Here is a 41,331-nt window from a genome sequence, read left to right as displayed (position 1 = left end):
GCGACGAAGATCTGCGCCGTCCTCCGCTCGCCGGTGAGGCGGTCGACCACCACCGGCACGCCGTCGCCCGCGTAGTCGACGAACAGCTTGTCGCCGGCCGCGTGCGCCTGGCGCATCGTCACCGACACGCGTCCCTCCCAGGCGCGGTAAAGCTCGCAGAAGCGCGAGTACCGGTATCCGCCGGGCTCGGCGCCGAGGTACTCCTCCCACAGGATCGACAGCGTCACGTGCTTGCGCTTGAGCTCGCGGTGCACCGCCGCCCAGTCGGGCTCGGCGATGCGGCGATGACCCTGCCGGTTACCATTGCCGGTCTTGGCGAACAGGCGGGCCTCCAGGGCCGCGTCCGTGAGTTCGTCGGGCAACGGCCAGCTCAGGCCTGCGGCCTCGAACCGCCGGATGGTCAGCCGCACTGTCGAGGGCGCCGCGGCCATCCGCCGAGCAATCTCGCGGCTCGGCAGCCCAGCCGCCTTCATCCTGATCACATCGCGCACACGGCGCATCGCAAGCCTCTCCGTCGGCATCCAGGGTCCCCCTTCGCAAAGCCGAAAGGTTGACCCTATGGGAGCCAGAAGAGGTCTCGTCACCCGGGCGACATCATCCCGGAATGGTGGGCGACATCATCTCGGAACGGGTGGGCGACTTCAAATCGGAATGGTGGGCGAGATCATCTCGGAATCCTGGGCGACATCGATCGGAATCCGCAATCTAGCTGGTGGAGCAATCGCATGTCTGGCCAGGCGGGGCAGGCTTGGTATCCCACGTGCCACATTCTATCACTGGTATTGGGGGTACCGGGAGGGCGGCAGCGACATGCTGGCCGACCATCGATCTCAACCGGAGCAGGTCTCTGCGAAGTCGAGGACTGGCTGTCAGACGCCGCTTTCAGAATGGACCCAGAGGACGGCCTCATCTGGTCTTCGGTCTCGGTGATCACGACATCATGGCGTTCACCGACTACGGCAGCGAGAACCTGGTGGAGCTCATCAGGATACACAAGGACAACCTGAACTCCTCAAGCGGTGATATCGGTGGGTCCATTGTCCGCCCCGGTGAGTTTGCGGCAGCTGCGAAATTGATGTGAGCGGCTTGGGCGGCCAGTACAAAGCTCGTGCGTGAGGAGTGTTATTTCTTTCTACTACGTGGGGGGACGGGCTTTCGACCCTTACGCAACGGCTTGGGAGCCGTCGCCCCTTTGGGCGGCTGAAGAAAGAATTCAGACAAATGAACCCCAAGCGTTTCCGCGATACGGTCGAGAAGATCGATCGTCGGGTTCTCCGATTGCTGCTCGATACCGCCCATATAGGAGCGGTCGATCCTGGCATCGTATGCCAATCGCTCTTGCGAAACACCGCGATCTACGCGGATCCGGCGCACATTCCAGGCGACAAGCGCACGAGCTTTCATGCGCTAAAGCAGCCATTCCGATGGCCATCAAACCACTGGCTATAACCATACTATTGCGATAGGTTCGCCCAACATGCAGATGAGCAGAGTTCGCGCGTAATCCGAATGAAGCAGCGGTACTGGATTCAGATGGCGCGCCGAATCAGCCTGTGCTGACAAGCTACGACGAGCTGCGTCCCATTTGGGTCTTTTGATTCGAAAGGCTGGACGACAGTTCTGCTGATCGAGCGGAACGGACTGCGGTCAAATGTATTCGGACGATGGTCGGAGCGAACGAATTCAACGGGAAACGACGGCACTCAGCCGGTATTCATTGACTTTGGCAAGAATGCTCCTGAAGGCCGCGACAATCGGCTCTCTGCGAAAAGGTTCTGAATACGGCTACCGTTCCTAAAATCGAGGCTTCTCAATCTGTTAGGACTTTCAGGCCGTGCCGTCCGATCCCAAGATCGCAGATCTCGCGCCTAATGCGCCGCAGCTCACGCCATATGACGAGCAACATGCCGTCACGTATATGCGTCTGCTGGATGCCGAGGCCGATAACGCTGATTGGCGGGAAGTTGCGCGCATCGTGCTTGGTATTGATCCCACCCTGGAGCCGGATCGCGCCCGCCGTACCTTTGAAAGCCATCTGGCTCGTGCCAAGTGGGCGGCGCGCCAGGGCTTTCGGCACCTCCTGCAGCGCGGTTGGCCCAAGACTGAGCAATAAGTGCGTTCGAAACGGACGTCCCTTCTGGTGATGACCGATCGCAAAATTAGATCGTCATATCGCGCAAACTGCATCAATCGCGACTATCTGCATTCGCGCAACCAGAAATAGTCACATTCGTCGGGCTGCAATTCCCTGCGTGTGCGTTATGAACATACGGGGAAAGTGGTGCGATGCCGGGTGCAGACTGGAGATCAGAGAAGGCCTATCTCGAAGCCAACAAAGCAGAAGCTGCGGACATAGCCTGGGAGTGGCTGCGCCGCAATGGCGAGTACCAACGGGACTATATGGCCCTCGCCATGAGCGAACGATCCGGCGCGATGGCGGACCATTTCCGGCAGCAGTGGGGACTGTGTTTTCGCAGCTGATCCGCAAAAGACGTTCGATCAACAAGCCATCTTCTGGGCGCCCGAAGTGCTCGCGACCGTGCTGCCCTTGCGCGCGGCTGTCCGCCCGGCAGCGTGGTACGATCTGGATTTCAGCAAACTGGCGGGTAGCGAGCTTCGTTATGCGCCGGATGGATGGCATGCCATCGTGGCGCTCGGAGGAGCGAAGCATCGCCTGTGGCTAACAGAACTTCCACCGACCGGCTCATCGCTTGCCGTCGACCTGCCGTTCGACGGCAGTTTCGAGCTTCGTTTGCGGGCAGCACATCGTTTTTGGCTGGCGCTCGAACGGCGCGCCATCGGACCACCGCCTCTGACGCTGCCAATCTTGACGCGTCGTCGGCTCATCCTCTCCTTGCGTGCAGTCGATGGGTCTTTGGAAGGACACAGCTATCGCGAAATCGCGCAAGGCTTGTTCGGCAAGCATCGCATTCCCGATCGCACCTGGAAAACGCACGATCTGCGCAGCCGGACCATTCGCCTGGTCAAGACCGGGCTGCATCTGGTGCGAGGCGGTTATCGCGCCTTGCTCCGTCGCAAGCGTAAAGGAGAGGACGACTCGTCGTGAGCTTTAGCTGGTCGCCTAGCCCGTATCTTACAAGACCATCGTAATCGGCCGATTAACGCGAAAAGAGGGTTTTGGCAGGGCCCGGTTAACGTCTTCGCTTCGCGGGCTGGCCGCGGCTCGCTCAACGACGGGCTCGCCGGCGATCGGACCAGTCTGCATGTGCAAATGGACGCGCTAAGATACCAAAGATCGATCAAACGTCTGCTATCACGCAAACACGGGATTAGGCAGCCTCCGGAATCGCGGCCTTCTTACAGAGCCGCGCGACCCATCGGCAAAAGGCGCGAGCAACTTCTGGGTTGTCACTGCGGTCCACCGCATAGGCCCGATATTGCATGCCGCTTGAAGTACGCGATCCCGGTATGACATGGAGAGACCCTTTACGCACGAGATCGCTGACAATGATTTCGGGCGCCACCAGCAGGCATTTCCCGCTGATGACAGCCGGCAAAGCCAAGTAGTTATGATCGTATCGCGCCCCCGACTTGATGTCCTTCGCGGTCAGGTTCATGGCTCTGAGCCAGGTGGGCAGTATGTCGGGCCTCGATGTGATATTCAGAATCGGCATTGAACGGGCAGTGGAGAGCGTTTTTCCCATGACGTGATTTGGAGCGCCTACGCATACGAGCATCTCATTGTAGATCGCCCAATCGTCGGCCGGTTCAGCGACACAAAGATCACGCGTAAGCAGGATGTCGAAATTGTCGGAGGATCTGGGCGGAGACAATGAGCTGATCACGTCGACGACGACGCCGCCCATCTCGGCGGAGAACGCCTGGAGATTGGGTATCAGGAAGGAGTAGGCGAAGGTGGAAAGAGAGGTGTGGACTACGATTCGATTAGCGTCCGTTCGGTTCCTGCGCCGCATTCTCTTCGCAGTGAAACACACTGTATCAAGCGGCTCGGCCACGGCGTTCGCAAAGAGCCTTCCGAATTCTGTCAATTCACTGCGTCGCCCCCGCCGTTGAACAAGATCCGTGCCAAAGTAGTCCTGCAACACAGCCAAATAGCGGCTGACCGAGCTCTGTGTCGTTCCCAATGTGCTCGCCGCACGCGTGACGCTCCCCTCACGCGCAATTGTCACAAAGACCCGGATAGCATTGAGGGGCACTTCATTGTGTTCGGCAGCCATTTTCTGCTCCGGTAGCTTCTGGGCCTCCGCTGATTGTCACGGCGGGCCATCGCCAGAAGCTCCATCACATTATTCGATGTTTATAGCCGGATTGCCGCTTATAAACGCATCTCGCGCTCAAAATCTGCCTTCTCGAGGATTCCGCAAACTGGTTCGGCACTTCGATTGCTCTCGACGCCTTCTAAGAGGTAATCTCCAAGTGCCGGGAAGGGGGCGACCGCTGATGTCGCAGTCGAGATCGGCGGCCGTCGAGCTGACAGGGCCGAGACGTCTTAAGAGCGTTCAGGATTGCGCCCGAATCAGAGCTCGCTGCTGAGTGCCGTCTCAAAATCTCGCTGTCAGGTATCAGTTCAGCGTTCAGCGAAGGAAGCGAGCTTCGGCCGCCTTGACCTGTTCCATATTCTGGATTCTGAAGATCTCATCCACCGGCAGAATATCCTTGTGGACATTCTGGACGCCACCATCAGCGATGATCCGGCGGAAGGTCTCCTGCATGGCAGTTGCAGCAGCACGAATGCCGTAATTGCCATAAATCATCATGCGGATGTTGCCGAGCATTTTGACCCGTTTGGCATCGAGGTCAGGGTAGGCGTTCGGCACGATCACCAGCGGCAGCGTTCCAGTCCAGGCGCGCGCAAAGCTTTCGATCTCGCAAGGAGTCTGGCTTTTCGAATGGATCAGGATCATGTCCGCGCCAGCCTCTACATAAGCGTGTGCTCGATGCAGGGCCTCCACTTCGCCGAGGCCGGCGATCAAGGCTTCCGTGCGTGCGATGACGAGGAAATCCGGATCTGACCTTGCCATGATGGCAGCCTCGATCTTCCCCTGGAATTCTTCAATGCGCAACAGGTCCTGGCGGCCCTCGGCAACAAGGCTCGTCACCTTTGGAAAAGTCTTGTCCTCGATGACAACGCTACTAGCGCCGGCCCGCTCATATTCCGTGATAGCGTGAATGACGTTAATCGCATTGCCATAGCCAGTATCGATGTCCGCGACGATCGGAAGCCTCGTGCGCCCGGCGATCGCTCGCAGCATGTCGAGATGCTGTGTCATTGAGATCAGGCTCATATCGGGCAGCCCATAAAGTGCAGACAGCTCGAAGCCGGACGCCCACACTCCGTCGAATCCGGCTTCTTCAGCGAGCATCGCTGAGAATGGGCTGTGGGCGGCCATGACGTGGACAAGGCCAGTCTCGGCCATGCGGGCACGAAGGCGTTTGGCAGAGGACATCGGAAGATCCTTTTAGGACAGGCTCGCGCAGGCGGCGATGATCCGGTCGCAGGCGCGCGTGAGGTCCTGGAGCGAGGAAGCATAGGAGATGCGGATATAGGGCGAAGCCATGAAGCCGCTGCCAGGCACGACAGCGACGGCGAAGGCGTCGAGCAGATACATGGCAAAATCACTGTCGGTCTCGATCATCTGGCCGTCTGGCGTGCGCTTGCCAATGACCCCCGCGCAGGAGGGGAAAACATAAAAGGCACCGTCCGGCACACGGCAAGCAAGCCCCTTGGCTTGCTTCAGCTTGGCGACAACAAGATCGCGGCGCTCTAAAATGCACGCGCAAACTCTGTGATATGGTCCCGTCTCCCTGACAGCGCCTCCAGCGCGGCATATTGAGAAACCGAGCTGGTGTGCGAAGAGGTCTGGCCCTGGATGAGGTTCATGGCCTTGATCAGCGACAAGGGCCCGGCACCGTAGCCAACGCGCCAGCCAGTCATCGCGTCTGCCTTGGACACCCCGTTGACCGTTAAGGTACGCTCGCACAGGTCCGGTGCAACTGCTGCCATTGTTGCAAAGTCGGCGTCATAGGTGAGTTTTTCATAGATGTCGTCGGATAGCACATGCACCTGGGCATGCTTGCGCAGTACCGCCGCGAGCGCCAGTAAATCACTGCGGCTGTAGACTGCACCGGTCGGATTGCATGGCGAATTCAACATCAACCATTTGGTTCGCGGCGTGATCGCCTGGTCTAGTGCCTCGGGGCGCAGCTTGAAGCCATCGCGTTCACTGCAGGCGACGAGCACCGGCTTGCCGCCTGCAAGCGCCACCATGTCGGGATAGGAGACCCAGCATGGCGTCGGGATCACAACCTCATCGCCCGGATTGAGGCTGGCAAATAGTGCGTTGAACACAACCTGCTTGGCGCCGCAGCCCACCGTGATCTGGTCGATACCATAGTTGAGGCCATGATCGCGACGGAGGCTCTCGCCAATTGCTGCCTGCAATTGCTTGATTCCGGCGACCGCCGTGTACTTCGTCTGCCCGGCACGGATGGCCCGGATGCCAGCTTCACAGATGACGGACGGCGTATCGAAATCCGGCTCGCCTTGGCTGAGCGTGATCACATCGGCTCCCTGATCTCGCAGCTCGGCGGCGCGAGCCGTCATGACCTTGGTTTGGGAGGGACGGACGACCTTGAGTCGTTCTGAAATGAGAGACAAGACACAATATCCTACGCGTTCGAATGAGCGATTGGGCATCTATCCGAACCCGAACGACCAGACGAGCCAGGTGATCGCGGCTTTGGATATAGTCACCGAAGATTACGATAACCGTATCGCTTCTTCGTGCGGCTCCGTTGGGCGCTCGCATGAGTCGTTTGTGCAGCTCCTCCTCATCATCGGCCTGCCGATCATCGCATAGTTGCAAGCACATATCGATTTATTCGATGTGTGTCATTCTGGCGTAGCAGTTTCAGGCTTCTAAGGTCGCGCACAATCGCGAAATTGAGCAACACAAGCGCTCGATTTCGCGATCGAGAGCTTGTGCCGGTCGAGCAATTCGCGGGCTGGCATTCACATCAATTGACGTGGAAGCGGAGGCGGTGATGACCCGTATCGATCTGACGCGACGGCAAGCCATCGCAGGTAGCCTTGCCGCAAGCGTGCTGGCCAGCACAGGCGCTGGCGCTGTGGAGGCTGAGCCTAAGGCATTGCCGCGTCGCCGCCTCAAGGTCGGCATGTCCGGATTTCCGCGATCGTTCGACCCTGTTATCGCGACCGATACTGCCATTCGTCGGGTCATGCCGCAGCTGTTTGATACGCTGATCAGAGTAGACCATGCCCACGACATGACGCTACGGCCTGGTTTGGCCGAGCGTTGGGAGCGGATCAACGCGCAGTCGCTGCGGCTGTTCTTGCGCAAGGACGTCGTTTTCCACGATGGGACGCCTTTGACGGCTGAAGATGTCGCCTTCAGCCTTGGTCCTGACCATCTTCTGGGACCTGGACGCAGCGGAATGGCCGAGGCGCTTCAGTCGCTTGATCGGCTCGAGAAGGTCGAAATCGTCGATCCTTACACCGTCATTATGCATGCAAAGGGTAGCGACGCACTCCTCGAGCAGCGTCTGGCCGCATGGGGATCTGAGATCGTGAGCCAGCGCGCGTTCCTGGCAGCGGGCTCGTGGCAGCGCTGGACCACTGCCCCTGTCGGAAGTGGTCCCTACAAGCTCGTCGATCACAAGCTCGATATTCGTGTCTCATTGAGTGCCCATGATGCGTATTGGGGCGGGCGGCCGCCATTCGATGGCATCGACTACCGCACCATTCCCGAGCTTTCCGCGCGCGTGAACGGCCTGCTCGCCGGCGAGCTCGACGTCGCCACTGACATTCCGCCGGACCAGTTCGCGACCATCCAGAAGCGTGCTGATCTCGAGGTCGTGGGTGGTGCCGTGCAGAATATCCGCTCGCTCGCCCTCGATCAGACTGATCCTGTTCTGAAGGATGCGCGTGTTCGCCGTGCGATGAGCCTTGCGCTCGATCGCAAGCTGATCGTGCAAAGCTTGTGGGAGAACCGGGTCCCGATTCCGAACGGCTACCAGCTGCCGAGCTACGGGGAAGGCTACATCCACGAATTCCCCTCGCTTGCCTATGATCCCGGCAAGGCCAAGGAGTTGCTGGCTGATGCTGGCTACAAGGGAGAGCAGATCGCCTATCGTCTGCTCAACAATTACTACCCCAATCAAGTCTCTGGCGCGCAAACGATGATCGAGATGTGGCGCGCGGTTGGCCTGAACGTCAAAATCCAGATGATGGAAAACTTCGCGCAAATTCAGCGCCAGCCGGTGCGTGCCATCTTCGATACGTCGAATACGGCGCTGTTCCTTGATCATCTCGGCCATCCCTGGCGTGAATTCGGTCCGAGCGGCACTCTGCCAAGGTCGATCGGAGTCTGGAGGAACGAGGAATATTTTGCGCTCGGCGCCAAGCTCCTGGACACCGTGCAGAACGAACAGCGCCGGCCGATCATCCGTCGCATGCTCGAGATCATCAACGAGGTCGATCCCCCTTGCGTGATTTTGCACGTTTCAGGTCAGTTCTATGGCAAGCGCCGCGATGTGCCATGGCTGCCGGGACTGACGCTCGATCTCAATTTCGGCCCATTCAACAGAGCTCTGATCCGGACAGAATCGCGATGATGCATACCTTGAATCGGCTTAAAGCGGATGCGGCCTGTATGATGAGGGACGAGCAGGGGCCTCGCATGGAAGCTCTTCTTCAGATCGAAGATTTGCGTGTTGCGTTCGACGGTGTGCCGACGCTGCGTGGAATCAATCTCACGCTCGCGCGCGGCGAGTCGCTGGGCATGGTCGGTGAAAGCGGTTGCGGCAAATCCGTGACATGGCTTGCTGCGCTTGGACTGTTGACGCAACGCGCTAAAGTAACGGGCAGCGTACGCCTGACCGGAGAGGAGCTGCTCCATGCACCAGCCTCTCGCCTCGACAAGGTGCGGGGCGGGCAGATCGCCATGATCTTCCAGGACCCGGCGAGCGCGCTCAATCCCGTACACAGGGTGGGCGATCAGATCATCGAGGCCTTGAGGCTTCATCGTGACATGGACCACCGCACGGCCCAGGCAGAAGCGCGACGTCTGCTCGACCAGGTCGGCATTCCCGATGCAGCGCGCCGGCTTGGCGCCTATCCCCACGAATTCTCCGGGGGGCAGAACCAGCGGGTCATGATCGCCATGGCGCTTGCAGGACAGCCCGACATCTTGATCGCTGATGAGCCTACCACCGCCCTGGATGTCACTATTCAAGCGCAGATCCTTGAGCTGCTGCGGCAAATCCAGCGCGAGACGGGCATGGCGCTGGTCCTGATCTCGCATGATCTCGGTGTCGTCAGCGAGATCTGCGAACGTGTCATGGTCCTTTACGGGGGGCACATCGTCGAAGAAGTGCCCGCCGACCGCCTCTTCGACCAACCTGCTCACCCATATACGAGAGGTCTTCTTGCGGCTCTTCCAAGTCTGGATGGGCCGCGGCAACGCCTCTTAGCCATTCCCGGTGTCGTGCCAAACGCAGCCGCGTTTCCGCTAGGCTGTCCTTTCGCCCCTCGATGCAATCGGCGGATCGGACGCTGTGATGAATGGGCAATTGAGCTCGCTTCGCTGGATGGCGACATCAGACACAGGGCTGCCTGCTTGCATGTCACGAGCGAAGCGCGCGCGGGCGAGGTCGTGGCTGCATGAGCAGGACTGCTCCGCCGATCCTCGAGGCCGATGGGCTTGTCCGAGCTTATCGATTGCCACAGGGTCTTTTCCTCCCTCCAGCGATGGTCCAGGCGGTCAATGGGCTCTCCCTGCAGCTGGCTCCCGGCGAGACCCTCGGACTGGTTGGCGAATCCGGCTGCGGTAAGTCGACTGCGGGCCGGCTCCTGATCGGCCTGGACCGGCCGGATGCCGGCAAGGTGACCTTCGGCGGAGAAGCTTTGCCTGCTATCGGCGATAGTCGATGGCGCCGGCTCAGGATGCGAATCCAAATGGTGTTCCAGGATCCGCTAGCCGCTCTCGATGCCCGACTGACGATCGGCGCGCAAATAGCCGAGCCGCTCGAAATTCACGGGCTTGGCAGCAAGTCGGAACGAGAGGGGCGGGTCAATGCGCTTCTTACCGATGTGGGGCTCAGGACCGACCACCTCGCCCGCTTTCCGCACGAGCTTTCAGGCGGCCAGCGCCAGCGTGCCGTTCTGGCTCGTGCGCTGGCCACAGATCCGGATCTCATTGTCTGCGACGAGCCAGTATCAGCACTCGACGTCTCGATCCAGGCGCAAGTGATCAATCTTCTGCGCGACCTGCAGGAGCGACGACGTATGGCGATGATTTTCATCAGCCATGATTTGCGAGTGGTCCGGCTGATCAGCAATCGGATTGCTGTAATGTATCTCGGCAGCATCGTCGAGGAAGGATCGTCTGAGGCGGTTCTTCTGGATCCCTTGCATCCTTATTCGCGGGCGCTCATTTCCGCGGTGCCAAGGCCCGGCCGACATCGCTCTCGCACCATCCTTGAAGGAGATCCGCCCAATCCGGCTGCGCGGCCGGGCGGCTGCGCATTTCATCCTCGCTGTCCGGTCGCCCTTCCGCTTTGCGCGCGGTTCGCCCCAGAGCTCAGGTCCGCGCCTGACGGGCGGCGCGTCGCCTGCCATCTGATCGGCGATCATGGTGCCGAACTCGACAAGGAGACATGATGGCTCGCTTCATTCTGGTCCGCTTCGCACGCGCGTTCCTGACCATCGGAGTTGTGGTCACATTCGCATTCGTGGTGCTGCGCGCCTCTGGCGATCCCGCCTTGGCGTTGTTGTCGCCGGAAACACCGGCGGAAGCGGTCGAGGCCTTCCGAAAGGCCTGGGGGCTCGATGCACCACTCTGGGTGCAATACGTCAAATACCTCTTTGCGGTCGTTCATGGAGATCTCGGCCAGTCGATGCGTGACGGGCGTGCCGCGATTGCCGTCGTTGCCGAGCGCATTCCGGTCACCTTGATGCTGACTGCGCCGGCGCTGATCCTCAACCTGATGATCGGCATTCCGGCCGGCATCTACGCGGCCCTCAAGCGGGATAGTCTGGCGGATCGAATGGTGATGATGGTCGCTGTCGTGGGCTTCACCGTGCCATCTTTCGTGCTCGGCCTCCTGTTCATACTCGCTTTCGCCGTCGAGCTTCCCTGGTTCCCCTCAGGCGGCGCGGGCACTTGGCACCATGTGGTGCTGCCCGTCATCACGCTCGGTCTGGGCGGCGCGGCCGTTCTGGCGCGATTCAGCCGCAGCGCCATGCTTGAGGTGCTTGGACAGCCCTATATTCGCGCGGCCAGCGCCAAGGGCGTGCCTTGGGCCAGCGTCGTGGCCGGTCACGCTCTGCCAAACGCCGCGATAGCAGTGCTGACCATCGTCGGCTTCATGGTCGGCAATCTCATCGCGGGAACGGTGCTTGTGGAGAGTGTATATTCGTGGCCAGGCCTTGGCAGCCTGCTGGTCGTGTCAGTCGCCAGTCGCGATTTGGCTGTCGTCCAGTGCATCCTGCTCGTCGTGGCCGCCGCCATGATTACCACCAATCTTACGATCGATCTGCTCTATGGCATGCTCGATCCACGTTTGCGCCAGTTGCACTTTGGGAGACGATAATTGTCGAGCATTTCCGCAGACCAGGTTCTGCCCTCCTCAAAGATGCCAAAGGTGTGGTGGTGGCGCGACCGCGCGATCGGAATAGCAGTCGCCTGGCTGCTTCTCATGCTTCTCGTCGCGATATTTGCAGATCACCTCGCTCCTTATGATTATGCAGCCCTTGACCTTCATCATCGCCTCGCTGCACCGCTTGGCCTCGGCGGAACCATCGCACATCCCTTCGGTTCAGATGAGCTCGGCCGGGACGTACTGGCACGGCTGGTCATATCCATTCGCATCAGCCTCCTTATTGCTTTCACGGCGACCTTGATCGGCGCCATCCTTGGCATTACGCTTGGCTTTTTGGCTGCTCACTTCCGCGGCTGGGTAGAGCAGCTCATTCTCGGCTGTGTCGATTTTCAGGCAAGCATGCCCTTTCTCGTTTTGGCACTCGCGGTGCTTGCCTTCTTCGGCAATTCTTTGCTCCTTTTCGTGGGGCTCATCGGTCTCCACGGATGGGAACGCTACGCCCGCGTCACCCGCGCGCTTGCCATGAGTGCCAACGAGCAAGCCTATGTGATCGCCGTACGCCAGCTTGGCGCAAGTCCATGGCGTCTCTACCTGCGCCACATCATGCCGAACATCGCTTCGACCTTGATCGTGACCATGACGCTTGCCTTTCCGGACATCATTCTGCTCGAGAGCGGCCTTAGCTTCCTTGGACTTGGTGTCCAGCCGCCGCTGACGTCCCTTGGCAATATGGTCGGCTATGGTCGTGACTATCTGACCCGTGCGCCCTGGATCCTTGTTCTGCCTTCGCTGGTCATCTCGCTTACGACCTTGTCGATTTCGCTGGTTGGCGACTGGTTGCGCGACCGGATCGACAAAACCTTATCGTGAGACTTTGAAAAGCGAGATCGAAGATATCTCATTGCTCGCAGGGGAGACGATCGTACTCTTTCGGCAACATACCAGACAAGTTCATAACTTGGTCGGACCTTTCATGTCTCAAGGTGATCTGTTCTTGCAATGGCAAGGCAAGAGAAGCGCCATGAAGTGGACCCTATGCTGAGGACTACCGGATCCGGTTTCTTAAGAGGCGCTGCTGCCGCTCGTTCTTCCCAATACTTTACGCTACTCTTGCTTGCTGCTGTTGTGGCTGTGGGGATGTGGGCAACCCGCAGCGTTGTCCAAGCTTCTCTCTTGCGGGAAGCTTCATATCCACAGCCTCTTCGCGGAATGCGCCGGTGACACCGGCCCGCCAGACGCCATCGGCGCGCGGTTTTCCAGCGCCTGATAGGGGCGCTGGAAATTGTACAACAAGGCTTGAGAACGCCCAGGGGACCGTATGCCGTGAGGTTCCGTACCGGCTTCATCCTTGGGCAGGCCGCGAGCTTTTCGTCCATGCCGTGATCGACAAGGCGGACGGCGTTGTTTTCCACTGCACGCTGGATGGATCGGAGACGTAGCGTTTTCTGGAGTTCCCATCCTGGATGTTCGACCGCGCGGCATGTGCTCGCGGTGGCAGCCTAACGGCAGAGCCCTTTGTCAGCCTGGAAGCGCTCAACGCGTTGTCGTCGCTTCTCGACGCCGGAGCGAGCGAGCGGCTTGCGGTGATCCGGCGAAGCAACCCGTGGGATTAGACACCGAGGCACGAAGCTTGAATCGATAGTATGGTTTCTGTGCTGCTGATGAGCTGTCGCGCGGCCTTTGATCGCCTATTCTTCATCAACCTCTGCACCGTACGCCGCTGATGGTCAGTGAACTGACCGAGCGCATGCGCTTCCAGCCGGGAGAGAAGATCGACCGCGGACAAGTGCGGGGCCGCGGCGAGCCATTTCTCGATCATGGGAATGTAAGGATCGAGCATCGATGGCCGACGCGGCACAGGTTTGCGCCGCAGATAGCGGCGCCGATGAATCCAAGACGCTGCGCTTGGCCACAGAAGCTGGTCAGATCGAAGCCGTCCACCCTCTGCCGGATGGGCCATGGATCTTCGCGCGCCCGGCCTTGACGACGGACGCCGCCACATCCATCACCGAACGAGCGCGGCAGAACCCAAGATACCCCGCAGGATCGTATCCCAATCAGCAAAGTCTCTTCTCATCCTGTACTTCGTGCACATGCTCCGGTTCTCAGAGAAGACGGATTCGACAATCTCGGACCCGCGGCCCCAACGGATAGACTCGGTGCCAATGCATTGTTGAGTGATGTGCCAATCTAGCGGGCTCCGGAGCTGGCCGAGCAGGAGTCGCACGAACGCCCGCTTGCACGATCAGTCACTGAGTTCCATTTGCTGCGCGTCAGCTTGTGGACAGGTAAGCTATCTAAGCGGAGCTTAGGTCACAATGACCTGCAAACAACTCAACACGTATGATGCAAGGAAAGAGGGGCACTATGTACGGCCGAATAAACTATTGGTCCGATGGTCAGTCCTATGAAACTGAAAATTCTGAGCACTCGGATTCCGAAACCTAAGACTTTTCGGATACGTTCGCTCGGATGCGATTGCAGGATACAGCTGGTAGCTCATCTTCGCGCTATTCTCTGGCTTCAAGGCCTCCTGTAGTCGAGATCGACAGAGAGACGTTCAGGACAGAAGTTAGAAAATTCCATGGAGATGAAATCAACCGAATCGCCAACAATCCACACGAGTACTCCGAGTTTGTATCGGATAGAGCTAAGCGCACATCAGAGGTTGCCAGGGAGTATGGTATCAGAAAAGATTCTAATGAAGCGCGATATTACAGTTACCAACTGGGGAATAAGAGCGTCGGGCTTCAAAGAACGGAGCCCGGATTCAGCATGACTGACTTCGAGAGCAATAGGTGGCAAGAACAGTTCCCCGGAGCAGATAGGGTTACCTCAATTGTCGATTTCCAGGTTGCTCATCCGCTGGTCACAAATGCTGGCGATATTTTGCTCGAACATGCACTTCGACAAGACGGCAAACAGCCTATGGTGAACTGGCGACCTGCCAATCCAGAAGCGAAAGCCCGGGCACAGAGCATGGGGTTCGTTGAAGTCGACGAGGACGACATGGTGCTCGATGCAGCCCGGTCCGGGAAGTGGAAACTCAACGACGACGGCAGCGTGCAACTGGGTCTCAGCGTTATCTATGTAAGGTTGATAGTGATGATGAGGTGGCAAAGGAGTCCGACGAAGATGGGGACTTTATGTAGCGCAGATCGGCAAGGACTTTTTCGAGATGGTCGGCTCACGGCCGAGCATTGAGCCGAGCGAGACCGATCACCTCGAGTGGATGGAGGACCCTGTGAGTGCGGCTCCGCGGCGCTTATGAGCTGCCCGGCATAAATACGTCAACAAAGCCCCGGCTTCGCGCCGGGGCTTTTCATTGCCACTCAGCAGAACAAGAATCATTTCGGAATTAACTATCGGGGCAGAGGCGGCACTATCGTCGTTACTTGAGATATGTCTCGATGTGTCGGCCGCTCCCACCTTCTTGGGGCACAAGGGATAGGCGAGTTTCACAATCTATTTGAAGGGATCACCGCCTGGTTGCCGCGGAGCTTGAGGCGCGCTGGAATCGCTCGCTTGCCCGCGTCGCGGAGGTAGAGAGCAAGATTGCCGCGCATGATGCGACGACCGCACCGACAGCGATCGATCCAACGATGCTCAGCGTGCTGGCCTCAGACCTCAAGTCAATCTGGTCAGGGCCGACCATCGATGCGCGGCTGTAGAAGCGCATCGTCCGTACGCTGATCCACGAGGTCGTTGCCGACATCGATGATCTGATGCGCGGTTGTAAAACTCGGTCCATCGAGCGATTCCGGCTTTGGCCTCGTTGCCATCCGAATAACCCTTGAGATAGATGTCCTCTATTTGAGCGAGCGCCACAGCCGCTCGATGAACACGTTGTCCATCCAGCGGCCGCGACCGTCCATCGAGATCCTGACACCAGTGGCGAACAGCGTGCCGGCGAAGGCTGCGCTGGTGAACTGGCTGCCCTGGTCGGTATTGAAGATCTCAGGCCGGCCGAAGCGCAAGGCCTCTTCGAGCGCAGACACACAGAACGATGTGTCCATCGTGTTCGACAGGCGCCAGGCCAGCACCGCACGGCTCGCCCAATCGATGATCGCCACCAGATATAGAAAGCCCTGGCCAATCGGCACATAAAGTGATATCGGCCGCCCCCACTTGATTTGGCCGGTCGATCAACATATGGCGCAGGAGATACGGGAAGATTTTGTGGCCCGGCGCCGGCTTTGTGGTTCTGGGCTTTGGTCCCAGCGCCGCGATGCCCATCTTGCGCATCAAGCGCTGCACGCGCTTGCGATTGATGCGACAGCCTTCGCCATTGAGCCTCGCCGTCATCCGCCGCGAGCCCAGGACGACCAGGCCGTGAACAGCTGGTCGATCCGTCGCATCAGCTCAAGTCGTTGTCATCGGCCGGCCGCGGCGGCCGATACACGCTCGATCGCGCAACGCTCAGCAGTTGGCATCGCCGGCCGATTGATAGACTCTCATGATCGCGCTGAAGCAATCCTCCGCGATCCGGCGCGCTCATCTTCCGGACCTCCTGGCTAAGAAATCTCCCTCGACGGTCAATTGTCCGATCTTGGCGTGGAGCTTCTCGACCTCCACTTCGTGGGCCGCCTCGCCATCCCGACCAGCGCCCGCGTCGAACGCCCGAACCGCTTGATCCTGAAGCTGCTTCTTCCACGCATAAATCTGGTTCACATGCACCTGGTAGCGCTGCGCCAGATCCGTCACCGTTGATTGTTCTCGCAGCGCCTCCAAGGCGATCTTTGCCCTCTGCCCCGCATCGATGTTCTGTCTCGTCTTCTCCATGGTCCACTCCGTTTACCAAAACGGAACGGCATCCGCACCACCTAAGCCGCCGGTCCAAAATTCGGGGTCCACTTCAGAAGAGCAGGGCGAATACCCAGTACCAGGGGAACGTCGGGAACCGCGCGGCTCGAGCTGCTCGGCAAAGAATTGGGCATGTTCATTAACCGCAAGGAGGTCGGCAAGCCGGGCGACTTCGCGGGTATGACAGAAACGAACTCGCAGAGTTTATCGCGCGCGAAGAAGCGAGAGTTGGCGACGGCGCTCAGGCAACGTGAGCTGCGAGGCCCAGAAAGGGAATGCAGAAGCCTCACTGAGTAGGTGAGGCAGATCAACCGGCGGTACCGCGCCCGCGCCGCGCGATTCCCGGAGCCAACGATTGCCGGGCTGTGCAGGCCACCGAACTCACACCGCCCTTGTCGGATATGACGCAGCCCCGATCGTCAGCCTTGAGACAATTCGTGCACGTGACGCGACGCTCGATTCAAGCGTCTCGCCGATAGTTGTATCAAGCGCTTGCAGAAGCGCCGCGATTTCAGTTCGGCACGCCGCTTGCTTCATGCAAGGAGCATCACGAAGCAACCGATGATGTAGGGGCGGACCGAGCGCGTGTACCCAGCACGCACAGCCCGCACCATTTCTAGTTGGCCGTGAAGAGGACCGGCACATGGGAGCTTCGTCGCATGTATGACGTAATTGGTATCGGAATTGGTCCATTTAATCTCAGCCTTGCCGCTCTCATGAAGCCGACCGGACTACGGTGCCTATTCATTGACGATAAGCCGAGTTTTGCCTGGCACGCCGGAATGGCATTTTCGAACGCTAAGTTACAAGTGTCACATGTCAAAGACTGTGTGTCGCTCGTAGATCCAACCAGTTCGTTTTCATTTCTCAACTTTTTGCACCGAAGTGGGCGGCTCCACGCGTTCGTCAATCGACGGTCCGGTGCAGTCTCTCGCAAGGAGTTTTCTCAGTATTTCGCCTGGGTCGCAGATCAGCTTCCGTATCTTAGATTTGGGCAAAAGGCACTGGATGTGCGGACCGAAATATCACATTTCCGCGTCACGACCACTGAGGCGGAATATCAGGCCCGACATGTCGTACTTGGGCTCGGAATCTGCCCCAACGTGCCGGATTGCGTGCGTCCCTTGTTGGGCGAACGCGTCTATCACGTGGCAGACTATCTCAATAGGGCGCCACCGGCCGCAGGAGAACGAGTCTTGCTCGTCGGCGGGGGGCAAAGCGGCAGCGAGGTGATGGAACAGCTGCTCGCGGGCCCACCCCTGAAGCAGATACTTTGGGTTACGCCCCGCGACAACCTTGAACCGAGGGACGACTGCGCATTCACCAACGAGTATTATACGCCTGCCTATTTCCGCCACTTTCAAGCTCAGCCGCTCTCACGTCGGCGCGAATGGGTGCAGGTCAAAAGGCTGAGCAGCGACGGCGTATCCCTGGATCTCACAAATCAACTCTTCGACAAAATCTATGAACGTCGCTTCGTCGACAGTGAGAACGACGGCGTCCGGTTGATCGTCAGTGCTTGCCTCGAAGGCTTGCGGCAGAATGGCGCGGGCTTCGAGGTTACGCTCAAGTGCACCGAGACCGCAGCAACACGCAGGGCGCCGGTCGACTGTGTGATCTTGGCCACCGGTTTTGTCCCCCACACGCCGCCATTCTTCAACCGCATCATGCAGCTCGCCTGCATTGAGGGTAGTTTGCCCAGGATCAGATCGGACTATTCACTAGAGAGCCGGATAGCCCTGCCAGGCAAGATCTACTTCCAGAACAGAACCCGCATCCAGCATGGTTTGCAGAACGCGAATCTGTCTCTCGTCGCCTATCGCAACGCAACGATCGTCAACAGCATCATGGGAAAGGAGTTCTATCCGGTGGACATGGATCGATCGATGTTGTCGCGTCTGGCTGAACTGGAGGAGGAATGGTGAGAAAGCTGCGCGATAACATCGTGGCACGCCATTTTAGGGCCTCAAAATTTGCCCTCGAGAGTGGCGAGTCCACGCGCTTGGATTGCCACGCCGACAACGAGATGTTGTTCGTGTTCTCCGGCACCGGCTCGCTCACCTATGGCGACGGGTCGCTCTCTACCACGCAGCTCGGCCCCGGAGACATGCTGCTGATGTCTCCGTTCACTACCCATCTTATCAAGAACGATGCGGCGGAACTCCTTGTCGTGGGAAATGCTTGGTGGGAAGACCGGCAGACCGTTGACGAAAGCGTCAAAGCCCCCACCAAGGCGCCGCGCACGCGCCTCGTTCTGCCGAGCTTTACAACGCCGAACGGGCGGATGCATCTTGGGCATCTGGCGGGGCCGGTCGTCGCTGCCGACATGTTTACGCGAGCGCAAAGGACACTTGGGCTCGACTGTTACCAGCTTTGTGGGACATTGGGTTTTCAGACGCATGTGGCGATCACCGCTGCGCGCGAAGGGCGGAGCTACCACGAAACCTCGCGCGCCTACTCGGATGATTTTCTCGCTAACTACCGTCTGCTGGGGGTGGACTTCGATGTGTTCGCGACGCTCGACGAATTGCCGCGTTTCGAACGGGTCGCTCGCGAGTTCTTAGCCACGCTGGACGCCGGCGACCATCTCATCGAGAAAACTGCCCGCGTTCCGTATTGTGAGCACGGGCACGGATACTTGTTCGAAGCCCACGTGCGCGGCTCCTGTCCGCACTGTGGCGAAGTGATCAGCTCGGAATGCGAGAACTGCGCGCTGTTCGTGCCGGATGAAGAGCTGATGGATCCGGTCTGCAATCATTGCAACCGGCCGGCAGCGTGGCGGCCGCTAAAGCGCATGTTCGTGCCGCTGGAGCCGCATCGCGCAGTGCTCGAGCGATACCTGATGTCGGGGGCCTACGTCGGCAAAATGCCGGATTTCGTCGCCCGGGTGTTGCAGCGCAAGCTGCCGGACATTCCGCTCGGAATCTGTTCATCGGACGGACTTGCTCTCCCGCTGCACGGGCAAGAGGACCAGAACCTCTATTCGGCCGTCGAGCTCGCCCCCCGCTTCTTGACGGCACAGGATATGCTTGCCTCCCGTGCGGAGCTCGGCTCGGACGAGGTCGAGCTCGTGCTCTTTTTTGGCTCCGACAACGCGTATCTGCGCTGCATCACCTTCCCAATCCTGCTCCACCTTTACGACGCGAGCAGATTTCGGATCGTGGGGTTTTTTGGCAACGAATTCTACCAGCTTGACGGCCGTAAGCTCTCCACCTCGCGGGGCCATGTCATATACGCCGACGACCTCACCCGCCAGGGGATTCCGGCCGACTGGCTGCGCCTATATGTCTGCCATACCCGTCCATCGGTTGCCTCGACGAGCTTTAGCTTTCGCGAGGCCTTTGACTGGCTCGAACGGCGCCGCGGCCTGCTGGCATCCGTCATTCATCACATCAGTCAGTCGGTCGAAACCCGTCACGGCGGGACGGTCCCGGAGGCCGGCACTTGGGAACGCCTGCATCGCGCATTCTATCAACACCTTTGCGAGCGTCAGCAAGAGGGCCGGCGGCTATTCTCGGTCGAAGGATTCGACCCGCGGCGGATCGCGGAGCTAATCGACCGCTTGCTTCACGACCTTGATGGATTCGCAACAGAAGCGCTTGGCGCGCGCTATCACTCGGGCATCGAGCGCGCCGCCTGCGCCCTCAGCGTTGCCGGCCTGCGGCTGTGGGCGACGCTTGCCTGGCCGGTGATGCCCGGGCTCTGCACCGCACTCCTGGCGCGCCTTGGCATTCGAGAAGCGCCATATCTGAACCACGCCTTGCAATGGATTCCGGCGGGGCGATCCTTCGACGGCAGAGGCTGGACTGTATGACGGAGTTTCTCCTCTATATCAATTATCGCCGGCTCATACGAGAAAGCATTCGTGCATTCGAAGCGGCACATCGGCTCGGATACCGCGTCGCTGTGCTTGGTCAGGCGCTGCCACCGGAACTTGCCTGCTACGTCGACGAGTGGCGCCAATGTAATCCCGCAAGCCTTGTCTCGCTCGAGAGCGCCGTCGAGGAGATCAGAAAGTGTATCCAAATTGCCGGTGTGGTCTGCTTTACGGAAACTGCTGTGGAAGCCTGCGCCATCGTTGCCGCGAAATTGCGGCTGCCCGGGTTGCCGCACGCATCCGTGTCCGCGGTGCGGGACAAATCGATACTGCGCGAGCGAACTCAGTCCGTTTCCGGCCTCACGCACCGCCTTTTGCAGAATGATAGCGATCTGGAAGAGTTCATCAGTGTGGCGGGACTTCCGGTCATCGTGAAACCGGTGAACGCCTCGGGCAGCACCGGAATTTACCTCATTCGCGAGCCTGCCGACCTGAATGTCTTTCATTCCACTCGCAAGAAGATCGGCAATCCGTCGTATGACCCGACTTTGCGCCGGGAAACGCTTACGTTCCTGGCGGAACGTTATATCGGCGGGCAGGAGGTGAGTGTGGAAGGGTACGTTTGCGGCGGTGAAGTCACCGTCGTCGGGATCACGCACAAGCTCACCTCGGATCCCTATTGCCTGGAGGTGCGGCATATTTTCCCTGCCGACCTCGATGGTGAGATGCGCAGCATGATTGAAGCAAAGACCAAAGACTACGTGCTGGCGCTGTGCCTGGACAATGCATCCTTCCACCTCGAAGGCAAGTACGACGGCTCGCAGTTCGCGCTCATTGAGGTTGCTGCCCGGCCGGGAGGCGATTACATCGCGTCGCATCTGGTCCCGCTTGCGTTGCACTATGACTTCTACGAAAACCTTGCTCGCATTGCGGTGGGCACGGCACCTCAGCCTCCGCCCGCGCCGCAGCGGGTGGCCGGGATCCATTACGTCTTGGCCAAACAGGAAGGGCGGCTGCTCGGCTATCGCGGCCTCGAGGCGGTTCTCGATCACCCTTGGGTCGAGCAGGCGATCGTCGAAACATCGATCGGTACACACATTGTGCTTCCGCCGAGCGATTTCCGTCTTCAACGTCTGATCGCGGTGATCAGCACCGCGCCGAGCCAAGCACTGCTCACGAAGCACCTCGATTGGGTATCGGAGACGATCACCCCAGTCTTCGCGCTCGAGTGAAACATGCAGACGGACGTCATAGGCGCGGGTGCGATGGGAAAGGGAATGGCGGCGCTGCTGCGCGACGCCTTTCCGCACTGGACGGTCCGCCTCATCGACCGCGATATGAGCGCGCTCACGGCTGCGCGCGAGGCTTGGAAATGTGAGATCCTGTGCACCGACCAGCCGCAGCAGGCAGAACTCGCACCCGTCGTGATCTGTGCCGCCAGTTGGCCGGTCACGCTGGGTGTGATCGAGAGCCTAGCGAGCCGCGCTACACGTGGTTTGCTGGTGAGTATCAGCCGGCCTGCTGCCGAGGACGTGCCACGCGTGCAGCAAGCGCTGATCCAAGCTCCGAGTCTTGCGACGGTTCTGCCCTGCGGGCTGGAGCCGGGGCTGACGGAGATCCTGGCGGGCTATCTGCTGGAATCCACTGAGCAGGTGCAGTCCCTTCGTATCTGCTGCGGTGGGATCGTAGTGCCACGCCCGGCCAATCCTCTCGGCTACAAAAGGCTCTTCGGCACTTCGCACCTCCCACTCGCCAAGCGCGACGCCTATTGCATCCGCGATGGCGCCCTTTGCGTCGTTCCGCGATTTTCCGATGTTCAACAACTCGCTTGGCCCGGCATCGGGGTGCTCGAGCACTGGCATGACGGGATGCAGCCGCGGCTCTCGGAGCATCCGAAATTGTCGCGGCCGGGTGTCGATGCCGACCAACGCACATTGCGTTGGACCAGATATGTCGAACTGGTCGCATTGCTCGATCAACTCGGCGTGTTGGCCGAGGATGCCGTGGACGAAAATACGGGCCTCACCCCAAAGCAGCTTTTCGAGCGGGCCACCCAGCGCACCTTCGGCTTGGCGGAGAACGAACAGACAAAGACGCTTCTGGCAATCGAGCTCGCCGGAAGTCTGCACGGGCGGCGGTCTGTGCAGGGTTTGCGGCTTACCTTCACCGACCGCGTCGACGTGCGCGCGATGGCTCTGGCCACCTGCTTGCCCGTGGTGTTCCTGGTCAACTGGCTGACGGGCGCCGGAAAAGCCGTTGGCGGATTTCATTATCCGGAGACCATTATCACCCCGCAGATAGCGCCCGTCATGCTCGACTGGCTCGCGCGTCGAGGTGTCGAGATAACAATGGACAGATACGATGACGATGCGGAAGAAGGCACTGCTGGTCTTGGGGGGAGAGAGCCAGATTCAGTCCCGTCACCTTTATGATCAGGCGCGGGCGCAAGGCTTGCGGGTGGTGTTGACGGACACGCCCAATCGTCTCGCGCAGGCCGTTCAATTGCATGATCTCGCCGATGAGGTCCATCCCCTCGACTTCGAGGATGTGAGCGCCTGTCTCAAGTGGGTTGGCAAATATCCCCGACGCGAGCTTCTTGCCGGAGCATTCAGTTTCAAAGAAAAAGCGCAGCCGGCGATCGCCGCGCTCGTTCGCCGCTTTGGATTCAAGGGCCCCAGCGAGCGTGCGCATGAGTGCACCACCAACAAGTTTGTCTGCCGAGACACCTTGCGGGCGGCCGGATTTGCTCAGCCGGAAGCCAGGCTGTGCCGATCCGGCGAGGCAATCGATCAGGCGTTTGCCGAGCTCTCGCGTCGGCATCGCAAACTCATCCTTAAGCCGATGATCGGGTATGGCAGCGAGAACGTCTTTCTGGTGGATAGCGCGACGGCTCTTGCCACTGCGCTTGCGCAGCTCAGGCCGGCAAGCGAGCGGCCCTTCTTGCTCGAATCGTTCGTCGAGGGCCGGGAGTTCAGCGCGGAGGGCTTGTGTGTCCGTGGCTTGCCGAGGGTCTTGAGCTTGACGCAAAAATTCGTGATCGGCGGTGGCAATTTCGTCGAGTGCGGCCATGTCGCGCCGGCCGATCTTCCGCCTGCTTTGCGTGAGCGCGCGATCACGGTCGTGCAGAGCGCCGTGCATGCCGTCGGTCTGACTTTCGGCATGTTTCATGCGGAGTTCTGGGCTTGCGATGCCGGCGAGATCGTCATGGGGGAAATTCACTCCCGACCCGGAGGCGACTACATTACGCACCTGACACAGCACGTGACCGGGATCGCTTATTACGGGAGTGTGTTTGCCCAGATGCTGTGCGCTGATGCCGGCCTGGTGATGCTTCCCGCGGCCCGCTACGGAGCCGCCGGCATCCGATACTTCGTCCCGCCCGCCGGCAGGGTGACGGAAATCACCGGATATGATCGTCTGTCCGAAATGCCTGGCTATGCCGGTGCCGCGATGTTGATCAAGGTCGGTGACACCGTGAAGCCTGTCCGCCACTCGTTCGACCGCGTTGGTCATGTGCTTGCCACCGGGGCGAGCGCCACCGAAGTTAAGGACCGGCTCGAGCGCATGATCATGGCGGTCGCCATCACCGTTCAATGATGAACAGCCCGCGCGCAACCATGCTCCAACTGAAGCCCGCGCAGCGTATGTTCTGGAACGTGTTCGCTCAGAATTGTCTCAATAACTACGGCTACTTCGCGCCGCTCTCTGTGCTCGGCCTCTATCTCCTCGACCGATCGCTCTCGGCGGCTCAGGTCGGTACTCTGTTGCTGCTCCTGTCCGCTTCCGGCCGAGCGTCGCGCGCCTTATTCGCTCCACTACTGGACCGCATTCCCACGCTTTATGCCCTGACGACAACCTATCTCGTGATGGGGGCGGGCTATATCATCGTGGCGGAGAGCGCCACGTTTGTCGGGACCGCGCTCGGACTGTTTATGGTCGGCACCGCTTACGGGTCGTGCAGCTTGCTGCTGCGCGTAATTACGGTCCGGCTGCGCGAGGATCAATCTCTCCGTTTGATGCTAGCGAAGCTCGCCGTGGGCACGAATATCGCTGCCACGCTGGGACCGTTGCTCTCGAGCCTGCTGTACGTGCAAATGGCGCCGAACGCCCCCTTCCTCGTCACCGGCTTGGTGATGGTGTCGGGTGGGTTGGTCTGCCATGCCTTTTTTGGGAACGAGCTGCCAGTACTGGACCGCGGCGGCAACTGGTGGAAGTCGCTGCTGCACAGCGCAACGCGGTCTGACCTTCGCTTGGTATTCGTGGCGACTGCCTTCACGTGGTTCGCCCTGGCACAGATCTTTTCGTTTGCGCCGATCGTGCTAGGCCGCTTGTTGGCCGGCCCGGAAACCGTTTGGACGATTGCCGGCCTCAATGCCGCCTTGGTGGTAGGGGCATCGATGCCGCTGATGAAGGCGCTCGAGCGCGCGCATGTCGACGACGTCGGGTCGCTGATCTTGTCGGCGGTCCTGGTCCTGGCGTGTTTCGCGCTGCTATCAGGGTTCGTGAACCTGTTCACGCTCTACCTCGCCGTCGCATTGTTGACGGTCGTGGAGATTGTCGCCCTGCCGTCGTTGGCGGTGTTGCTTGTCCAGAATACTCCGGGAAGGGATCACCTCGCCTTGCTAGGCATCAACGCCATCGGTATGGGTCTCGGAGAAGCACTCGGCAACTTTGTTGGCGCTGTGCTCGGCAGCGCGGAGCTTCACAACACGTTCGCTTTCGCGGGAATTGCCGCCGTGTATGGTCTGGGTGCGATGTGGCTGTACCGTTTTCGCAGCAAGATGCTGGATATTGGTGGCCGGAAGGCCACGCAGGATGGCATTGACGTCGAGCGATCCTAGAGAACGCTTTTTCACCGCCGGCCTGGACTTCAACGATCGGCTCGACAAGCACATGGTCCTACTGCGCGGCGGCCCCCAGCTGCGACCTACACGTTAAAAGACCAGAACACGCTGACACTGCTGCTCCGCGCTCAGCGCAACTGGTGAGTCTCAGCCAAACGGTAGCAAAAGTAGATACGAGAAAAGGCTCTATGCATTTACGTTTACCTCCAAGGAAGTCTCCGGCATGCCCGCCGGTGGCCTCCTACACCTATGGCTAAATTGTTTGGTCAGAGCGGCGCCTCGATCTTTCGCGCAGATAGCGACCGCAGCACGTTGCGCTTTAAGCCCAGGCCGCTTCGCCCTTGGCGATCGCCTGATAGTTTGCGTCGAGACCAGGCCGGCAGACGCCACGCGTGTGGATTAGTGTGTTGACAATCAACATAAAGTGTGTATTTATACACCAATGAAGTCGGTGCAGCCCTAAAGGCCGACGGTTGGAGAGGTGGCCCAGAAAGGCAGCCACGTTCAGTTCAAGCATCCGATCAAACCGGGGCGCGTGACGGTCCCTCACCCTAAGACGGACATTCCGATTGGAACGGTCCGGAGCATCGAAAAGCAGTCCCGCACTGAAGCTGAGATAAGCGGGCGCTGGATAGCGCCCGCGAGAGCCACTGGGGCTCACTGGAGAGCATCATGCGATACTACATCGCCCTAATTCACAAGGACGCAGATAGCGACTACGGCGTCTCGTTTCCTGATCTTCCTGGCGTCATCAGCGCAGGAAGCACTTTGGACGAAGCTCGCGAGATGGCGGCGGAAGCTTTGGCCCTTCATCTTCGAGGATTGGCTGAGCATGGTGAAGCCGTTCCAGAGCCTTCGTCTCTCGAGCAGATCATGGCCAATGCAGATAACAAGGATGGCGTTGCCGTCTTGATCCCGGCCCCAGCCGAAGAGGTAAAGAGCGTCCGCGTGAACATCACCCTGCCCGCGGACGTTCTGAGCGAGATTGACCGACACGTGGAGCAGCAAGGCTTCACGCGTTCTGGCTTCCTTGCTCAGGCAGCGAAGAAGGCGTTGGCAGCCTAAAGAGCGTTAACGTTGATGTTAGCGGCCTCTATTGCTGGGCGCGTGGCGCCTTGCTCGGCTTACCGCCATCGCCGCGTCCCGGCGCGTTCCTCGCTATCCGGTTCCTCATCGGACTTTACGGCTGATCTGCCGTCGCTTTCGCGACGCTTATTGCCTATATACTAAGATCGATCGTTGCTCGGCCAATGGATCGACGAGCTGATCGAGTATTCGCGCGTTAACGCAGCGACAGGTTTGTCGCGTCCGTTGCTGCAATGTCGGACGACGCTCGGAGCGGACGACAGCGCTGATCGAGTGTCGGACAAGAAGCGGCCTCAGCGGCACAAAGGAACGTGCTGAGGCCCTATCGATGCTTCTCGCGAAAGCAAGGAGCTAATTCAGGACACCGAACGATCCGGCAGTTTCCTTAAGGCGAGTCGATCAGCCGATGCGCAGATCTTCGGCGCTCATCTTGCCCGAACGATCAGCCACCAGCTCGTAGCTGACTCGAGCGCCTTCCGCGAGATTAGTGTAGCCGGCCTTCTCGACCGCGCTGATGTGAACGAAGACGTCAGCTCCCCCATCTTCCGGCCTGATGAAACCGTATCCCTTTGTCGCGTTGAACCACTTCACAATTCCCATAGCCACTGCACAATCTCCAAATTGAAGGTCTGTGAATCTATGGAAGAGCTGACCGATCACAAGGACTTCCGCACGATAGTTGCATCTCACGCTGAGCGTCCCTCACGCGTCCACAATCGGTTCCGTCGAGGATGGCTCCTGCGGGCGATCAGTCCTTGCGGCGCAGCCGGCAGAGGCGGTCGCTCATCGCCCGCCGGCTCTTCGGCCTGTGTCTCGGGCTGGCCTCCCGCAACGAACTGATCGAGCTTCTCAGTGGCATCAAGGACCTCAAGCCTCTCGAGGATCTTTCGTCCCTGCGCAGTGATGATCCAATATCCTTCCTCTCGCGCGATCAGCCTTTGCCCGAAGATATCGAGGTTCGGCTCGCGGCTCGCAATGCGCTTCATGCGCGCCGGCCACTCGGGCCCGCTGCTGTAAAAGATCGCCAAGTGCTGTTTGACGAGTTCAAGACTGGCTCGGCCGCCGGGCTGCCCGGCTAGTATCTTGAGGATGGACAGCTGAAAGCTCATGTGGGCACGTAACGACTCAATGAAAGCAAGACAATGCCGCCGCTACCCGACGCAGGTAGCGCACATCATCGATTTTCAACGGAAAAAACTTTGCCGGGTAGGCTAACCAACGCGCCAGAGTACCACATTTCACGTGCAGCTTTCGAGCGTTCCGCTCGGAATCGTGCTGCTCGTCGGAGCCGAGCTGGGCTCGCCTCGCGAGACTGCCGATCTGGGACCCGACTCTTTCGTTCGCAATATGTTCTCGTCGCCTCGGAAGTCCACCCGCAAGCTGGCGCATGGCATGGGTGACCGGCGCGAGATCGTCGTGGCGCGATGGAGCATGCCGCCATTGCAGCAAGCGCTACTGGACCCGCCCAGAAAAAGAAGCTCGAAGCCAATGGCAAGATGGTCGATTTCAAGCAACTGCTTGGCATAGACCCGGACAGGGGCACCACCAATTTAGCGTGAACAGCGCGCATTGGAGCCGCTGGCTTTGGCCAGCAGCACCGATGGCTCATGCCGTTCAACAGCTTCCAACCATACGATGCGATTGACGACAGGGAAGGTCTGGTTCGCCCTGACAAGACCCGTCGCCTGCTAGTCTTCGATGGGCCGTCAGCGAGGCCGCGCAGCTCATCGATATGACTGCATATCGATATCTGTGATCCAGTCGAGCAAGCGCAAACATTCAGAGCTCGTGATGATCATCCCGGCAGGACTTCATAACCGATGGAAATCACAACTCACTGTGTGGTCGCATTGCGCCCACTCAGGCTGAACGTGCGATGCCGATCGTCTTATTTGCGACATGCTGTCGATCCGCCGACAAGTCGGTTTGGGATGAAAGCGAGCATCCAGCTGTCGCAGTTGGCACAAGCCTTGAAGGGGTTGGGATCTCTATCGATTGCTCAGGAGTGCAGGAATGGCTTAGGAGATGATGAGCCTTCAGTTCATCGGGTTGATCAGGTCCGAGTTCGGGTCCTCCAACCTTTGGCATCAACTCAGGGGCCTCCGCATGAATTCGCCTGGATCGACCTAGCTCGACTCGAATGCGCGCCGTCACCATTGCAGCGAGTGGTAATCGGCCGATCAGTTTGAGACGGCATCTGCAAGCTCTCCTCTACTTTTCGCATGCGACAATCGTGGCCGCGCTGATCGAAGCCCAGCGCCAGCTGCGTTCCATTTTGGGCCTATGAACTTGCGGCCGCACGAGGTTGCAGTTGAAGCAGTATCGCGGACTGAGCACGAGTTCACGTAAGCAGGTGATGCTTTCGAGAAAGAGGCAGTGCTTCGCTCGCCTAGGCAAGCGGCAGCATGATGACATGGACAAAATAACCGAGACAAAGCCGACATCTAATATGCGCCCAGAAGTGACGAGACGGGCGGCCATGCATTGTCTCGCTGTCGAGCTTGGCGAAATCGCGAAACTCGCGTGGCCAATGGTGCTGACGCAGGTTGGGCAGATCGCGATGATGTCGACTGATCTTGCCTTGATCAGTCGGATCAGCGCCGAGGCGCTTGCTGCGGCCGCGCTGGCAGGCCGGTTTTATCTCATTAGCTTCGCCTTCGGCGCGGGGCTACTCAGTGCCATCGCGCCCATGGCGGCGCGGGCGTTTGGGGCAAATAATCTAGCCGCAGTACGGGGTGCGCTGCGCATGGGGTTATGGGCGGCCATGATCCTGTCTTTCCCAATCATTGCTGTGGCGCTGCGAGCAGAGCAAATACTGCTTGCGTTGGGCCAAGCCCCAGATGTTGCGCGGCTCGCCCAGCAATACCTCTTCGGGTTAGGATTCTGCGCGGCGCCGGCACTTTCGTTCTTGGCCATCCGCAGTTTCATGGGCGCGGTCAATCGGCCACAGCCGGTCTTGTGGATTACGCTATCAGCGACTCCCCTGAATGCTTTGCTGGTTTATATGCTGGCCTACGGAAAGCTTGGACTTCCTCGGCTGGACCTGTTGGGGGCAGGTGTTGCGACCACGCTGGTGAACTGCAGCATGTTTTTAGCCGGCTTGTGGTTCGCTGCACTGCGTCGTCCGTTCCGTGACTACCATGTGCTTGCCCATCTCTGGCGTTTCGATTGGCGCGTCATGCGAAAGCTCATCGCAATCGGAGTGCCGATATCGATGGCTTCATGGATCGAGTCGGGACTATTTTGGGCCACGTCGCTCCTGGCAGGCTTGATCAGCACCAGTGCACTGGCCGCTCATCAGATCGCTGTACAGATCGCCGCAATTCTGTTCATGATTTATGTGGGCGTTGGCACTGCCGCAGCCGTGCGCGTTGGCTATGCGGCCGGCCGCAACGACATTGCTGGCGCTAAGCGGGCACATCTAGCAGCAATGCTGATCGGTGTTGTCATAGCAGCATCGCTAACGCTCGCGCTGATCGCCGCGCGTTTCGAGATCGTCAAGCTGTTTCTGGGCAGATCGGCCGGTGAGGCAACGACTGGCCTTGCTGCAGAGCTCCTCGTTGTCGCCGCAACCCTCTTCATCACCGACGCTGTCCAGTGCATTGCCGCAGGCGGCCTGCGCGGACTGAAGGACACGCGGATGCCGCTTCTGTTTGCGATCATTGGTTGGTGGCTGATCGGCTTTCCCCTCAGCTATTGGCTCGGTCTGAAAGCTTGTCTTGGCGCAACTGGTATATGGATTGGCTTGTCGACGGGAACCACGATCTATGCGGCGCTTCTCGTCTTGCGGTTCCGCAGCGTGACAAGGCGCGCTCACTGATTTGCGCGCATTACTACTGCCAAACGGCGACCATACGCCAGGACGTTTACCAGGCCAAATGCGAGCCGGTCGAAACTCAAGATTGACTGCAATCAAACATCGAGCTTCGTAGCGCGGCCCTCAGCGTAAGAGAGGCACGACATCGCATTTTTACATCATTCCGTTTCAAAAATAGATGACCGAAGTGGCGGGTTCGTTCGGGAGCGGGTAAACCTCCTCAAGGCGTCTTTCGCAACTCGCCAGCTTTCCAATGAGTCACCTCCGGCAGAACGGCTCAACGGGTCCCACCCTCGAAATCGATTGCTGTGACAAGTCATGCGGCTTAGCCAATTGCAAAACACGCTGTCGCGATGACGCTCGACCGAACATGTCGATTGGCCATAGGCTGGTCGGTTGTCTGCGATCTCCGCAGCCGCGGAATTCCTGCCAAGCACACGTGATGTATCGCAATTACCGGAATCAAGCCGCCAAGCGATTCGCGGCAGGCACGATTCCCCGCTCAACCGCATGGTCGACCAGATCAGGATCGGCTACTGCGTCGAGCAGGTTCGATTGCACCGGGCCCTTGCTATTTTGTTTGCGAGGCAATGCTCCCGTTGGCTTGCTCGGTATCCTAGGCAAGCTCGTCCCTCAGAAGCCGCTCGCGCCGCAGCCGTCGCCCAATCTCCCCCGGCCCAGTCTGTGGCTGAGGAGAGCTGGTGGCGCTCGCTCGCCAGTCATCCGGGCTCAGTACCGGGCCGCACGCCGGCGAAGTTCTGGTCAGCGTGGCTGGGAGCTTCATACCGGCATCACTCTTCCGCAAGCGATCAGCGTCGGTCGCCGCGATAAAGGCGCTGGAGTGGCACCAAGCCCCCGCCGCCCCCGATCCGCTGGTGCCACCAGCTAGACGAAAGCTTACCATCATGTCCAACCGACCGGACCGGCATCGGGTCCTCATCGTACTATTTGATGGGCTTCGGCCGGATCTCGTCAAACCATCGCTGACGCCGAATCTGATCAGGCTTCAGCGCCGCGGTGCGGTGCTGGCCCGGCAGCGCACCGTTTATCCCAGCGAAACACGAATAGCGCTCACGAGCCTCATCACCGGCGCAACGCCCGATCGGCACGGCATCGTCGGCAACCAGTATCTCGACCGGCACCTTCCGGCACCGCGCCTGGTCGACACAAGTGACGCGGGTCTGATCGAGCAGCTTGATGCCGCGAGCGGTGGCCATCTACTCGGTGTGCCGTCCCTTGGCGAGATCCTCGCGGCTAACGGCAAGACGTTGTCAGTCCTGGCTTCAAACTCGCCGGGGGCAACGCGCCTGCTGAACCACAAGGCCCGAAAGCTCGGCCAGTTGACGCTCTCCGGGCACTTCCCCTGCATCGCGACCTCCGCCGAGATGCTCAGACAGGTGGAGACCCTGCTGGGGCCGACGCCTGCGCCGCCGCCCCTGGGCACCCCAGATCTTGCCTCTCAAGCTTTTCTAACTTCAGCGTTCCTCGACGTCATCTGGCCTCAAATTCGGCCCGATGTCACAATTCTCTCGTTCGGCGAGCCTGATAATTCCTCGCACGTTAATGGAACAGGCGCGCGAAAGACTCTCGAAGCGATCAGCTTTGTCGATCGGCAGTTTGGCCGCGTACTCGATTGGTGGGAAGCTGAAGGCGTGTACCAAGGCGTGCACCTGATTGCAGCCTCCGATCATGGGCACGTGACGGTGCATGGGCGGGCCGATCTCTTCGAAACGCTTGGGGCTGTGGGGCTGCGCTGTGGCCCAGCGCTGGCGACCGGGATCGATGCCATCGTCATACCTGGGCAAGTTGGAGCAATTTACCTCGCCGAGCCATCGCAGAGCGTTATCCGCCGAGCGGTCGGGGCAATGATCGAGAGGCCCTGGTGCGGTCCGGTGTTCACCGTGGGCGGGGCGGTCAATGGCATTGCACCCGGCAGCTTCGCCCGCCAATTGGTGTTCGCCGACCATGCCCGCTCGGCGGACATCCTGTTCTCGTTTCGGTCGGATGGCGGCCTCGATCCATTTGGTCTTATCGGCCGCAGTTGGAGTGCAGATGGGCCAGTCGGCTTCGGAGTGCACGGCGGGCTGCATGCCAAAGAGATGTCGTCTGTCGGCATTTTGGCAGGACCGCTCGTCAAAGACGGCTTCGTCTCAAAAGTCCCCTCAAATATCTGCGATTTTGCGCCCTCAGTGCTCAATCTTCTGGGCATCTCACGGCCAGCAACGATGACGGGTCGCGCCCTCACTGAGGTCTTCATCCACCAGGGTGGAGACGTGCCTCGGCCGATTGAAAATGTGTATGAGACCAGCAGCGGCGCATACCGCCAGCACCTTCGTCGTGTGCAGGTCGGTGGAGCAGTCTATCTTGATTCTGCCGACGTGGTGGATCGTCTCAACAACCAGGCATAATGAGTGTCGACGCAAGCCCATTAGAGGGGGAGCATCGCAGTGCATCTTTCTTCTTGCTCGTAAGCGCATGGCTGAGCGTGATCGGCAACCATGCGCAAGGATGGCGCGAAGTGTCGCCATGTCACAGCGCGCAAACGATCGAGGCGCGCCGACCGCTGACACCTTTAGGCAGTGGCGCACCTTCCGGATGTCAGACCACCTGAACATGTGGCGAGGAGCGTTGACCAAACAGATGCCTACCTGAAGGCGTTGACCGCTTGGGACGGCAAGTAGGATGGTCGATCGCGCTGGGTCTCTCGTACCTTCGAGACAAGAGGGCGTCCCGTGTCCCGCTGAAAGAACTATCGCGAGAATAACGTCTTTCGGACGCTGCTGATCGAGGAACCGGTTTTTCTAATATCAGGTCTGCCGGAGTTTGCTGTTGGAGGCTGTGAAGAGGTACCGTCGGTTCCGTGTGCGATAGGCGTCGCCAGTGTCGGTGCGGGCTCGGCCGCAGCTATTGTCAATACTGTGTTCAAAAAGAACAGCCGGCCAATAGCGCGGCTATCATGCTGGGCTTCATGGTCGTGCTGCTTGTGTTGGCGAGCCAGATGCGAACGGCATTCACTTAATCAATCGATCGAAGCCGTGCAGGGTGCGTTTCGTGTCCGACCTTAGACGCGCCGCCTGTTTGAAAACGCACCGACCTTGTTGCGAACACAACATCGCGATCGAAAGCCGCCGCGAATACGGATTGCGTCCGCCTTAGATCCTGCAAACCACGACCGCTGCGGAAGCGGCGCCCATCACGTCGGCCATTCGGTCTTCCTTGCAAGGTAACGCGCGTTCTGTGTTCGCGAGGTGAAACGCGATCCAAACTTCTTTTTTGCGGCGCGACAACAGCCGCGCTCGTTGCAAGCGGTGCCGTCAATTTGGCGGATTGAGCGTCGGTGTAGTGTTGATAGCAAGGAAAAATTGCTCAGCTTCCAGCCAATCCTGCGGGCCATGTGCTCCGCATAATACCGCATGTCGGTGCGGCTGGTTGCGACTATGCTCGCGCGCCCGATGGTTCACTTCGATGAGCAGCACGCGTTAGTCGACGCGGCGCGCAGGTCAACAATCGATTGAGGATGTAGATGTCCGACGATGTTGAGCTTGCGATATCGCTGTCCTGGCTGCTCCCGCTGCATTTGAAGGAGCTTCTTTGGCACGAATAATGCTCTAGGTATGCGCAAGCACATCGGAAAGACAACAGTATCGCGTAAGGAGCCTTTGATTGAGTTGTCGGACAGCCAGAGAAAGAAATCGATCGCGACCTCACTCCTCATGCCAACGACTTTTATGGAGCTCTCAAACGACCATGCCAAGCCAGCAGCTGACGAACATTATCAATGACGCCGGGGCCAAAGGCCCACCGACCTCTCGTACTTTCTTCCCGAACTCTTGGGTTCGAGCCTCTACAAAAATTGTGATGTCTTCATATCGATGGGCGGCGGCTCGCCTTCTTGCCGCACTGCTGATGACTTGCGCGCTGTCCACTGCCGGCCTGTTTGCCCAAACCACGGCCTCATCGACTCCGCCCACCAGCTTCATGCTGAGTAACGGACTTCAAGTGGTCGTGATCCCCGACCATCGCACGCCAGTGGTGACGGAGATGATCTGGTACAAGGTAGGCTCCTCCGACGAGCCAGCCGGTAAGTCCGGACTGGCGCATTTCCTCGAACATCTCATGTTCAAGGGCACCTGCAAACATCCGCTCGACGAATTCATCCAGACCGTGGCTCGCGTCGGGGGCAATCAAAACGCTTTCACCAGTGTTGATTACACCGCCTACTTCCAGCGCGTCCCGCGCGAACAATTGCCGACCATGCTGGCCTTCGAGGCCGATCGTATGACGGCTTAGTTCTTAAGGACGAACAAGTGCTGCCCGAGCGCGACGTGGTGCTCGAGGAGTACAACATGAGCGTGGCAAACAGTCCCAACGCGCGTCTGGACGAGCAAATTATGGCCGCGCTTTACCTCAATCACCCCTATGGTCGGCCGATAATCGGCTGGCGCCATGAGATCGAAAAGCTCGATCGTAAGGATGCGCTCGCCTTCTATCGTCGCTTTTATGCGCCGAACAACGCGATCCTGGTGATCGCCGGTGACGTCGACGCCGCCGAAATCCGCCCGCTGGTCGAGCGCAATTTCGGCTCGATTCCCGCCCAGCCCGCGATCCCGGCGCGGCGCGTCCGTACGCAGGAGCCGGAAACGGCCGCGTCGCGCTCCGTCACGTTGTCCGATCCCCGCGTCGAGCAACAAAGCGTCACGCGCGCTTATGTGGTGCCCTCGGCAACAACTGCGGATCCCGGCGAGAGCGCCGCGATCGAAGTGCTCGCGCAATTGATGGGCGGCGGCAGCAATTCCTATCTCTACCGCGCCCTCGTCGTCGACAAGCCGCTCGCGGTCTCCGCCAACGCGAGCTATTCGAGCATCTCGCTCGACCCAACTGAGTTCGCGATCACGGCCTCGCCGAAACCCGGCGTCAGCTTCGCTGAAATCGAGCAGGTGATCGACAGCGTCATCGCTGACATAGCGCGGAACCAGATCCGCGCCGAAGATCTGGCACGGGTCAAGACCAAGCTAATCGCGGACGCGATCTATGCCGAAGACAACCAGATGGTTCTAGCCTACCAGTATGGAGAAGCGCTGAGCACGGGTCTGTCCATTGAGGATATCCGAAGCCGGCCGGACCGCATCCGTGCCGTCACTGCGGAACAAGTCCGCACCGTCGCGCAAACATGGCTCGAGAAGAAGCGCTCGGTCACCGGTTATCTGATCAAGGAGACCACCGCCCCCAAGCACGAGGAGAAGCGTTCGTGACCTATTCTTTCCTTCGAGTTGCATTCTCCCTTGCCACCGGCGCCGCCCTTGCGCTCGCGACCGTCTCGCCATCACAGGCGGCGGCAAAGATCCAACGCGTCGTCTCGCCGGGGGGCATCGAGGCCTGGTTCGTCCAGGACGCCACAGTGCCGCTGATTGCCATGGAGTATTCCTTTGCCGGCGGAGCGGCGCAGGACCCTGCTGACAAACCGGGTGTCGCCAATCTCGTAGGCAATCTGCTCGACGAAGGTTCCGGCGATCTCGACTCCAAGACGTTCCATGAGCGGCTCGACCGCCGTGCCATCGAACTCTCCTTCAGCGCCACCCCCGACACGTTCCGCGGCAGCCTGCGCATGCTGCGCGACAACAAGGACGAGGCCTTTGACCTGCTCAGAACCGCACTGACCTCGCCGCACTTCGACAGCGTCGATGTCGAACGCATCCGCTCGCAGGTGATCTCGGGCCTGCGCCACGAGACCACGGAGCCGACCGCGCTGGCGAGCCGCAAATTCCTAGAAGTCGCCTTTGGTGACCACCCCTACGGACGTCAGGCCAAGGGCACTCTCGAGAGTGTTCCCACCATCACAGGAGCAGACTTGAAGGACTATGTCGGCCGTGTGCTTGCCAAGGACACGCTGAAGGTCGCGGTGGTCGGCGACATTGATTCGGCAACGCTAGGTAAACTGCTCGACCAGACCTTTGGCAGCCTACCAGCCAAGGCGCAGCTCAAGCCGGTCGCCGATGTCGAAGCGGCCGCGCCGCCGCGTTTGGCCTACGTGCCCCTCGACGTCCCGCAGACGGCAATCAGCTTCGGCGGGCCCGGTGTGAAGCGCAGCGATCCGGACTTCATGGCGGCCTATATCGTCAACCACATTCTCGGTGGCGCAGGTTTGTCTTCCCGGCTCTTTCGTGCAGTGCGCGAGAAGCAGGGGCTGGCCTATTTTGCATACGAACGGCTAAAATGGATGGAGCATTCGGCCGTGCACAGCGGCGATACCGGCACGCGCGCCGACCGCGCCGGCGACACCATTGAAGCCGTCGAGAAGGAGGTCCGCCTCATTGCCGAGGAAGGTCCGACCCAAAAGGAGCTCGACGATGCCAAGTCCTATCTCAAGGGCTCGCAAATGCTCGGACTCGACACCTCGTCCAAGCTGGCCCATGAGCTGCTGCAATATCAGATCGATAAGTTGCCGATCGACTATATTGCGAAACGCGACGCTATCATCGATGCGGTCACGCTGGAAGATGCCAGAAAGGCTGCGAGGCGCCTGTGGGGCAAAGGGCTTCTTACCGTCGTGGTCGGGCGCGCTCCCCAAGCCGTACAGGCAGCGACCCCGCCGGCACCACAGTTGCAGTAACTACGTCGTCTCTTCAGATGGCCGGCCTCGTCCCGGCCATCGATCTCTTCATGATCCCGCACCGTGGTGACCAGCAGCCAGTACTCTAAGCGCGATCGTGCCAAGTGGCTGGTGTAGCTGATGATCCTGCTGGCTTGATCCGCCACCACTGAGCGAAAACTGTGTTTCCCGCGAACCCCGAGACATCTACAGGATGGATATTTAGAGCCTATGGCTTAGTCGGAACGGTCAAAACTGATGAAAACCAGGGTTGACGCCGAGCTAAAGCCACAAGACAAAGGCCTCAAAATCATAGAAAGTGTGTCCACCGGCAGCAATGAGCACGACGCTCAATAGCATATAGCCAAAAGCAAGGCGCCACGTGTTTGCGGATAGTTCTTCATCGCCTGCTCGATTGCCGTTAGCCATTTCTTCCCGCTTCCGAACGGAGAAATAATTATAAGACTTTGCAGCCAGCTCCGCCAAGAAATGGTGACTTGCGAAAACGCGCCATTGATGCGCAACCGCAGGCAAAATGAAAGATCTATGATTAGGGCAGCAAAAAATTATAACAAAGGAAGCCATGAGAGGACTCGATGCCTTGCGTCACCCAGGATCTTCAAAATGAAGAGTGCCGCCCAGACGGCCCGTCGCTGAGCTGGAGACTTTCTAGACTTCCACCTCGATCCGGGTGGCGCCTGTCGCAGCGGTAGGAGCGAGGCGGCGCTCGAACCGACGATCCTTCGATCTGACATGCCCGATTGAGTACGACGTTGCGTGAGAAGAAGCGGCCGAGGAACACGAAGGAGAGACAATCACCGCTAACCGCACATCTGACAACTCCTAAAAGGCTTGCGGGTCGAGTCCCCGAAACAGCAAGGTTCTCTGCAGTCTTCCTGAGGGCGCTTGCGTCGCCGTCTCCGAGCTCGTCGCCAGCGATGTGGACGTCCTCATCGGCTTCCCTGTTGTCGTCAGGGACCGACGAGCCGTCCAGCCGAGAAGCGTGGAGCAAGAGATAAGGACTCTTCGCGGGAGCATTCACGATCTATCCAATCGGCCGGAGCCGGCGTGCAGCATGCGTTTCGTGTCTGGCCTCAGCTCGGCCTGTTTCAAAATCCACCGATCTTGTTGCGAAGACAACATCGAGGTCTAAAACCGCAGCGAATGCGCATTGCGTCCGCTGGCCTAGATCCTGCAAACCACAACCGCTGTGGAAGAGGCACCAACAACGTCCACCATTTGGTTGTCGTTGCAAGGTGGCGCGCGTCTGTGTTCGTGAGGTGAAATGCGATCCCAACTTCTTTTCTGCGGCGTCATAACAGCTGCGCTCGTTACAGGCAGTGCCGTCAATTCGGCAGAGGTCACACCCGCAGTCTGGAGGTGGACCGGAGGATATATCGGCGGGCACGTCGGCGGGGGCTACGGGCGAACATCATTCAGCGACCCCTATGGCCAGTCACTCTATGGCGACGTTGTCGACACCCCTGTCTTCCTGGCCGGAGCTCAGATCGGCTACAACTGGCAGAGCGAGCGCTGGGTTTTCGGCGTTGAACTGGATGCTAGTCGCGCTGTCTCGGACGGCAGATACACGTGTCTTGCCGCCTCCAGCTCTATCCTCAGTGCGAACTGCAGCGCCGGTCCAAACGTCTTTGCTACCGGGACAGGTCGCCTTGGGTATGCGTTCGGCCCGCATGGCCAAACACTTGTTTATCTCAAGGGGGGCTTGGCCTGGCAGCACAATAGCGGCACTATCGCCAGCAACGGCGAACTCGTTAGGCGCGCTTACCCATTTTTGGCGACACAGAATTCCACCCATTTCGACTATGGTCGTGTCGGTGGCACAGTCGGCTTAGGCGTCGAGCAAGCACTCACGAACGCATGGTCCGTGAGCCTTGAGTACGATTACCTGAGATTCAACGGACCAAGTGTTGCGTCTCCTCCGACCCTACAAGGTCCGCCGTTCGAAACCGTCCCCGCCAACACCACCGGCCTATCGAGCAGCTATCACATCGGAAAGCTTGGACTGAACTACCATTTTGACGCACATCAGTGGTCAGATCGGTCGCTATACACAACGAAGCCGACTGTCAGCGCCTCGCGCAGTGGCCTTGCTGACGGGTGGTCGCTGGAAGGCGGCACACGAGTGTGGTTAAGCCGAGGGAGGTTTCAATGGGACGCCGGGAGTACCGACATTATATCAAGGCTCACCTATCATGGGCTGGATGGGCTTTCCGGTGAGTTGTTCGAACGGCTGGATAGCCCCTGGGGAATCTTCCTGAAGGGCAATATCGGGTTCGGGCGCTTCAACAATGGAAATATGAACGATGAAGATTGGGGCATGTCTGCGCCTCCTTATCACTCGCTCACTTATCGCAACACACTATCCGGGCAGGCCAACGGAAGGTTCACGTATTACACCACCGATGCCGGTTACGATTTCCTGCGCGGCAGCACTTACAAGGTTGGCGGGTTCATGGGCTGGAGCTACTACGGCCAGAAGTCCGACTCGATCGGATGTGTGCAGACGGCCTCCTCCAACGATGGACGTTGCCTTGCGGCGGGCGATAGAAGGATAATCGGCAGCCAAGACACTGATTGGAATGCGCTGCGCGTCGGCATCAGCGCAGAGACCACCTTGCTTGATCGCTGGCGTATTAGCGCTGACGTTGCTTACTTGCCATGGACAGATTTTCGCGGGCGAGACAACCATCTGCTGCGCGGTTCCACGACCTTCGCCGATCAACGCGGGAGTGGTGGCGGTGGTGTGCAGCTCGAGGCAGCCCTATCCTACTCTATCACTAAGAACGTTAGCGTTGGCATCGGCGGCCGCTATTGGGCAATGTGGACTCCAGACCCAAGTGAGCTGTTCCAGACCGAAGCCAAGGCGAAGAACTCCTATCCTGTAACCGAGGGGCCTTTTTCTTCAAACTATCGGATGGAGCGATGGGGCACGTTCTTCCAGGCCTCCTACAAGTTTGACTGAGTTGCGCGCTCCAGCTGCGTCCGCTCGACGTTGATCTAGAATCCAACGTCGAGCGTGCGAAGATCTGGTAATTGCTATGGCTGCCTACAGCGGCATCTTAGATCCTTCGGCCAGCATGGTATCTGCGCGGGCAATTTACGATTGCGCGAGTTTTGTTTGAATTAGTGCGAGCGCCCTGCTCGGCTAATTCCATCGGCGTTGATGTAGATGGCTCCGGAATCAGCTGTTTGGTTGCTGCCGCAGTTTGTAATGCAACAACTGGGGCAGACTTGCGTGTACTTGCGATACGTTATCGGCATGAAACGGATAGGAGGCCAGATGCGCGTGCGAGTCTTTGAAGCGTGTTTGAGGTCGGATGCGCCATTCCAGGTTCGGTCGCGGCGCGCTGATGCGGTTGTATGATTGAACAGCTTCGCTCACACAGGTTCTGTTACTCAGACGATGCCGCATCTCAGCGGCGGTGTGGGGGAGATCGCCGTGCTAACGCAAGGTACGAGCAACCGATGTCCGGAAAATGCTTCAAGTGATAGATGCGTTCGTAGATGGGCTTAACTGCATGTCAGTGTTTGAAGCGCAAACGACGAGCTCTTTCATGTGACACCGTCATTGCGTACGACATCGTCCTTTAAGATGTTTATCAGACCGCGGACGTTAGGTTGATGGCGTGCATGTCGCGAACTGGACAAAGTGTAGCGGCTGCCATTCGATGAGACATTCGGTCGAGCACGCACTTAAGCAGGCGAGCGTCACATCTCCTCGTGGCACACCGATTGCTACGATGATCAGTGAGAGCCGTGCTAGGCAAACCGCTCCTGGGCGGCCTTGCGCTAAGATCACACATAATGTTGAGGGAGTGAGCCATCCCATGTTGTCCGAGTTCGAAAATCAGTCCATAAACCGCGAGATCGACCGGCTGAAGCTTCCGAACTCTCGAATCAAGCACTTCGCCCCACTTAGCTACGCACAAGGCGGAGAAGACGTGATTGTTGAAGGGATCATGGCTGCAAGGCTCTGCAAAAGCCAAAGAACCTGGGACAGTGTGTTCTATGTCGAGATCGGCGCTAATCACCCCATTTCTACCTCGAGCACGTATCTTATGTACCAAAGAGGCGCGCGAGGTGTTTTGGTCGAACCCAATCCTGAACTTGGTGCACTGATCAGCACTGCGCGGCCGAAAGACATTCTCGTGCCATCAGTTGTCTTGCCGGCGCCGAAGCCGTCTGCCACGCTTATCATCGGAAACGCGCATGAGCTTTCCTCAGTGGATGAAGCGCATATTGAGAGCTTCGGGGATTTCGACGGCTTGGGAGGCGTTCGAGAACATATCGAGGTAAGCGCTCTTGGTATAAATGAGCTATTGAATGCCTATGCCGACAAGATCGATTTCTTGTCGATCGATTGTGAAGGACTTGATCACGATCTCGTCAAGGCCATTGAGTACGAGCGCATCAGGCCGAGCATTATTCAGTGCGAGCCGAGTGAGCATTTTCTGAAGGGTAACAGAGCTCGAATTATCAATCTGATGGAATGCAGATCATATCGGCTTGCTGCAATGACTGATAACAACGTTATCTTCGAGCGAGTGACCTAGTCGAGCGTTTCCTTGGTTCGAATCATATCAGGCGGCCTCGGCGAGTTTATAGGACCAGGTGTGGATGACCGGATGGCGGTTCACGTCGTCGATGCCGGCCATGATGCGTTGCTTCAGCTCGTGTTTTGATGTCACCCGGATGTGGCGCAACACCGAGCGAGCAAATTTGGAGAAGAAGCCCTCGATCAGGTTGAGCC

30 protein-coding genes and 6 pseudogenes are annotated in these 41,331 nt (G+C 59.1%); 28 read left to right on the top strand and 8 right to left on the bottom strand.

Annotated elements, in window-relative coordinates:
* Positions 1 to 500: pseudogene (locus tag P0R31_RS37300) on the bottom strand (IS21 family transposase); the annotation flags it as partial.
* 209 nt (positions 501 to 709) lie between these two features.
* On the opposite strand from P0R31_RS37300, the pseudogene P0R31_RS37295 reads away from it, so the two are divergent.
* Positions 710 to 846: pseudogene (locus P0R31_RS37295) on the top strand (IS3 family transposase); the annotation flags it as partial.
* A gap of 94 nt (positions 847 to 940) precedes the next feature.
* The gene (locus tag P0R31_RS37290; protein ID WP_275519990.1) at positions 941 to 1,081 is read left to right on the top strand and encodes a hypothetical protein; all 141 of its coding nucleotides are present in this window, start codon (positions 941 to 943) and stop codon (positions 1,079 to 1,081) included.
* Positions 1,082 to 1,122: 41 nt separating this feature from the next.
* Here the strand turns inward: P0R31_RS37290 and P0R31_RS37285 are convergent, their stop codons facing one another.
* Positions 1,123 to 1,404: a helix-turn-helix domain-containing protein gene (locus P0R31_RS37285; RefSeq protein WP_247293715.1), complete on the bottom strand. Its 282-nt coding sequence runs from the start codon at positions 1,402 to 1,404 to the stop codon at positions 1,123 to 1,125.
* A 430-nt stretch (positions 1,405 to 1,834) separates the two neighbouring features.
* Here P0R31_RS37285 and P0R31_RS37280 point away from each other — a divergent pair, with 430 nt between their 5' ends.
* The 3 genes from P0R31_RS37280 to P0R31_RS37270 all read left to right on the top strand — a co-directional run bounded on the left by P0R31_RS37280 (position 1,835) and on the right by P0R31_RS37270 (position 3,067).
* Positions 1,835 to 2,113: a DNA -binding domain-containing protein gene (locus P0R31_RS37280; protein ID WP_275519987.1), complete on the top strand. Its 279-nt coding sequence runs from the start codon at positions 1,835 to 1,837 to the stop codon at positions 2,111 to 2,113.
* 173 nt (positions 2,114 to 2,286) lie between these two features.
* Positions 2,287 to 2,481, top strand: a complete 195-nt coding sequence (locus P0R31_RS37275; protein ID WP_275519985.1) for a transcriptional regulator domain-containing protein — start codon at positions 2,287 to 2,289, stop codon at positions 2,479 to 2,481.
* Between the two features lie 46 nt (positions 2,482 to 2,527).
* Positions 2,528 to 3,067, top strand: a complete 540-nt coding sequence (locus P0R31_RS37270) for a DUF2285 domain-containing protein (RefSeq protein WP_275519983.1) — start codon at positions 2,528 to 2,530, stop codon at positions 3,065 to 3,067.
* A gap of 223 nt (positions 3,068 to 3,290) precedes the next feature.
* Here the strand turns inward: P0R31_RS37270 and P0R31_RS37265 are convergent, their stop codons facing one another.
* From P0R31_RS37265 to P0R31_RS37255, 3 genes and pseudogenes are all read right to left on the bottom strand, one after another.
* Positions 3,291 to 4,199 (bottom strand): LysR family transcriptional regulator, encoded by a 909-nt coding sequence (locus P0R31_RS37265; protein ID WP_275519981.1) that lies wholly within the window; start codon positions 4,197 to 4,199, stop codon positions 3,291 to 3,293.
* A gap of 357 nt (positions 4,200 to 4,556) precedes the next feature.
* Positions 4,557 to 5,429, bottom strand: a complete 873-nt coding sequence (locus P0R31_RS37260) for an isocitrate lyase/phosphoenolpyruvate mutase family protein (protein ID WP_275519979.1) — start codon at positions 5,427 to 5,429, stop codon at positions 4,557 to 4,559.
* Positions 5,430 to 5,441: 12 nt separating this feature from the next.
* Positions 5,442 to 6,640 (bottom strand): annotated as a pseudogene (locus P0R31_RS37255) (pyridoxal phosphate-dependent aminotransferase).
* Positions 6,641 to 6,671: 31 nt separating this feature from the next.
* Between P0R31_RS37255 and P0R31_RS37250 the strand changes: the two are divergent.
* From P0R31_RS37250 to P0R31_RS37220, 7 genes are all read left to right on the top strand, one after another.
* On the top strand, positions 6,672 to 6,842 hold the full coding sequence (locus P0R31_RS37250; RefSeq protein WP_275519977.1) for a hypothetical protein: 171 nt from the start codon (positions 6,672 to 6,674) through the stop codon (positions 6,840 to 6,842).
* Between the two features lie 184 nt (positions 6,843 to 7,026).
* Positions 7,027 to 8,616 carry an ABC transporter substrate-binding protein gene (locus tag P0R31_RS37245; protein WP_275519975.1) on the top strand — a complete coding sequence of 530 codons (1,590 nt, stop codon included), beginning with the start codon at positions 7,027 to 7,029 and terminating at the stop codon, positions 8,614 to 8,616.
* A gap of 65 nt (positions 8,617 to 8,681) precedes the next feature.
* Positions 8,682 to 9,668, top strand: a complete 987-nt coding sequence (locus P0R31_RS37240) for an ABC transporter ATP-binding protein (protein ID WP_275519973.1) — start codon at positions 8,682 to 8,684, stop codon at positions 9,666 to 9,668.
* Entirely contained in the window at positions 9,665 to 10,663 is a 999-nt protein-coding gene (locus tag P0R31_RS37235) for an ABC transporter ATP-binding protein (protein ID WP_275519971.1), read from the top strand. Before P0R31_RS37240 ends, P0R31_RS37235 begins: the two co-directional genes overlap by 4 nt.
* Positions 10,663 to 11,595, top strand: a complete 933-nt coding sequence (locus tag P0R31_RS37230; protein WP_275519998.1) for an ABC transporter permease — start codon at positions 10,663 to 10,665, stop codon at positions 11,593 to 11,595. Before P0R31_RS37235 ends, P0R31_RS37230 begins: the two co-directional genes overlap by 1 nt.
* A 42-nt stretch (positions 11,596 to 11,637) precedes the next feature.
* Positions 11,638 to 12,474 (top strand): ABC transporter permease, encoded by an 837-nt coding sequence (locus tag P0R31_RS37225; protein WP_275519996.1) that lies wholly within the window; start codon positions 11,638 to 11,640, stop codon positions 12,472 to 12,474.
* 1,905 nt (positions 12,475 to 14,379) lie between these two features.
* Entirely contained in the window at positions 14,380 to 14,808 is a 429-nt protein-coding gene (locus P0R31_RS37220; protein WP_275519969.1) for a hypothetical protein, read from the top strand.
* A gap of 423 nt (positions 14,809 to 15,231) precedes the next feature.
* Here the strand turns inward: P0R31_RS37220 and P0R31_RS41190 are convergent.
* Positions 15,232 to 16,386, bottom strand: a pseudogene (locus P0R31_RS41190) (IS3 family transposase).
* A gap of 680 nt (positions 16,387 to 17,066) precedes the next feature.
* Here P0R31_RS41190 and P0R31_RS37205 point away from each other — a divergent pair.
* The 8 genes and pseudogenes from P0R31_RS37205 to P0R31_RS37170 all read left to right on the top strand — a co-directional run bounded on the left by P0R31_RS37205 (position 17,067) and on the right by P0R31_RS37170 (position 26,133).
* Positions 17,067 to 18,332 carry a lysine N(6)-hydroxylase/L-ornithine N(5)-oxygenase family protein gene (locus tag P0R31_RS37205; RefSeq protein ID WP_275519963.1) on the top strand — a complete coding sequence of 422 codons (1,266 nt, stop codon included), beginning with the start codon at positions 17,067 to 17,069 and terminating at the stop codon, positions 18,330 to 18,332.
* Positions 18,326 to 20,221: a class I tRNA ligase family protein gene (locus P0R31_RS37200; protein WP_157286699.1), complete on the top strand. Its 1,896-nt coding sequence runs from the start codon at positions 18,326 to 18,328 to the stop codon at positions 20,219 to 20,221. Before P0R31_RS37205 ends, P0R31_RS37200 begins: the two co-directional genes overlap by 7 nt.
* Complete coding sequence (locus P0R31_RS37195; RefSeq protein WP_157286698.1) at positions 20,218 to 21,456, top strand: ATP-grasp domain-containing protein; 1,239 nt, start codon at positions 20,218 to 20,220, stop codon at positions 21,454 to 21,456. The genes P0R31_RS37200 and P0R31_RS37195 overlap by 4 nt, the downstream gene beginning before the upstream one ends.
* A gap of 3 nt (positions 21,457 to 21,459) precedes the next feature.
* Positions 21,460 to 22,656 carry a saccharopine dehydrogenase C-terminal domain-containing protein gene (locus tag P0R31_RS37190; RefSeq protein WP_275519961.1) on the top strand — a complete coding sequence of 399 codons (1,197 nt, stop codon included), beginning with the start codon at positions 21,460 to 21,462 and terminating at the stop codon, positions 22,654 to 22,656.
* Positions 22,586 to 23,821, top strand: coding sequence for an ATP-grasp domain-containing protein (locus P0R31_RS37185; protein WP_157286696.1), 1,236 nt, complete (start codon positions 22,586 to 22,588; stop codon positions 23,819 to 23,821). The genes P0R31_RS37190 and P0R31_RS37185 overlap by 71 nt, the downstream gene beginning before the upstream one ends.
* Positions 23,822 to 23,841: 20 nt before the next feature.
* On the top strand, positions 23,842 to 25,065 hold the full coding sequence (locus P0R31_RS37180; RefSeq protein ID WP_275519959.1) for an MFS transporter: 1,224 nt from the start codon (positions 23,842 to 23,844) through the stop codon (positions 25,063 to 25,065).
* A 429-nt stretch (positions 25,066 to 25,494) separates the two neighbouring features.
* Positions 25,495 to 25,669 (top strand): annotated as a pseudogene (locus P0R31_RS37175) (type II toxin-antitoxin system HicA family toxin); the annotation flags it as partial.
* 71 nt (positions 25,670 to 25,740) lie between these two features.
* Positions 25,741 to 26,133, top strand: coding sequence for a type II toxin-antitoxin system HicB family antitoxin (locus tag P0R31_RS37170; protein WP_275519957.1), 393 nt, complete (start codon positions 25,741 to 25,743; stop codon positions 26,131 to 26,133).
* Between the two features lie 420 nt (positions 26,134 to 26,553).
* On the opposite strand, the gene P0R31_RS37165 is transcribed toward P0R31_RS37170, so the two are convergent.
* Positions 26,554 to 26,760: a cold-shock protein gene (locus P0R31_RS37165; protein ID WP_260380644.1), complete on the bottom strand. Its 207-nt coding sequence runs from the start codon at positions 26,758 to 26,760 to the stop codon at positions 26,554 to 26,556.
* Between the two features lie 125 nt (positions 26,761 to 26,885).
* On the opposite strand from P0R31_RS37165, the gene P0R31_RS37160 reads away from it, so the two are divergent.
* From P0R31_RS37160 to P0R31_RS37135, 6 genes and pseudogenes are all read left to right on the top strand, one after another.
* Positions 26,886 to 27,233 carry a hypothetical protein gene (locus P0R31_RS37160; protein WP_275519955.1) on the top strand — a complete coding sequence of 116 codons (348 nt, stop codon included), beginning with the start codon at positions 26,886 to 26,888 and terminating at the stop codon, positions 27,231 to 27,233.
* A gap of 345 nt (positions 27,234 to 27,578) precedes the next feature.
* Positions 27,579 to 27,713 (top strand): hypothetical protein, encoded by a 135-nt coding sequence (locus P0R31_RS37155; RefSeq protein ID WP_275519953.1) that lies wholly within the window; start codon positions 27,579 to 27,581, stop codon positions 27,711 to 27,713.
* A gap of 854 nt (positions 27,714 to 28,567) precedes the next feature.
* On the top strand, positions 28,568 to 29,974 hold the full coding sequence (locus tag P0R31_RS37150) for an MATE family efflux transporter (protein WP_430516887.1): 1,407 nt from the start codon (positions 28,568 to 28,570) through the stop codon (positions 29,972 to 29,974).
* Positions 29,975 to 30,672: 698 nt separating this feature from the next.
* Positions 30,673 to 32,379 (top strand): alkaline phosphatase family protein, encoded by a 1,707-nt coding sequence (locus tag P0R31_RS37145; RefSeq protein WP_275519951.1) that lies wholly within the window; start codon positions 30,673 to 30,675, stop codon positions 32,377 to 32,379.
* A 1,450-nt stretch (positions 32,380 to 33,829) separates the two neighbouring features.
* Positions 33,830 to 35,223: pseudogene (locus P0R31_RS37140) on the top strand (M16 family metallopeptidase).
* Entirely contained in the window at positions 35,220 to 36,581 is a 1,362-nt protein-coding gene (locus P0R31_RS37135) for a M16 family metallopeptidase (RefSeq protein WP_275519992.1), read from the top strand. The pseudogene P0R31_RS37140 and the gene P0R31_RS37135 overlap by 4 nt, the downstream one beginning before the upstream one ends.
* A 261-nt stretch (positions 36,582 to 36,842) precedes the next feature.
* Here the strand turns inward: P0R31_RS37135 and P0R31_RS37130 are convergent, their stop codons facing one another.
* Positions 36,843 to 37,145 (bottom strand): hypothetical protein, encoded by a 303-nt coding sequence (locus P0R31_RS37130; RefSeq protein WP_275519949.1) that lies wholly within the window; start codon positions 37,143 to 37,145, stop codon positions 36,843 to 36,845.
* A gap of 700 nt (positions 37,146 to 37,845) precedes the next feature.
* Between P0R31_RS37130 and P0R31_RS37125 the strand changes: the two genes are divergently transcribed.
* Together P0R31_RS37125 and P0R31_RS37120 are read left to right on the top strand one after the other, a co-directional pair.
* Positions 37,846 to 39,543, top strand: coding sequence for an outer membrane beta-barrel protein (locus P0R31_RS37125; RefSeq protein WP_275519947.1), 1,698 nt, complete (start codon positions 37,846 to 37,848; stop codon positions 39,541 to 39,543).
* An 865-nt stretch (positions 39,544 to 40,408) separates the two neighbouring features.
* Entirely contained in the window at positions 40,409 to 41,134 is a 726-nt protein-coding gene (locus tag P0R31_RS37120; RefSeq protein ID WP_275519945.1) for an FkbM family methyltransferase, read from the top strand.
* The last annotated feature ends 197 nt before the right edge of the window (positions 41,135 to 41,331 follow it).

This window comes from Bradyrhizobium yuanmingense (genome assembly GCF_029167105.1).
GTDB classification, from domain to species: domain Bacteria; phylum Pseudomonadota; class Alphaproteobacteria; order Rhizobiales; family Xanthobacteraceae; genus Bradyrhizobium; species Bradyrhizobium yuanmingense_A.
The sequence above is the reverse complement of the archived record's forward strand: the minus strand, read 5'-3'. Positions and strand labels throughout refer to the sequence as shown.

Coding starts and splice junctions, on each gene's coding strand:
- P0R31_RS37225 (WP_275519996.1), top strand. CDS start 11,638: ATGCCAAAGGTGTGGTGGTGGCGCGACCGCGCGATCGGAATAGCAGTC.
- P0R31_RS37220 (WP_275519969.1), top strand. CDS start 14,380: ATGACTGACTTCGAGAGCAATAGGTGGCAAGAACAGTTCCCCGGAGCA.
- P0R31_RS37235 (WP_275519971.1), top strand. CDS start 9,665: ATGAGCAGGACTGCTCCGCCGATCCTCGAGGCCGATGGGCTTGTCCGA.
- P0R31_RS37200 (WP_157286699.1), top strand. CDS start 18,326: ATGGTGAGAAAGCTGCGCGATAACATCGTGGCACGCCATTTTAGGGCC.
- P0R31_RS37130 (WP_275519949.1), bottom strand. CDS start 37,145: ATGGCTTCCTTTGTTATAATTTTTTGCTGCCCTAATCATAGATCTTTC.
- P0R31_RS37150 (WP_430516887.1), top strand. CDS start 28,568: ATGGACAAAATAACCGAGACAAAGCCGACATCTAATATGCGCCCAGAA.
- P0R31_RS37195 (WP_157286698.1), top strand. CDS start 20,218: ATGACGGAGTTTCTCCTCTATATCAATTATCGCCGGCTCATACGAGAA.
- P0R31_RS37185 (WP_157286696.1), top strand. CDS start 22,586: ATGACGATGCGGAAGAAGGCACTGCTGGTCTTGGGGGGAGAGAGCCAG.
- P0R31_RS37275 (WP_275519985.1), top strand. CDS start 2,287: ATGCCGGGTGCAGACTGGAGATCAGAGAAGGCCTATCTCGAAGCCAAC.
- P0R31_RS37230 (WP_275519998.1), top strand. CDS start 10,663: ATGGCTCGCTTCATTCTGGTCCGCTTCGCACGCGCGTTCCTGACCATC.
- P0R31_RS37290 (WP_275519990.1), top strand. CDS start 941: ATGGCGTTCACCGACTACGGCAGCGAGAACCTGGTGGAGCTCATCAGG.
- P0R31_RS37285 (WP_247293715.1), bottom strand. CDS start 1,404: ATGAAAGCTCGTGCGCTTGTCGCCTGGAATGTGCGCCGGATCCGCGTA.
- P0R31_RS37120 (WP_275519945.1), top strand. CDS start 40,409: ATGTTGTCCGAGTTCGAAAATCAGTCCATAAACCGCGAGATCGACCGG.
- P0R31_RS37265 (WP_275519981.1), bottom strand. CDS start 4,199: ATGGCTGCCGAACACAATGAAGTGCCCCTCAATGCTATCCGGGTCTTT.
- P0R31_RS37205 (WP_275519963.1), top strand. CDS start 17,067: ATGTATGACGTAATTGGTATCGGAATTGGTCCATTTAATCTCAGCCTT.
- P0R31_RS37245 (WP_275519975.1), top strand. CDS start 7,027: ATGACCCGTATCGATCTGACGCGACGGCAAGCCATCGCAGGTAGCCTT.
- P0R31_RS37260 (WP_275519979.1), bottom strand. CDS start 5,429: ATGTCCTCTGCCAAACGCCTTCGTGCCCGCATGGCCGAGACTGGCCTT.
- P0R31_RS37240 (WP_275519973.1), top strand. CDS start 8,682: ATGGAAGCTCTTCTTCAGATCGAAGATTTGCGTGTTGCGTTCGACGGT.
- P0R31_RS37155 (WP_275519953.1), top strand. CDS start 27,579: ATGGAGCATGCCGCCATTGCAGCAAGCGCTACTGGACCCGCCCAGAAA.
- P0R31_RS37160 (WP_275519955.1), top strand. CDS start 26,886: ATGGCTCCTGCGGGCGATCAGTCCTTGCGGCGCAGCCGGCAGAGGCGG.
- P0R31_RS37190 (WP_275519961.1), top strand. CDS start 21,460: ATGCAGACGGACGTCATAGGCGCGGGTGCGATGGGAAAGGGAATGGCG.
- P0R31_RS37125 (WP_275519947.1), top strand. CDS start 37,846: ATGCGATCCCAACTTCTTTTCTGCGGCGTCATAACAGCTGCGCTCGTT.
- P0R31_RS37180 (WP_275519959.1), top strand. CDS start 23,842: ATGCTCCAACTGAAGCCCGCGCAGCGTATGTTCTGGAACGTGTTCGCT.
- P0R31_RS37170 (WP_275519957.1), top strand. CDS start 25,741: ATGCGATACTACATCGCCCTAATTCACAAGGACGCAGATAGCGACTAC.